The organism is Enterococcus sp. DIV0774, from assembly GCF_050539095.1.
In the GTDB taxonomy this organism is placed as follows: Bacteria; Bacillota; Bacilli; order Lactobacillales; family Enterococcaceae; genus Enterococcus; species Enterococcus faecalis.
The window spans coordinates 1,908,259-1,965,929 of record NZ_CP172923.1 but is presented as its reverse complement, the minus strand read 5'-3'; the positions used below and the strand labels follow the sequence as shown (position 1 = coordinate 1,965,929).

Below are 57,671 nucleotides of genomic sequence, written 5' to 3'. Positions count from 1 at the left end.
CGACAAGAAGCATCATCATGTTGGGATAGACATGTACAACAGAACCATCTGTTAAAACATCGTCCGTTCCTTTACGATTAGAACCACGTTTATCATCTTTACGTACAAAAACACCTTTTGTCATGACGGTTGTGTCCCCCATATTATCAGGTTCAATAACCTCTAGCCATTGATCGGCCAAGCCACCGCCAACTGAACTTGTTGCTGCTTTAATAAGTCCCATGTTCATTCCTCCTAATAAAAAACTAATTGTTAAAGCTAGTATACCACACAATGAATGCAGAGAAATCCAACGAAAGCCTGATGAAATGGAAAAAATTGATCAAACTTTATTAAGAAATTAAAAAAAGTATAGGTGAAACACAAGCATTTTAAAAAAAGTTACGTATAATAGAAGAAAAGACATATTATATAGTTAGGGGATTATTGAATGGAACGAAGCAATCGTAATAAAAAATCTTCAAAAAAACCACTTATTCTTGGTGTTTCTGCCTTGGTTCTAATCGCTGCTGCCGGTGGCGGGTATTATGCTTATAGTCAATGGCAAGCCAAACAAGAATTAGCCGAAGCGAAGAAAACAGCTACTACATTTTTAAACGTATTGTCAAAACAGGAATTTGATAAGTTACCGTCCGTTGTTCAAGAAGCTAGCTTAAAGAAAAATGGCTATGATACTAAATCTGTTGTTGAAAAATACCAAGCAATTTATTCAGGGATTCAAGCTGAAGGAGTCAAAGCTAGTGATGTTCAAGTCAAAAAAGCGAAAGACAATCAATACACATTTACCTATAAATTATCGATGAGTACCCCTTTAGGCGAAATGAAAGATTTGTCTTATCAATCAAGTATCGCCAAAAAAGGCGATACCTACCAAATCGCTTGGAAGCCGTCTTTAATTTTTCCAGATATGTCAGGAAATGATAAAATTTCGATTCAAGTAGATAATGCCAAACGTGGAGAAATTGTCGATCGTAATGGTAGTGGGCTAGCAATTAACAAAGTGTTTGACGAAGTGGGCGTAGTGCCTGGCAAACTCGGTTCTGGCGCAGAAAAAACAGCCAATATCAAAGCTTTTAGTGATAAGTTCGGCGTTTCTGTTGATGAAATCAATCAAAAGTTAAGCCAAGGATGGGTCCAAGCAGACTCCTTTGTACCAATCACAGTCGCTTCTGAACCAGTGACAGAATTACCAACAGGGGCTGCGACAAAAGATACAGAGTCACGTTATTATCCGCTGGGGGAAGCAGCTGCGCAATTAATCGGGTATACGGGCACCATTACTGCAGAAGATATTGAAAAAAATCCAGAGTTAAGTAGTACGGGCGTAATTGGTAAAACTGGCTTAGAACGAGCGTTTGATAAAGAATTAAGAGGGCAAGATGGTGGCTCACTAGTTATTTTAGATGACAAAGAGAATGTCAAAAAAGCTTTACAAACCAAAGAGAAAAAAGATGGTCAAACGATTAAATTAACGATTGACAGTGGCGTACAACAACAAGCTTTTGCTATATTTGACAAACGTCCTGGTAGTGCGGTCATTACCGATCCTCAAAAAGGCGATTTATTAGCAACGGTTAGTTCACCTTCGTATGATCCTAATAAAATGGCCAATGGTATTTCTCAAAAAGAATATGATGCTTACAATAACAACAAAGATTTACCATTCACAGCACGTTTTGCGACAGGCTATGCACCAGGCTCTACCTTTAAAACAATTACCGGTGCCATTGGTTTAGATGCAGGGACATTGAAGCCAGATGAAGAGCTAGAAATTAATGGCTTGAAATGGCAAAAAGATAAATCTTGGGGCGGCTATTTTGCAACACGTGTAAAAGAAGCAAGTCCAGTCAATCTGCGTACCGCTTTAGTTAATTCAGATAATATTTATTTTGCCCAACAAACATTACGGATGGGAGAAGACAAATTTAGAGCGGGTCTTAATAAATTCATTTTCGGTGAGGAACTAGATTTACCAATTGCCATGACGCCTGCTCAAATTTCAAATGAAGATAAATTTAATTCTGAAATTCTTTTGGCAGATACGGGCTACGGCCAAGGCCAATTGTTAATTTCGCCAATCCAGCAAGCTACCATGTATAGTGTTTTCCAAAATAATGGGACATTAGTCTATCCAAAATTAGTTTTAGACAAAGAAACGAAGAAAAAAGACAATGTAATCAGCGCCAACGCAGCGAATACAATTGCCACAGATCTTTTAGGTAGTGTGGAAGATCCTTCAGGTTATGTTTATAATATGTACAATCCGAACTTCTCATTGGCTGCCAAAACAGGAACAGCTGAAATAAAAGATAAACAAGATACAGATGGCAAAGAAAACAGTTTCCTTCTAACGTTAGATCGTAGTAACAATAAATTCTTAACAATGATTATGGTTGAAAATTCAGGAGAAAATGGTTCTGCAACAGATATCAGTAAACCATTAATTGATTACTTAGAAGCAACCATTAAATAAAAAGAGAAAATGAACGAAACGAGGTTTCTGTAAAAAGAAACCTCGTTTTCCCTTTTTAGAAAAAGGAAAGTGTGCTACAATGAAGCGACTAAATTGTAGAAGGAAAGGGATTCGTGTGCGAATTTTAGCAATAGATACATCTAACCAAACATTGAGTATTGCTGTGTGTGAAAATCAAAAAATTCTGGGAAGTTATACAGCAACGGTTAAAAGAAATCATAGCTTAACATTAATGCCGGCAATTGACTATTTGATGAGTCAATTGAACTTGGCGCCAACGGCAATTGATCGTTTTGTCGTAGCAGAAGGACCTGGATCATACACTGGTTTACGTTTAGGCGTGACGACTGCCAAAACATTGGCCTATACTTTAAAGAAAGAGCTAGTAGGCATTTCCAGTCTACAAACGTTAGCTGCCAATTGTGTTGGACAAACCGGTTTAGTTGTGCCTCTTTTTGATGCGCGTCGTAAAAACGTCTATGCTGGTGCTTATCGGTTTGTCAATGGCATGTGGCAAAATGAGTTACCGGACCAACATATTTCCCTGCGGGAGTTATTAGAACAACTAAAAAATGAACCAAATCTTTTTTTTGTTGGTGAAGATGTTGAAAAATTCACTGAAGAAATAGCTCAAATCATTCCTCATGGAGAAATTTGTGATGTCCCGCAATGGCAAATTCCTAATGCCGCAGTTTTGGCTGCGTTAGGTAGTGTGGCTGAACCTGTTGAAAATGTTCATGGGTTCTTACCTGCGTATTTGAAAAAAGTAGAAGCGGAAGAAAATTGGTTGAAGACACACACGCCTAATGGAGAAAGCTATGTGGAAAAACTTTAATTTTGTGACAAAATACTTTACAAAAAGAAGGCAACGGTATATAACTAAAACCATTGCAATGAACCAGCAAGAATTTCAATTGCGTGAAATTACCTACCAAGATATTAAGGATTTACTTGCAATTGAACGCGAAGTTTATGCTGGGGAACTTCCTTGGACGATGTCTGCTTTCATGGCAGAACTTGGCTCAAAAGCGCCGCATCTCTATTTGTTAGCGGCAATTAACGGAAAAACAGTTGGCTTTATTGGCTGTCGGATTCAAGGAACGGATGCACACATTACGAATGTCGCTGTTCACACAGCATACCAAGGCTTAGGTTTAGGTCGTTCTTTAATAGAAGAAACGCGAATTTTTGCCAAGAAAAATCGTTGTGAAACCTTATCGCTAGAAGTACGAATGAGTAATGTTAAAGCCCAACGTTTATATCGAAAAATTGGCTTTGCCTCACAAACGGTGAAAAAAGGCTATTATGACGAAAATAATGAAGACGCACTAGAAATGATAATTGATTTAAAAGAAGAGTGAAGAAAAAATGTTAGTAACAAAAAAAGAAATATCTATAGCAAATATTGGTGAAGAATTATGGCGTTTTAGTAATTCTTCTTATACAACTGGCTCCCCTTGGACAGAAACACAATTCGCGGAAGATTTTGCTCAGGAAAATAGCGAATATCTTTTTTTAGTTGAAAATGGCCAGTGGTTAGGTTATATTGCCTATCATTTTATTTTAGATGAAGCAGAAATTAGTCACGTTGTTGTGAATGGTCAGAAACAACACCAAGGAATTGGTTGTCAATTAATGAAAGCTTTTAAAGAATATGTTAAAAGTCGTGACATTACACAAATTTTCTTAGAGGTCAGAGAATCGAATACATTAGCTCAAAAACTTTATGAGAAAACAGGTTTTCGGAAAGTAGCTGTTCGAAAAAATTATTATAAAGAACCTCAAGAAAATGCCTTTGTAATGTGTGCGAAATTAAGGAAGGAAGCCCAATGACAATTTTTACAAAAGAACGTAAATTATTATTAGCTGTGGAAAGTAGCTGTGATGAAACAAGTGTGGCTGTCATTGAAGATGGCGACAAAATTCTTTCCAATATCGTAGCTTCGCAAATTAAGAGCCATCAACGTTTTGGTGGAGTCGTTCCGGAAGTTGCGAGCCGTCATCATGTTGAACAAGTGACGATCTGTATTGAAGAAGCATTAACAGAAGCAAAAGTCACACCAGAAGAGCTTAGTGGCGTTGCTGTGACCTATGGGCCTGGGTTAGTTGGTGCTTTATTAATAGGACTTTCTGCAGCAAAAGCATTTGCTTGGGCGCACCAATTACCACTTATTCCAGTCAATCATATGGCTGGGCACATTTATGCTGCCCGTTTTGTGGCACCGCTCGAATTTCCATTGATGGCCTTACTCGTTAGTGGAGGACATACGGAATTGGTCTACATGAAAGAAGATGGCTCTTTCGAAATTGTTGGTGAAACACGTGATGATGCAGCTGGTGAAGCGTATGATAAAGTCGGACGTGTGTTAGGGTTGCCTTATCCTAGTGGCAAAGAGATTGATGCTTTGGCCCATGAAGGCACAGATACCTATCAATTTCCACGGGCGATGCTAAAAGAGGATAACTATGACTTTAGCTTTAGTGGTTTGAAAAGTGCGTTTATTAACACGGTTCATAATGCAGAGCAACGTGGTGAAGTACTGTCTACAAAGGATTTAGCCGCAAGTTTTCAGGCGAGTGTGGTAGAAGTATTAGTGACTAAAACCATTCGTGCTTGTCAAGAATATCCTGTTAAACAATTGCTAATTGCTGGGGGCGTTGCTGCGAATCAAGGATTACGAGAAGCAATGAGACATGCAATCAGTGAACAATTACCAGAAGTGACATTACTTATTCCGCCATTAAAACTTTGTGGGGATAACGCGGCGATGATTGGCGCTGCCGCCTTTATCGAAGCTGAAAAGAATCACTTTGCTTCGTATAACTTAAATGCAGAACCTGGCGTTAGTTTTATGACAATTAGTGAAGAAGGCTAGCCAGCTAGACAAAAATTTGCTATAATGAAGCCAGTTTAACAATGACATTCGATGATAAAGAGAGTACTTATTTCAACGTCAGCTTAGCGATCTTGGGAAGGTGGGAGCCAAGAGTGATCGGAATGAGGAAGCGCACTTTTAGAATTCTGCTGAAAGCAGACGGCAATCACCGTTATCGATGAAGCAGGTCTATCCAAGTAGTATAGACAATTAGAGTGGTACCGCGGGTAAATTCTCGTCTCTGACAAAACAAATCATTTTGTTTTGTCAGAGACGTTTTTGTTTTTTTATACTTACAAATTAATCAGGAGGGTTCTTATGAACAACAAAGAAATCGTAGCAAAAGCGTTACATGATGTTTTAAATGAAGAATTAACGATGGATCAAATCGAACAATTATTGGAAAATCCTAAATCTGTTGATCATGGAGATGTTGCTTTTCCAGCCTTTTCATTAGCTAAAATTTATCGTAAAGCACCACAACAAATTGCAGCAGAATTAGCAGAAAAAATTGATGGCACAAATTTTGAAAAAATTGAAGTGGTAGGACCTTATTTAAACTTTTTCATGAATAAAGAAGCAGTCAGTCAAGCTGTCATTGGCGCAGTAGTCAAAGAAAAAAACAACTACGGAAACAGTACCTTTGGCAATAATGGCAATGTTCCTATTGATATGTCTTCACCAAACATTGCTAAACCAATTTCTATGGGGCACTTACGTTCTACGGTAATCGGGAATTCAATTGCCTTTATTTTAGAAAAAATTGGGTATCAGCCAATTCGGATTAACCACTTAGGTGACTGGGGTACACAGTTTGGTAAGTTAATTGTAGCTTATAAAAAATGGGGTTCTGAAGAAGCAGTCCGCCAACAACCAATTAATGAATTATTGCGCTTATATGTGCAATTTCATGAAGAAGCAGAAGAAAAACCAGAATTAGAAGACGAAGCACGTGCTTGGTTTAAAAAATTAGAAGAAGGAGACCAAGAAGCCAATGAATTATGGAAATGGTTCCGTAGCGAGTCTCTAAAAGAATTTGATAAAATCTATTCCATGTTAGAAGTTGAATTTGATTCTTATAATGGCGAAGCCTTTTATAATGATAAAATGGATGAAATTGTTACTTTATTAGAAGAAAAACATTTATTAACAGAAAATCAAGGTGCAGAAATTGTTGATTTGACAGAATATAATTTAAATCCAGCACTTATTCGTAAATCAGATGGTGCGACCTTATATATCACACGGGATTTAGCTGCTGCGCTTTACCGTAAACGGACGTATGATTTTGCCAAATCACTTTATGTAGTCGGCAACGAACAAAGCAATCACTTCAAACAATTAAAAGCAGTCTTGAAAGAACTAGGATTTGACTGGTCAGATGATATGGAACACATTCCGTTTGGTTTAATTACTCAAGGCGGTAAAAAATTATCCACACGTAAAGGGAAAATTGTTTTATTAGAAGAAGTATTGAATGAAGCTGTTACTTTAGCAGGAAATCAAATTAACGAGAAAAATCCAGACTTAGCAAATCGTGAAGAAGTGGCGAAACAAGTTGGTGTAGGTGCAGTTATTTTCCATGACCTTAAAAATGATCGTCTAAATAATTTCGATTTTGTATTAGATGAAGTTGTTCGTTTTGAAGGCGAAACTGGCCCATATGTTCAATATACACATGCTCGTGCGATGAGTATTTTACGTAAAGCAAACTTTACACCAGACGCTACACAACGTTATGCACTAAATGACAAGGATAGCTGGGAAGTCGTGAAGTTGTTACAAAAATTCCCTGAAACTGTGATGCAAGCTGCTGAAAAATATGAACCATCTGTTATTGCGAAACATAGCATTCATTTAGCACAAGCGTTCAATAAATATTATGCCCATGTTCGGATTTTGGATGAAGATGCTCAAAAAGAGGCACGCTTAGCGTTAGTTTATGCAGTAGCTACTGTTTTAAAAGAAGATTTACGTTTACTAGGATTACATGCACCAGAAGAAATGTAGAAGTTTTTGTGAAAATTTTACTGCGTTGAACGCTAAACTTATTAAGCAAATATTAAAGTTAAGTTACAGATTGAGAAATTCATAGTAATTAAATAGCTGGGGTGCTATACTCGAGTCAAGTTATAAAAGGATTAGAAAAGGTGGCACCCAATTATATGACAGAAAAATGGCGTGAAGACGAAGAATATCTTTCTTATGTAGAAGATTTATTAGCAACCGAAGAAGTCCAAAAATTAGCAGAATACACACAACATATGCATTCAACTCGTTTAGAACATTCAATTAGTGTTTCCTATCATAGCTATAAATTAGCAAAGCGTTGGAACGGCAATGCTCGTGCAACAGCTCGTGCTGGTTTATTGCATGATTTGTTTTACTATGATTGGCGCACAACAAAGTTTGACGAAGGCTCTCATGCCTATGTTCATCCACGAATTGCAGCCAAAAATGCTGAAAAAATTACAGAGTTGTCTGATTTAGAACGAGACATTATTATTAAACATATGTGGGGCGCAACTATTGCACCACCAAAATACAAAGAAAGTTACATTGTAACCTTTGTTGACAAATATTGTGCTGTCAAAGAAGCAGCGTTGCCGATGACGACAGCCATGAAAACCAAATGGCGTCAGTATTTTGGCCAACAGTCAATCTAAAAAAAGCTTATCCGGAAGGATAAGCTTTTTTTGTTTGACGTTGACTAAAAAGTCTAACATTCATCTATTTAAAATAAATATTAAAAGTAATTTTGTTCTGTTAATTTCTTTTGAGCATATCGATAGACTGCTTCTTGATTTTCAGTTGTCAATTGTTTGTAAACATTCATAATATTGGTCGGGACAACAAGTGGCGTTTCTTCCGTTTCAGGAATACCTAAGATTTCAAGAGGTGATACATCTAAAACTTTAGATAAGGCGACAATTTTATCCCTCCCCATATTTTCAATCATTCCAGTTTCCCATTTCCTGACGGTACTTTTTCCAACACCAACAAAATTTCCAACTTGTTCTAATGTAAGATTTTTCTCCATCCGTTTTTGCTTCAAAAAATTTTCTTTCAAAAAAACCACCTCCGTAAAAACATTCTAGCACAAAAAGTGTCGCAAAAGAAACATGTTTTTTTGAAAGTAGATATAACAAATATAACAAAAAAGTTATTTGATTTTAATGATATTGACGTTTTTTTCACAAAATGATATAATTTCTGTGTCTTATTAGACACGAAGAGTGGAAAAGGGGGAGAGTAAAATGGAATCAAATTTAATTCACTCAAAATTGAGAATGAAAGGAAAAAATGTTGAATGGTTGGCAAATGAAATGACTGCATACGGGCAGCCCGTATCCGCTTCAACGATTTACAAAAAATTAAAAGGAGAAGTTGTTTTCAAAGCAGCGGATATTAAATTGATTTCACAGTTGTTGGATTTGAAGAATGAAGAAATTATGACTATTTTTTTTAGTGAATTAGTGTCTAAAAAGACACATATTGATGTTGAAAGGATTGTGATGAATGAAAAAAATTATTAATAAGTTATTTTCGCTTTGTTTAATTATTTTTATTATTTTAGGATCTAATACAAGTATTATTTCTTATGCGATAGATAATGAAAGTGGACCGCAAATTCGGTCTGTATCTGTGGAGTATCCAGAAAATAAGACGGAAATTGTTGCGACAAAAGATTGGGCAACTGTTTCCTTGGCGTTATCAATTTCCGAATTAGCAATTGGAGAGACGATTACATTAAGAATGGATAGCGAAAAATATTCCTATTCAATGACACCTTTTGAAATCAGTGATGGGCTTCGAGTGACTCCAAATGATGATGGAACTTGGACGATTAAAGCGTTGCAAAATATTGTAGACTATTCAGCTGATTTAGAATTAAAATTACGATATAACCAAAATTTGTCAGAAAATTTTGAAGATAAAGTGACTTTTACTTTTGGAGATTCACAAAAAGTTGCAATGATTAACATTGGGCAATATGTTGAGAAAGTTCCAGAAACTGAGCTCGTTCGGAAAGTTCCTTTAGGTTTTACGCCAGAAGGAAGAGTTGCTTGGGTCATCTATTTTAACTATAACCAAGCAGGACTTTCAGGTTCAGAAAAAACAACCTTTAAATTTTTAGATAATGTAGGTCCAAACCAAACATTAGCTGTTGACAGTATTGCCGCGTATCTCACCAAGCAGCCTATTTTAGAAGTAAATGGTGAAATGATTCGGAATTTAGAGCATGATGAATACAGTTACGATGCTAGTCAATTTTTCCAAAAACATGCTTCTAAAAGCGGACTTAATTATGAAGCGGAGAAATTTGAAGGAATACCAACGGCTACGGGCAGTTATCTTTCTAACAAAAACGCCTATTATATTTATTTAGAAACAATTCCAAATGAAAATATTCCAAGTGATGCCTTACTATCAAATTACACCTATATGCGTATTTCTAATGAGGGATTCGATGCTTGGGAAGATGAAGACATCGCTTATATCACTGCGGATGAAAATAGTGGAGGAACAGGTCAAGGTGGTGTTATTTTAGAAAAAATAGACGCAGAGACAGCTGAAGTTCTGCAAGGCGCTATTTTCAAACTTGTGAATAAAAAAACACAACAAGTTATTCAAGAGAATTTAAGGACCAATCAATCTGGACAAATCCGTTTAGCTGGTTTAGAACCTGATCAATATGAATTAATTGAGGTTAAAGCACCACCCGGCTATAAATTAGATGCAACGCCAGTATCATTTGAAATTAAATCAGGCCAAACTCAGACGATTCGTCTGAAAAAAGAAAATACACGTTTAGAAAATCAATTAAAAGTAGAAAAAGTAGATGAAAATAATGAGGCGAAGCGTTTAGCGGGTGCTGAATTTTCGTTGTATGACCAAAAAAATAATCTAATAGAAAAAGGTGTCACGAATGAAAATGGCGAGCTGTTATTTTCAAATTTATCACCTGATGGAGAATATTATTTAGTTGAAACGAAGGCGCCTAATGGCTATGAATTAGACGATACTAAACATCCTATTTCATTTGCTGGAAAAGCCGACTACACTTTAACATATCGGGTGAAGAATAAGCAGCAAGTACAAATTGGTTCCATCAAAATTGTCAAACAAGATAAAGAAAGCAAAAAACGTTTAACAGGCGCAGAATTTCAGTGGAAAGATACGGTGACAGGAAAAACAGGAACAGTGACAGTTGGAACCGATGGAACGGTCACAATTCCCAACTTATCCGTCAATCGTACGTATGAAATCACAGAAACGAAAGCACCCACAGGTTATGTACTAGACAAAACCGTGCATAAAGTCACTTTAACAACTGCACAAGCCAATAAAGTAGTGACTGTAACTGTTGACAATGTAGCGCAAAAAGGGTCCATCAAAATTGTTAAACAAGATAAAGACAGTAAAAAACGTTTAACAGGCGCAGAATTTCAGTGGAAAGATACGGTGACAGGAAAAACAGGAACAGTGACAGTTGGAACCGATGGAACGGTCACAATTCCCAACTTATCCGTCAATCGTACGTATGAAATCACAGAAATGAAAGCACCCACAGGTTATGTACTAGACAAAACCGTGCATAAAGTCACTTTAACAACTGCACAGGCAAATAAAGTAGTGACAGTAATCATTGAAAATACAGCGCAAAAAGGTAGTCTAGCAATAATCAAAGTAGACAAAGATTCAAGAAAACGTCTAGCAGGTGCAGAGTTCAAATGGCGTGATACGGTGACGGGAAAAGAAGGAACAGTTGTAGCCGACAAAAATGGACAAGCACTGATAACAGATTTGCCAGTCAATCGTGTATACGAAATTACGGAAATTAAAGCACCAAATGGCTATATCTTAAATAACAAGACTTACCGAGTTATCTTAACGACTAATTTTGCAGATAAAATTGGTTATTATACCATTGAAAATACAGCGCAAGAAGGTAGTCTAGCAATAATCAAAGTAGACAAAGATTCAAGAAAACGTCTAGCAGGTGCAGAGTTCAAATGGCGTGATACGGTGACAGGAAAAGAAGGAACAGTTGTAGCCGACAAAAATGGACAAGCCCTGATAACGAATTTGCCAGTCAATCGTGTATACGAAATTACAGAAATTAAAGCACCAAACGGCTATATCTTAAATAACAAGACTTACCGAGTTACCCTAACGACTAATTTTGCTGACAAGATTGGTTATTATACCATTGAAAATGTTGCGCTACGTGGCAATTTAAAATTAATTAAACAAGATAGTTATTCAAAACAACGTTTAGCAGGTGCACAATTTAGATGGCGTGACACAGTGAACGGGAATACAGGCGTAGTAACTGCTAATGCTAATGGTGAAGCAACTTTGTATAATTTTTCCGTCAACCGGATTTATGAAATTACAGAAATAAAAGCACCAAATGGTTATATACTTGACAAAACGGTGCATAGAGTTCTTTTACCTTCGAATTATGCTGGCAAAACCTACACGTTTACCAAAAATAATCAAGCACAAAAAGGCGCCATCAAAATTGTTAAGCAAGATGGATATACGAAACAACGTTTAGCAGGTGCACAATTTAAATTCCGAGACACAACCAATAATTATACTGCAACGTTTACAGCGAATAGGAACGGTGAAGTACTGATTACTGGATTAGCCAGTGATCGTATCTATGAGATTACAGAAATCAAAGCACCGAATGGCTATATCATAGATAGACGTGTTCATAAAGTTGATTTACGTGGACAAGGTGGTAAAACCTATACATTAGTCTTAAATAATCAAGCACAAAAAAGTGCCATCAAAATTATTAAGCAAGATGGATATACGAAACAACGTTTAGCAGGCGCACAATTTAAATTCCGAGACACAACCAACAATTACACAGCAACGTTTACAGCGGATAGAAACGGTGAAGTACTGATTCCTGGATTAGCCGGTGATCGTATCTATGAGATCACAGAAATTAAAGCACCAAACGGCTATACTATAGATAGACGTGTTCATAAAGTTGATTTACGTGGACAAGGTGGTAAAACCTATACACTAGTCTTGAATAATACATCACAACAGGGCGCTATCAAAATTATTAAGCAAGATACGGATACAAAACAACGTTTAGCAGGCGCAAAATTTAGATTCCGCGATACCACCAATAACTATACGGCAACATTTACAGCAAATGGAAATGGTGAAGTACTGATTCCAGGATTATCGTCAGATCGTATTTATGAAATCACCGAGATTCAAGCGCCAACTGGGTATGCGTTGGATAGTAGGGTCCATCGGATTGACTTACGAGGCCAAGGCGCAAAAACGTATACGTTAGTGTTAAACAATAAAGCAAACTATGGTGCTATTAAAATTATTAAACAAGATGTTGAAACAAAAGTACGTTTAGCAGGCGCTGTTTTTGAATGGAAAGATACAACTAACGGCTATACACAAAGAGTGACAACTGGGGGAGATGGTACAGTTACTATCAGTGGACTATCCGTAAACCGAGTGTATGAAATTAGAGAAGTTCAAGCGCCAGCTGGTTATTCACGAAATACTACGCCAACACGTGTCAGTCTGATGCAAAATCATGCGGGGCAAACAATTGCAATTGTTCGAGAAAATCGCAGAATACCAGTTTATAATCCACCGCCACCAACAGTTTGGCCCTATGTGCCACCCATCACTAACTATAATCCACCTGTGTACTATAATCCGCCAAGATATTATTATGGGGGATGTGTCATGGTTATCGTGGTGGTGTGTTGGTAAAAAACAAATAGAGAGAAAGGAGTATCTAATGAGTCAATCCGCTTTACCGAAACTTGGGGTAATTTCAACGGGCGCCCTTTTCGTGACTGATTTAATTGGTGTTATTCTAGTTTCAATTGTCACTGCCTACATTCTATATCGTTATTTTTTGAAACGAGGACAAATTACATGATTTATTTGTATCAGTTATACAAAGTAATTATGTTCATTTTCTTAACCTATTTATTTACAAGTTTATTTCTCAGTTTTCGAACAAGAAAAAAAACAAGAAGAGAAGTCGAAGTAGCAGAAGAATTTTTCTGCTACTTTCTTGTACCGTGTGTAAACGAGGAGAAAGTCATCGGAGAAACATTAAAAAAACTGGTTGCTTTACCAATTAAGAAAAAAATAATTGCGATTGATGATGGATCAACGGACCAAACCAAAGCAATGATGGACAGTATTGCTGGTCCAATCCAAGTTCTGTCTCGTCAATTTCCTAATGCGCAACAAGGCAAAGGCGCCGCTTTGAACCATGCTTTCCAAATTGTATTAGCAGATGCAGAAAAAAAAGACTACTCACGAAATCAAATATTGGTGGGAGTAGTGGATGCAGATGGTTTTTTTAGTGAGAATATTATCAATGAACTAACTGCTGTTTTCGCAGATACGACAATCTGTGCTGCGCAAACAAGAATCAAAATGAAAGATGTTACAAGTTTTATGTTTATTGCACAAGATGTTGAGTTTTTTACGATTAATAATTTTATTCAAAAGGCACGTCGGGCAACAAAAACCATCGGACTTGGTGGCAATGGTCAGTTTTTTCGGTTATCAATGATTACCGAACACTTAGGTTATCAGCCTTGGGGAAATGCTTTATTGGATGACTATGAGTTAACCATTAAATTAATGCTGAAAGAGTTATCGATTGCTTATATTGACGAGGCCTTTATGGCTCAAGAAGCACTGAGAGATGTGAAACGTTTTATTCGGCAACGAAGCCGTTGGGTTCAAGGGAATTTAGATTGTCTAGCGTATTTACCCAGGGTGATTAAATCAAAGTCATTAACGCTAAGGCAGAAGTGCGGCATCTATTATTTTTTAGCGCAACCCTTTATTAATCTCGTCGCAGGAATCCTCGTTTTTGTTTTAACTGGGCTTCAACTGCAACACTTGTATAGGTTAGGTTTTTCGTTATCTCTAGGTATTAGTTTTGCTTTGGCTGTCAGTATTTCGCTAGTTTTCGGCATTTTTTTTACAATCAACTATTATCGCGAGTTGAAAAATTTTCAATTAGAAGTACCGGCAAAAGTGGGGTTAATTAGTTTACCTTTTACTATTTCCTACATGTACTTAATTTTATTCGTTAGTGTGGTAATGGCTTATTATCGGTTTATTAAAGGGAATAGCACGTGGATAAAAACGGAACGCAATTGATTTTTTATTGCACTTTCCAGAGTTGCGTGGTATTATTTTTAATAGTTTAATAGCAACATGGTGATGGTGTTCACCACGAACTATTTATCGGACGAATAAATTAATGACGCCTACCAAACGGGAGAAGTGTACCCTTTGGTAGGCTTTTTCTGTACGCTAGGATTGGCGATAAGAAAATTGTAAAGGAGCATGTAAAGTGAAAAAAGAAACAAAGCAACTACTATCAATCGGCGGTTATATGGCAAAATGGTTGCTCATTACCGCAATTATGGGTTTATTTATGGGGGCGTTATCCGCCTTTTTCTTAAAGAGTCTCACCTATGTAACAGATGTTCGTTTAGCAAATCCTTGGTTACTCTTTATCCTCCCCATTAGCGGTGTTGTTTTTACGTATTTCTATACGCGTTTTGGGAAAAATGCTAGCCGAGGAAATAACTTAGTGATTGAACAAGGCAATGGCGGGGAAGAAGATATTCCCTTGCGCTTAATTCCTTTAACATTGTTTGGCACGATTACTACGCACTTATTTGGTGGTTCTGTTGGTCGTGAAGGGACGGCGGTGCAAATGGGGGGCGCAATCGCAAATGCTGTAGGAAAAGTCTTTAAACTGTCCGCTTTGGAACGACAAGTAATTATTATTAGCGGAATTAGTGCAGGTTTTAGTTCTGTTTTTGGCACACCATTAGCGGGAACGGTTTTCGGATTAGAAGTTTTGGCGATTGGAAAAGTTCGTGCAGAGGCACTTTTCCCAAGTTTTTTTGCAGGCTTATTTGCTAATTTTGTGACTGAAAGTTTTGGTGTAACACATACGCATTATCCGATGGGCAAAATTCCGACTTGGTCGGTTGATCTATTCGTAAAATTATTTTTGGCATCGATTTGTTTTGGTTTGGCAGGTTGGGTTTTTAGTCGTTCCATTGTCTTTTTAAAAAAGACCTACGCAAATTGGTTTGCTAATGTCTACCTTCGTGCGTTTCTTGGGGCGTCCATTGTCGTTCTGTTTGTGCTCGTCTTAAACAACCAACGTTATTTAGGCTTGAGTTTACCTTTATTAGAAGATGCATTTGCAGGCAATGCGCAGCCTTTTGATTTTGTTGGGAAATTATTCTTTACGGTGTTATCCTTGGGTGCCGGATTCCAAGGAGGGGAAGTAACGCCATTGTTTGAAATTGGGGCTACGTTAGGTAGTTCTTTGGCCCCTTTGTTACATCTATCAATTCCTTTTTTAGCAGGGTTAGGATTTATTGGTGTTTTTTCTGGCGCCACGAATACGCCGATTGCTTGTTTCATTATGGGCATTGAACTATTTGGTAGTGAAGCGGCGGTCTATTTTTTCATGGTTTGCTTAATCAGTTTTATGTGTTCTGGAAATAGTGGTATTTATGCTTCACAACAAAGTTTGTATCGCAAAGGAACAGCAGAATATCCTCTCTTTAACGCATTAAAAAATCGACGTAAATAAGATGTTTTTTTATGAAAATATGCTAAACTAGAGAAGATGAGGTGAAGACATGAAAGACTATCAATATCCATTAGATTTAGATTGGACGACAGAAGAAATGGTGATTGTCACTAATATGTGGACAGCAGTTGAGCAAGCCAACGAAACAGGCTTGCCTGTTGACAAATTTTTAACAACCTATCAACAATTTAAAACGGTCGTTAAAAGTATCGGCGAAGAAAAACGCTTAGGTCGTGAATTTGAAAATGCTTCAGGATATTCGTTATATCGTACGCTTCAACAAGCTAAAAAACAGGGAAGCGGTAAATTAAAGCTGGGGGATGATTAGATGACTGAAACGCAAAAATTTGTTCAAACAATTCAAAGTTGGCTTTTTGAAGCAGCCGATGTGATTCGAATGAACTTGGAATCAGAGTTAACCGTTCAACAGAAAAATGGCCGCACCGATTTAGTAACAAATATGGATGAACAAACCCAAGAATTTTTAATGAATAAAATTCAAACAAATTTTCCCGAAGATCAAATTTTAGGGGAAGAAAAAGGCTACAATACTTTAAAAAGCTTTGCTGGTCGCGTGTGGATCATCGATCCGATTGATGGCACAATGAATTTCGTGATGGAAAGAGAAAATTTTTGTATTATGTTAGCTGTTTATGAAGACGGCATTGGTAAATTAGGTTTTATCTATGATGTGATGCGAGAAGAACTTTATTGGGGCGGCAAAGGGCTTGGCGTTTATCGGAATAATCAATTATTAAAAGCGCCTACTATGAAAGCCTTGGCAGATGGATTATGGGGCATGAATGCTTACATGCATGGAAAAAATATTCATCACGCAACGGAAATCGGACAAGCAAGCATGGGCGTGCGTATTAGCGGTTGTGCAGGTTTGGAAATTATTGCCATGTTAAAAGGCAACCATCATGGCTATTTATCTAATCTAAGTCCTTGGGATTATGCAGCAGGCTTAGTACTTTTGGAAGAATTTGGGTTTAAATACTCTGGTATTACAGGAAAACCATTAACTTTTGCTGGCCGTGAATACTTTATTGCAGCAACTCCTGAAACCTATGATGAAGTATTTACCCGATATTTAAATGAATCGGAATAATCAAAGAAGAGCGTTGCTGAAAGGTAAGGCTCTTCCTCTTTTAAAAGAGAAAAATTTGTAAAAAAATGTCCTTGTTTTCAGAAAAAGCCGAATAATTTCTAAAACTTTCATTATTTTTGCAGGCGAAAGCCTTTTTTTAATGAAAAAAGTTTGCTATAATAAGCAGTCGGCTTTTATGGACTTAAGTAACATAAGCGTATATAGATAAGGAGCAATTAAATTGAAATACAGAGATGATATTCGTAACGTGGCAATTATCGCCCACGTTGACCATGGTAAAACAACCTTAGTAGATGAACTTTTAAAACAATCTGACACTTTAGATGGACACACACAATTACAAGAACGTGCAATGGATTCCAATGCACTTGAAAGTGAACGTGGAATTACTATCTTAGCAAAAAATACAGCCGTAGATTATAACGGTACACGTATCAACATTCTAGATACACCAGGACACGCGGACTTCGGTGGTGAAGTAGAACGTATCATGAAAATGGTAGACGGTGTTGTTTTAGTTGTCGATGCGTATGAAGGAACAATGCCTCAAACACGTTTCGTATTGAAAAAAGCATTAGAACAAAAAGTAACACCAATCGTGGTTGTTAACAAAATTGACAAACCTTCTGCTCGTCCTGAACACGTAGTAGATGAAGTTTTAGAGTTATTCATCGAATTAGGCGCAGACGACGATCAATTAGATTTCCCAGTTGTTTATGCTTCTGCTTTAAACGGAACTTCAAGTGAATCAGATGATCCAGCAGATCAAGAGCCAACAATGGCCCCAATTTTTGATAAAATTATTGAACATGTGCCAGCTCCAGTTGATAATTCAGACGAACCACTTCAATTCCAAGTCTCATTACTAGACTACAACGATTACGTTGGACGTATTGGGATTGGCCGTGTGTTCCGTGGCACAATGAAAGTCGGCGACCAAGTTGCGTTGATGAAATTAGATGGCAGCGTGAAAAATTTCCGTGTAACGAAAATTTTAGGTTTCTTTGGCCTACAACGTGTGGAAATTGATGAAGCAAAAGCGGGCGATTTAATTGCCGTTTCCGGAATGGAAGACATTTTCGTTGGGGAAACAGTTGTAGATATTCACAATCAAGAAGCATTACCAATTCTACACATTGATGAGCCAACCTTACAAATGACTTTCTTAGTTAACAATTCTCCATTTGCGGGACGTGAAGGAAAATACATCACCGCTCGTAAAATCGAAGAACGTTTAATGGCTGAATTACAAACAGACGTATCTTTACGTGTTGATCCAATTGGCCCAGATTCTTGGACTGTATCAGGCCGTGGCGAATTGCATTTATCAATTTTAATTGAAAACATGCGTCGTGAAGGCTATGAATTACAAGTTTCTCGTCCAGAAGTTATTGAACGTGAAATTGACGGGGTTAAATGTGAACCATTTGAACGTGTTCAAATTGACACACCTGAAGAATACATGGGTAGCGTGATTGAATCCCTAAGTTTACGTAAAGGCGAAATGCAAGATATGATTAATGCCGGTAACGGACAAATGCGTTTAATCTTCTTAGCACCAGCTCGTGGCTTAATTGGTTATTCAACAGAATTCTTATCAATGACTCGTGGTTATGGTATTATGAACCACACCTTCGATCAATACTTACCAATGATTCAAGGAACGATTGGTGGCCGTCATCAAGGTGCACTAGTTTCAATCGATACTGGTAAAGCAACGACTTACTCAATCATGAGTATTGAAGAACGTGGTACAGTTTTCGTTGAACCAACGACAGAAGTTTACGAAGGAATGATTGTTGGGGAAAACAACCGCGACAACGATTTAACTGTGAACATCACAAAAGCTAAACAAATGACTAACGTTCGTTCGGCAACGAAAGACCAAACATCAGTCATCAAAAAACCGAAAAAATTAACGTTAGAAGAATCATTAGAATTCTTGAATGAAGATGAATACTGTGAAGTAACACCAGAAAGCATCCGTTTAAGAAAACAAATTCTTAACAAAAACGAACGCGAAAAAGCAAGCAAGAAAAAGAAAAAAGCTGAATAATTTTTCGACAAATAAACATTTAAACCAACTATGCTCGTTTTACTACGAAAATAGTTGGTTTTTTTATGAAAAAAACGGATTAATGCGTATTTTTAAGATAAGGATATTTTTTATGTGTGGATAACTACTCGTTATCCACAACAAGCAAATGTCGCTATTTTTGAAAGCTTTTGATAGCAAGCTTTCACAATTTTTCATTTTTTTTGATGTTTCACGTTAACTGGTGTTTCACGATTGTGTCTTGTTTTAACACACCTTGTTCCTGTTAGATTAGCGTGTTAAAATGACTTGTAGAACAAAGATTGGAGCGCAATAAATGAGTGCATTACAAGAATTATTAAAAGATACATTTGGCTATGATGATTTTCGGCCAGGACAAGAAACGATTATTCGTCATGTATTGCGACAAGAAAATGTCTTAGGCATTATGCCAACAGGTGGAGGCAAATCGATTTGTTATCAGTTGCCAGCCTTACTTCTGGATAATTTAACATTGGTGATTTCACCATTAATTTCTTTAATGAAAGATCAAGTAGATGCCCTGAATTTAATGGGGATTCCAGCTACATATATCAATAGTACCATTTCCTATCAAGAAATGAATCATCGTATTCAATTAGCGGTTAACAAAGAAGTCAAGCTATTGTATGTTGCGCCAGAGCGATTAGAATCTTATGATTTTCAACAGATGCTGACACATGTACCGATTGATTTATTGGCAGTAGATGAGGCACACTGTATTTCACAATGGGGGCATGATTTTCGTCCAAGCTATTTGCGTTTAGCAGAGATTATCGATCAATTTCAACAACAACCAACCGTGATTGCACTAACAGCTACAGCAACGCCACAAGTAGCGGAGGATATTGTCAAGCAATTAAGCATTCCACCAGAAAATGAAATCAAAACAGGATTCGCTCGAGAAAATCTATCTTTTCAAGTCGTGAAAGATCAAAACAGAGACGTTTTTCTTTTGGAATATTTAAAGATGAATACTGGGCAATCAGGTATTATTTATGCAAGCACGCGGAAGGAAGTTGAACGAATTTATCATTTATTAGAGAATAAAAAAATTGCGGCTGGGATGTATCATGGGGGCATGAGTGAACAGTTACGTAGTGAAAATCAAGAAGCATTCTTGTATGATCAAGTGCAAGTGATGGTAGCAACAAATGCCTTTGGTATGGGGATTAATAAGAGTAATGTTCGTTTTGTCATTCACGCACAAGTACCAGGGAATATTGAATCTTATTATCAAGAAGCCGGCCGAGCTGGTCGTGACGGTCTGCCTAGTGATGCTGTGTTAATGTTTGCTCCACAAGACTTGCAAATTCAACAATACTTTATTGAACAATCTGAAATGACCATTGATTATAAGCAGAAAGAGTACTTGAAATTACGGGAAATGTCACAATATGCGAATGCACAAATGTGTTTACAAAAATATATTTTACGCTATTTTGGTGAAGAAGGGACGGACTGCGGTCGCTGCTCGAATTGTCTGGATAATCGAGAATTAGTCGATATTACGGTCGATGCCCAAAAAGTCTTGTCTTGTGTAAAACGTATGGGAGAACGTTTCGGTAAGGGCTTAGTTGGTAAAGTCTTGACTGGTTCAAAAGATCAAAAAATTGATCAATGGCATTTTGATCGTTTGCCAACATACGGACTAATGAAAGGTCGCACACAAAAAGAAGTCACACAGCTGATTGATTATTTGACAGCAGAACGTTATTTAATTCCTTCTGATGGGCAATTTCCGTTGTTATCAGTCTCGACAGAAGGTGTTCAGGTGCTTTTAGGGGAACGGAAAGTCTTCCGAAAAGAAGACCAAAAAGTTCGAAAAGTAGCAGTGGATGATGCCTTGTTTGAACGATTACGCGAATTACGTATGGACATGGCTCAAGAGGCAGGCGTGCCGCCATATGTAGTCTTTTCCGATAGTACACTTAAAGAAATGTGTGAAAAATTACCGCAAACAACGATTCAATTATTGCAAATAAAAGGGGTCGGCCAAAATAAATTAGATAAATATGGCACCGCCTTTTTAGAAGTAATTAAAGAATATCAAGAGACGAAAAAATGATATAGTTTGTTATTTTATTTAAAATTAAAAGCAGAAAATAAGAAAAAAGTCTTTTAATGTATTTGTTGTTGTATTGATAAAATAAGCTTGTTATATAAAGAGATTTCTTACTTAATATATCGCTTGGTTTTAGAAAATTTCTTAAAGGAAATTTTCTGAAATCATCATGTATCTAACTGAGAATTATGTTATAATTATTTAATTAAGATAGGGAGGTTCTGTACAAATGGACGAAGGAATTTCAAAGAAATTTGCCATTCAATTATTAGAAGACGATGCAGAACGCATTAAAATGCTTATTCGTAATCAAAAAAACAGTTTGTGCATTTCTCAATGTAAAGCATTTGAAGAAGTGGTGGATACACAAATGTATGGTTTTTCAAGACAAGTGACCTATGCGACCCGTTTGGGGATTTTAACTAATGATGAAGGACATCGCTTACTAAGTGATTTAGAACGCGAATTGAATCAATTATATACAGATGTTTATGAAGAAACACAAGAAAAAAACGAGATTGGCAAGGAGGGTTAAGCTTTGCCAAACAAAGTAAAGAAACGGCATTTGCTAGACTATAGTATTTTTATTCCATATTTAATTTTAAGTATCGTGGGATTGATTATGGTATATAGTTCCACATCCGCATTACAAGTAATGAAAGGTTTTTCACCTACGTCATTCGTTATTAACCAGGTTGCCTTTTGGGTAGTAGGGTTAGTTGCAATGTTTTTTATTTATAAGATGAAAACATCCGTTTTTCAGAATCGAAGTTTTATCATGTTTGCCATTGCAGTAATTACGGTTATGGTTTTAGCCGTTCGGATTCCTGGTATCGGGAAAGAAATTAACGGCGCACGTGGTTGGATTGAGATTGGTGGATTTTCGATGCAACCAGCTGAGTATTTAAAAATCATGGTTGTCTGGTATTTGTCTTATATTTTAGCACGGCGACAAAAGACAATTAATGGAGGCATGGATCAATTTAAACAAGCTGCCGGGCGCCCGTTGATGCTCGTTTTTGTATTAATTGCTCTAGTTGCAATCCAGCCTGACTTCGGGAATGCGGCCATTCTAACATTAATTACCATCGTGATGGTTTTAGCAAGTGGGATTAATTATATGTATACCTACTTGGTTGGTGGCTTGGGCATTTTAGGTAGTATCACGGCTATTCAGTTATTAATTATGTCGAAAGGAAAAATTTTCCCAGCGCGTTACCAATATATTTATAATCGTTTTGCTGTTTTTAAAAATCCATTTTTAGATGAACGGAACTTAGGCCATCAGTTAGCTAATTCTTATTATGCAATCAGTAATGGCGGCTGGTTTGGCAAAGGTCTAGGGAATAGTGTTCAGAAAAAAGGCTTTTTACCAGAAGCACATACGGACTTTATCTTTGCGATTACTTTAGAAGAGTTAGGCATTATCGGCGGTCTAGCGATTTTAGGATTGTTGATGTTTATGATTGCGCGAATTATTTTAGTCGGTGTACGCTCGAAGAAACCTTTTAATTCACTAATGTGTATTGGAATTGGTACAATGTTATTAATTCAAGTCTTTATTAATGTTGGTGGGATTACTGGGATTATTCCATTAACAGGAATTACTTTCCCGTTCTTGAGTCAAGGTGGGAATAGTTTGCTGATTATTTCGATTGCTGTGGCCTTTGTCCTGAATATCAGTGCAGATGAAACACGTCAGAAATTAGAAAATGAGTACTATTTATCTTTAGAACAGAACCAATAAATTTGAAGGAAATTGATGGTAGGAGTGACGTTATGAAAAAGGTATTAGTTGCCAATCGTGGCGAAATTGCGATTCGAATTTTTAGAGCTTGTACAGAATTAGATATCCGTACAGTAGCGATTTATGCTGCAGAAGATGAGTATTCTGTTCATCGTTTCAAAGCAGATGAAGCGTATTTAGTTGGTAAGGGGAAAAAACCAATTGAAGCCTATTTAGACATTGAAAATATTATCCAAATTGCCAAAAAATCGGGAGCAGATGCCATTCATCCTGGTTATGGCTTTTTATCAGAGAATTTACGCTTCGCCGAACGTTGTGAAGAAGAAGGAATCATTTTTGTTGGACCTAAAACACACCATTTAGATATTTTTGGCGATAAAATTAAAGCGAAAGAAGCAGCTGTAGCTGCGGGGATTGCTTCGATTCCAGGCTCAGATGGGCCAGTAGCAACGGTGGAAGAGGTCGTAGCTTTTGGTGAAACGCATGGCTTTCCTATCATGATTAAAGCTGCTTTAGGTGGCGGCGGTCGCGGGATGCGCGTTGCCCACGATGCCAAGGAAGCACGAGAAGGTTACGAAAGAGCAAAAAGCGAAGCGAAAGCAGCCTTTGGTTCTGACGAGGTTTATGTTGAAAAGTATATTTCTAACCCTAAACATATCGAAGTACAAATTTTAGGCGATCATCATGGGAATGTCTTGCATTTATTTGAACGTGATTGTTCCGTTCAACGGCGCCACCAAAAAGTGGTAGAAGTCGCACCGTGTGTATCAATGAATGAAGAACAACGAGCAGCCATTTGTTCGGCTGCTGTGCAGTTAATGGCGCATGTCGGCTACGTGAATGCGGGAACGGTTGAGTTTTTAGTAGAAGGGGATCAGTTTTATTTTATTGAAGTGAATCCTCGTGTTCAGGTAGAACATACTATCACAGAAATGATTACAGATATTGATATTGTGATCTCTCAATTACAAATTGCGCAAGGGCTTGATTTGCATAAAGATATGCATTTGCCAAAACAAAACGAATTGACATTAAAAGGCGCGGCTATTCAATGTCGGATTACGACTGAAGATCCCCTGAACCAGTTTATGCCAGACACAGGGAAAATTGATACGTATCGTTCACCAGGTGGTTTTGGTGTGCGTTTAGATGTAGGGAATGCTTATTCTGGCTACGCTGTGACGCCTTACTTTGATTCTTTATTGGTTAAAGTCTGTACGCATGGTTTCTCTTTTGAACAGGCAATCAGTAAAATGCAACGCTGCTTAAAAGAATTTCGGATTCGTGGCGTGAAAACAAATATTCCGTTTTTACAAAATGTTGTGAGCTATCCAGCGTTTCAATCTGGGGAAGCCAAAACAACCTTTATTGATAATACACCTGAATTATTTGAATTTCCTCGTATGCGCGATCGTGGCAATAAAACGATGAAATACATTGGAGAAGTAACGGTCAATGGGTTCCCTGGCATTGAACGAACGGAGAAAAAATATTTTGAAGCTCCGCGCGTGCCGACAGATGTTGAAGTTCCAGAAAAAGTGATCACAGCTAAAAATATTCTAGACGCTCAAGGAGCAACCGCCGTCATCGATTGGGTTAAGAATCAAGAAAGTGTGTTAATGACAGATACCACGTTCCGTGATGCGCACCAAAGTTTATTAGCTACTCGTGTGAGAACACAAGATTTTAAAGCAATTGCTGGTCTAACTGATGCAGCCCTGCCTGAGCTGTTTTCTAGTGAAATGTGGGGTGGCGCTACGTTCGATGTTGCCTATCGCTTCTTAACCGAAGACCCATGGCAACGTTTAAGAAAAATTCGTCAGTTGATGCCAAACACACTTTTACAAATGCTGTTCAGAGGTTCTAATGCGGTAGGCTATCAAAATTACCCTGATAATGTTATTGAAGAATTCATTAAAGAATCTGCTCGCCAAGGAGTCGATGTTTTCCGAATTTTTGATAGCTTAAACTGGATTCCTCAAATGGAAAAAAGTATTCAAGTCGTTCGGGATACCGGAAAAATTGCGGAAGCAGCAATTTGTTATACTGGGGACATCAATGATCCAGCCCGAGCAAAATATAATGTTCAATATTACCTTGATATGGCTAAAGAATTGGAAAATTTAGGTGCACAAATCATTGCGATTAAAGATATGGCTGGCTTATTGAAACCACAAGCTGCTTATCGTTTAATTAGTGAATTAAAGGCAGCCACGGATTTACCAATTCATCTCCACACCCACGATACTAGTGGTAATGGGATCATCACATATTCAGCAGCTACTAAAGCAGGCGTTGATATTGTTGACGTCGCAATGAGTGCGATGAGTGGTGCAACTAGCCAGCCAAGTATGAACAGTCTATATTATGCTTTAGTCAATGGTGAACGGACGCCAACTATTAACATTGATAATGCACAGAAAATCAATCATTATTGGGAAGATGTGCGCATGTATTATCAACCATTTGAAAATGGGTTAAATGCCCCGCAAACAGAAGTCTATATGCATGAAATGCCTGGTGGTCAATACTCTAATCTACAGCAGCAAGCAAAAGCGGTAGGCTTAGGGCACCGTTGGGATGAAATCAAAAAAATGTATCACACAGTGAATTTGATGTTTGGCGATATTGTAAAAGTGACGCCATCTTCAAAAGTCGTGGGAGACATGGCACTCTTCATGGTTCAAAATAATCTGACAGAACAAGATGTTTATGCGCGTGGTGAAGAACTAAGTTTTCCTGAATCCGTTGTGACTTTTTTCCAAGGTGATTTAGGTCAACCAGTTGGTGGGTTCCCGAAAGAGCTCCAACGAATTATTCTAAAAGGTCGACCAGCCTTCACAGAGCGGCCAGGTGACTTAGCAGCACCTGTTGATTTTGCGAAAGTACAAGAAGAATTAGCCGAAAAAATTGGGTATCAACCTAAATTGGAAGAAGTTTTAAGTTATTTAATGTATCCACAAGTATTTTTAGAGTATCGTCAAAAATACGAAACCTTTGGAGATATAACCTTATTAGATACGCCAACATTCTTTAATGGTATTCGTCAAGGAGAGACATTGGAAGTTCAAATTGAACGAGGAAAAACGTTAATTATTCGTTTAGATGAAATTGGCGAACCTGATATTGACGGAAACCGTGTCTTGTTCTTCAATTTGAATGGGCAACGTCGTGAGGTTTTAGTTAAAGATGCCTCCATTAAGTCTGCTGTTCAAGTAAAACAAAAGGCGGAACCAACTAATAAAGAACAAATCGGCGCAACGATGTCTGGTTCTGTTCTACAAGTATTGGTCAAACGTGGCGATAAAGTAGAAAAAGGTCAGCCGTTGCTGATTACAGAAGCCATGAAAATGGAAACGACTATCGAAGCACGTTTTGCGGGCACGGTTGATCACATTTATGTTGAAGAAGGCGAAGCAATCAGCTCAGGTGATTTGTTATTAGAAGTGAAAGAAAAATAAGATGAGAGGGGAAAAAATGAAGCGATTTTGGGCCTTTACTGCTGTTTTTTTAACAGTTCTACTCATCGGATATTTAGAGCCAGTTTTTTTCCCTGCTGAAAAACCAACCGAAACAGCTCAAAGTGGGCGCTTATCCAGCGCTCACACCGCTGTTCCTCATGAAGAATTGCCAGCTTCTGGCTACGCAGCATACATAGGGAAAGATGTGGAAACCTTTATCCGCCAGTTTGGCAATCCTAAAGAAAAAATTAAAACAGGTCGTACGTATGAATTATGGACGTTCGGTTTGACGATGAATGATTACTTAGAAGTCAACGTTCGAGAAAATAAAGTCATCGCAATTAAGGCCTTTAACAATGACAAAATGATAGAACCGTTTAAGATAGATATGAAGCTTGCTGACTTGTCTGATTTAATGACGATTTATTCGAATTTTGCATTTAATTTTCATCATGAAGCTTACGATGTCGAGCTGATGGAAGAAGATATGAACTATCGACCACTGGTTGCTTTTGATAATGGCAGTTTTGCAGTGTTATTTTTTAATCAGCGGACAGGCGGTTTAATGGCAGTTAATTATGTCAATAAAGAAACGTTGCTCACGGAAATGCCGTATCAATTAAATGAAGGTTCTCCTTTGCCAGTTGATATAACACAGTCAATGACCTTCGATCCTGTTCAAAGTAACCAAGCGATTTATGTCATGAATCTGGTTAAACAGCAAGAAAATCAAGCTGCTTTTTCAGTTTCCACACAAAGTCAAAAAGATGCCCAAACATTGTATCAAACGCTGGCTAATCATACACCAACAATTTTGTCGGCAAATCGACAAGCAGAATTGTTACAAACGAGAGAGGAACATACAGCCATTCATCCATTTCATTTGACTAAGGACGAATTTTCTTTATTAGTTAAAACGAGCAAACTTTCGTTGAGAGAACCAGCAGGTATTTTCCAAGAACCTGTTTATGATAGTACCTTTACTATTTTGTCATGGTTTTCGGACCCGCAATATGATAGCTATTTTGCTGAGTCAGAAACGACAGAATTGGGCGTTGCCTTTTCCAATGAAGGTGTGTTAGTCTTATTAGAGAAACGACCAGAAAATAGGCAAATCACGGAGAGTAGTGAAAAGTTATGATTGTAACAGAACATTTATTTGCAATTGAAGATCAAACAGAATGCTTAATTTCAGCACTTTTAGAAAGTGATGCTGTTCAAAACTATAAAGAAACAAAAAAAGCCATGTATGCTTCAAGGGAAGTTGCTCAGTTACAAAAAGCATTTTTAGAAGCTAAGTCAGCTTTTGAACGAGTAGAAGCTTATGGAATTCATGCACCCGATTTTCGGGAGAAACAACGAGCCCTACGTAAAGCGAAGCGGGCGCTTGATTTAAATGAAATCGTTGCAAATTATCGTTTTGCTGAGACAAACGTTCAAACGTTGCTAGATACAATTGGTTTAAAGATTGCGCAACTAATTTCTGAAGATATTAAAGTAGATGCTGGAAATCCTTTCTTTGAACGAGGAAAGAAACATTCAGGTTGTGGAGGAAGCTGCCATGCAAGCTAAAGAAGAAAAAGAATTTACGCTTCAAGAGCGTCGTTGCCTAATTGTTTGGGTATACACATTAAAACCGTTAAAACAGTTACGCCGATATGGACTGATTCACTATGTTTCACGAAAAATGAAATATGTGGTGATTTACATGAATGAAGAAAATATTGAAAGTAACATGGAAAAAATTAATCAGTTACATTTTGTTCGTAGTGTCGATAAATCGTATCGACCAGATGTCGAAATGAATTTTGCTGAAAAAATTGGTACCAAAGCGGCTTATCAAGAACAAGAAGACGATGGCTATGTAGTAGAGGAATTATCTACAGAGATTCGCTTAGCAGAGAATGTCTGATGTAAAAGAGTGAGAAATGTTATGAGAAATTTCAAACATTTTTCACTCTTTTTGTTATAATGAATTATAAAAGAATGATTGATAAAGGAGTAGAAACAATGCGTGTTATTTCTGGAGAATATGGTGGCCGACGCTTGAAAGCGTTAGATGGCGACAATACTAGGCCCACAACAGATAAAGTAAAAGAATCTATTTTTAATATGATTGGTCCATATTTCGACGGTGGAATGGCGCTGGATTTATATTCAGGAAGTGGCGGGTTAGCGATTGAAGCCGTTTCTCGTGGAATGGACAAAAGTATTTGTATTGAAAAGAATTTTGCTGCACTAAAAGTAATTAAAGAAAATATTGCGATTACAAAAGAACCAGAAAAATTTGAAGTTAGAAAAATGGATGCTAATCGTGCCTTAGAACAGTTTTATGAAGAGAAGCTACAGTTTGATTTGGTCTTATTGGATCCGCCCTATGCCAAACAAGAAATTGTTTCACAATTAGAAAAGATGTTAGAACGGCAGTTATTAACAAACGAAGCCGTTATCGTTTGTGAAACAGATAAAACTGTCAAATTACCGGAAACGATTGGTACACTAGAAAAAACAAGAGAAACCGTTTACGGAATCACTCAAGTAACGATTTATCGTCAGGAGGCGTAAGATGCGTAAAATTGCTCTATTTCCCGGAAGTTTTGATCCGATGACAAATGGTCATTTAAATTTGATTGAACGCAGTGCGAAGTTATTTGACGAAGTCATCATTGGCGTTTTTATAAATACAAGTAAGCAAACATTATTTACGCCAGAAGAGAAAAAATATTTAATTGAAGAAGCAACTAAAGAAATGCCAAATGTGCGTGTTATTATGCAAGAAACCCAGTTAACTGTGGAAAGTGCAAAATCATTAGGGGCTAATTTTTTGATTCGTGGCATTAGAAACGTCAAAGACTACGAGTACGAGAAAGACATTGCTAAAATGAATCAACATCTGGCGCCAGAAATTGAAACGGTTTTTCTATTAGCAGAAGAACCATATGCACATGTAAGCTCCAGTTTACTAAAAGAAGTTTTACGTTTTGGAGGCGATGTGTCTGACTATCTTCCTCCCAATATTTATCATGCGTTAAAACAAAAGAAGAATGACTGGAGCTAAAATAATGAATAAAAAAACAGAAAAATTTTCGTTTAAATCACTCATTCCAATGGTATTGGCATTGCTGCTAATTGGTTTGTTTATCGTCCCAATCCCTTATTATATTGAAGGACCAGGAACGACAGAAAATTTAAAAGAGTTTGTAACTGTTGATGGGAAAAAAGATACGCAGTCTGGTGCTTTTTATTTAACAACGGTGGGCATTCGTTCGGCCACTATTTTTTCTGCCATAAAAGCAAACTTTTCGGATTTTCAAGAAGTCATGTCCAAAAAAGAATTAATGGGAGATAGTAGTAATAGCGAATATAATCGAATTCAACAATACTATATGGATTCCTCAAAAAACGCCGCAATTGAGCAAGCCTTAAAATTAGCGAAGGTTCCATATGAGATGAAATTTAAAGGCGTCTATGTGTTAGCGATGGAAGACAACTCAAGTTTTAAAGGAAAAATTGAAGTTGGCGATACCGTGACAGGCGTGGATGGCAAATCTTTTAAAAGCAGTGAAGAATTAATGAACTACATTAAAGCACAAAAAGTGAATCAAAAAGTCACTGTTCAATTTACTCAAGATGGCAAAGCAAAAGAAGCGACCGGCAAATTAATTGAATTGCCAACAGATAAAAAAGCGGGGATTGGTATTGGTTTGACCGATCATACAGAAATTGATTCTTCTATCCCAGTATCTATTGAAGCGGGTGATATTGGTGGGCCATCGGCTGGTTTAATGTTTACTTTGCAGACCTATGAACAATTAAGTCATAAAGATTTACGTAAAGGTCATGAAATTGCTGGAACGGGTACGATGAACAGTCAAGGAATCGTTGGTAGAATCGGTGGCATTGACAAAAAAGTTGTAACTGCCAGTGAGAACGGCGCAGAAATTTTCTTTGCACCCGATGATGAAATAACTTCAGAAATGAAAAAAGTTGAGCCAAAAATCAAATCGAATTATCAAGAAGCACAAGAAGCTTCGAAAAAAATTGGGACAAAAATGAAAATTGTCCCAGTAAAAACGGTTCAAGATGCCTTGAACTATCTAGAAAAATTAAAATAAAAGTGTGCCTGGGCCAAAAATTACTAGTGATTTTTGGTCCAGGCGCATTTTTTTGTTAAAAAATGCGTAATTATATTTTGAAGGGAGGACAAACGATGGATTGGTTGAAACAGTTACCCAAAAAGTGGCTATTGCTAGGTAGTGGCGCGTCTATAGTTATTTTGATAACTCTATTAGTGGGCATTTATTTGATGGTTAATAAGGAGCCACGAGTAGACACCACAATGTGGGAGGAGACAAGTCTGACCACTACGGCAGAGGTCGCCACAGATGCCACAAAAGAAAGGGCAGAAACAATGATCTATGTTGATATTAAAGGCGCAGTGAAAGTACCAGGAATCTATCAACTAAAAAATCAGCAGCGGATTTGGGATGCTTTAGCTTTAGCTGGAGGAGTGAGCGAGGAAGCTGATACTGCCCAGGTCAATTACGCTCAAAAAGTAAAAGATCAAATGATTATTTATGTGCCCAAAAAAGGAGAAGCAGTGCCACAGTCATTAGAAACGCTGCAGGAATCAGCACCTGCTCAGCAAAATCAGGAGGAAAAAATCAACCTTAATAGGGCAACAGAAGCAGAGCTACAAACGATTTCAGGAATCGGTGCGAAAAAAGCACAAGAGATTATTCGCTTTCGTGACGAACAAGGACCGTTTAAAACCGTCGAGGAACTGAAAAATGTTCCAGGTATTGGAGAGAAAACAGTAGAACGTTTAAAAGACATGTTGACAGTGACTGGCTAACTTTTAACAGAAAATTCCTGAGAATTCTTGACTATGGGATGCGGATAACATACTATTTGTAATAAGATTAAATGATTTGGCAAATCGAACACAGGAGTCATTAAAAATAAAGGAGGTTTATTATGGAACGAATTCCATGGGACCAATATTTTATGGGACAAAGCGTCTTATTATCATTAAGAAGTACTTGCACACGGTTAACTGTCGGAGCAACCATTGTTCGCGACAAACGAATTATTGCAGGAGGTTACAATGGTTCAGTCAGTGGCGGAACGCATTGTATTGATGAAGGATGCTATGTTGTTGATAATCATTGCGTTCGAACAATCCACGCAGAAATGAATGCAATTTTACAATGTGCGAAGTTTGGCGTCCCTACAGAAGGGGCAGAAATTTATGTGACACATTTCCCTTGCCTGCAATGTACAAAGATGATTTTACAAGCAGGGATTAAAAAGATTTATTATTTAAAGGATTACCGTAATGATGCGTACGCCCTAAATTTAATTGAACAAGTAGGAGCCACGGTTGAAAAAGTGACTTTAGTACCAAAATATTTTGCCGAATTACAATGGGGAGAAGAATTTGCCACACTTGAGGACAATCCTTCCTCAGCTGAGGAATAATTGGTTCTTCATAGCTCTGCTGACTAGTTGTGGGCTGTGGTGTTTTTTCGCACCTAGTCTATTAGGAGCTCTTCTTTTTTCTATCACTGTTATCCGTATTGTCTGTACAAAAAGTTTTCCTGTTATATTGGGAGGTTTTTTGTGCAGTTTTTTAATAGTAGGGGGCATATTGATTTTCCAGTGGTTAAAGCCAGTCTCTTTGTTGCCTAAAGAAGTCCGCTTGTCAGGACAGCTAACGATATTACCAGATGAAATACAAGTAGATGGTGATCAAGTAAAATTTCCTGCCAATTGGATCGTAAAAGGCAAAAGGCAGAAAGTACTGGCATTTTATCAATTAAAAAGTGTGAAAGAAAAACAGCAATGGCAACAACTAACCACAACCATTCAGGCAACCGCTGTAGGTATTTTAGACTCGCCCCAAGGTCAAACCAACAAAAATGGCTTCAATTATCAACTATTTTTAAAGAATCAAGGAATCGAAGCTATTTTATTCATTGAGGAGATAGGACAACAGCGTTCCTTTTTTTCTTGGCGGTTTAAAGAAATCATTAGCGGCTGGCGGAAGTGGGCGATGGTACATATTCAGAAAAATTTTGGTGATACTAGTGCAATGTACATGAATGCGTTGCTTTTAGGTTTTCGTAATGAAGAATTTGCTGAAATAAGCGATAAATTTTCAGCATTAGGCATTTTGCATCTTTTTAGTTTGTCAGGGATGCATGTTTCTTTTTTCCTTCGTTTATTTCGCTTGCTAATGCTAAGAATTGCTCGCCGAACGCAAGAAAGTTATTTTTTGTGGCAATGCGCTTTTTCACTGATATATGCTGGTTTAACAGGATTCTCAGTCAGTGTCATGCGGGCGCTTTTACAAACAAACCTCAATACGTTCAATCGACGGTTTAATTGGCAGGTTCCGGCCCTCGATTGTTGGAGTTTAACTCTCTTAGTGCACTTGATTGTTCAGCCAACCCTCTTTTTTTCAGTCGGCGGTCAATTTAGTTACTTACTTTCCTTTGTTCTGCTGTTTTTAGAGCAAACATTAGTCGGTTATTCTTCGCCTTTCATTAAAAATTGTGTAGGCTCTTTCCTATTGGCTGTGGCTTCCTTACCTATTTTAGTCCAATCATTTTATGAATGGCCCTTGTTAGGGAGTTTCTTAACCTTTCTCTTGTTACCAATTTTTGAACGGTTCTTGTTACCGCTTTTGACGTTGAGCTTTTTTCTAGTGATTATTATGCCAGCACGCTATTTAGCAGCCTTGCTCGAACCACTATTTTTAACAATGAATGGTTTATTTGAGTGGGTGCTAGTTCACTTAAATCCGAAGCTGACCATCGGCTATTTAAATGCTTGGATACAAATTAGTTTGTTATTACTAATCGGACTTTCAATGATTTATTTAGCAGATAAGTCTAAAAAAATTTTTTTCTCAATCGGACTACTAATTGTTTTGATAAATAGTAAATACCTTTCGCCAATTGGCATTGTTGCAATGATCGATGTAGGCCAAGGGGATAGTTTGTTTATCCAAGCGCCTTTTCACAGAAAAAATACATTGATCGATACAGGGGGGCGGTTGTCTTTTGACAAAGAAGCTTGGCGGCAACGGAAAAATAGTCGATCAGGAGCGGAATATTCAGTGATTCCTTTTCTCAAAAGTCAAGGGGTCAAACGTTTAGATGAAGTGATCATTACACACGCACATGAAGACCATTTTGGCGATTTATTAGCCATTGCGCAGAAGGTTCCAATTTCTGTTCTTTATTTCCCTAAAGGAGCAGCTGAAGCCAATTTTTCGTTTCGCCAAGTCTTGAAACAACTCCAAAAAAGCGGGACAGACTGTCGGCCAATTTTAGCGCCCAAGCGAATTAATGGGCCCGTTTCTTTTCAAATTTTATCACCAAATAAGAGCAGTATTGGGGGCAATAATGACTCGATAGTGTTTTCCACACAATTAGGTGGACGGCATTTTTTATTTACTGGTGACTTGGAAGCCGAAGGAGAAGAACAAGTGTTGGCTCGCTATCCCCAGTTGAAAATCGACATCTTGAAAGTCGGTCATCATGGTAGTAAAACGTCGTCTACTAAAAGATTTATCAAACAGCTTAATCCGCGAGAAGCATTGATTTCAGCTGGACTGAATAATCGTTTTAAACATCCTCATCAGGAGACATTAGCGACGCTGGAGGAGCAAAAAATAAATTATTATCGGACCGATCTTCAAGGAATGATTTATTATCAATGGTTACTTTGGCAAGGGCTTTCTAAGGCCAAATTTGTTAAAGAACAAGACTAGTATTTCCAGAAGTAACATGATAGGATAAACAAGAGAAACGAGAAAAGGAGCGAGCCAATGGAGTTACAAAAAGCTTTGAAAGAAGTGCGAGAGCAAAAAATCGCTCCAGTGTATTTATTAATAGGAACAGAACTTTATTTAACTGAATTATTTAAAACAACATTGATGAAAGAATTGTTGGCGGAAGAGGATGATCAATTTAACTTTTTCTCATTTGATATGGAGGAAACACCTTTAAGTGCAGCGATTGCTGAAGCGGAAACAATTCCGTTTTTTGGTGATTATCGCCTTGTCTTTGTGGAAAATCCTTACTTTTTAACTGCCGAAAGAAAAACAAACGGTGTGGAACATGATGTCAATCTTTTATTGAATTATTTGGAAAGTCCATCACCAACAACTGTTCTTGTTTTTATGGCCTCTTATGAAAAATTAGATGAACGCAAAAAAATTACCAAAGCATTGAAAAAAAATGCCACAGTGGTTGACGTCAATCCAATGGATGAAAAGGCTATTCGTCAGTACATTTCTCAAACGATTGAGAGTGAAGGGTACACTATTCGCTCCGATGCTTTTGATTTATTACTTCAATTGACAGACTTGAACTTATCAAAAATTATGGGAGAATTACAGAAGCTGTATTTATATGCCCTTGAAACGAAGACAATTACACGAGGTGCGGTTCAAGAATTAGTCCCTAAGTCTTTGGAACATAATGTTTTTGACTTAACCAACGAAGTACTTTCTGGAAACAGTGAAAAAGCTGTTCAATTGTATGAAGATTTACTTTTACAAGGAGAAGAAACCATTAAGTTAAATGCAATCTTATTGAATCAGATTCGCCTTTTTCTACAAACAAAAATTTTGGCTAAGATGGGCTATCAACAAGCGAATATCGCTGATACATTAAAGGTTCATCCTTATCGAGTCAAGTTAGCGTTACAACAAGTCCGACGATTTGAATTGTCTCGATTAGAAAGACTTTATGATGAATTAGTTGAAAATGATTACCGCATGAAAACGGGCCAAATGGATAAAGAATTACTATTCCAATTATTTATTTTAAAATTGACTGCGCAAGCAAAATAAGAAAGTACCAGAGACAATCGTCATACAACGATTGTCTCTGGTACTTTCTTATTATTTAGCTCCTAATAGTTCTTCTTTTCCGTGAACAAGCTGTGTCAACATGGCACAGAAAGGTGTTGCTACGTTGTATTTTTGTCCTTTGCGCCAAACGGCACCATTGATGTAATCAATTTCTGTGAGACGATGATTTTTAATTAAATCTTGATACATAGACGGATAGTGCAAGCCAATACCGTTTGGATCATAAGTTTGAGCAATATGTGTATAGACTTCTGCTTGATCTAAATGAATGGCTTCTTTTTCTGCGACTGCTGCAAATTCACTGATTAATGTTTTAACAAGGGATTCACTAACAGGTAGTGCGCCAAATTCGGCAATATTACAATCAAGGATTGTACACAAACCGTTTAGCGTACCATTGACACAGGCTTTCCGCCAAATAGAGTAGCGAACATTGCTACTATAGCTTGGATTTAAACCAGCTTTTTGGAAGACATCAACGACTTCTAAAGCAAATTCTTTACCAGAAGGATCAATATTTTCTAATTCAATTTCGCCATCACCTAAAAGTTTAACACGTCCCGGTCCTTCTAAACCAGCTGTCCACATGGTAATGCCAACCAAGATGTTTTCTTTTGGCACATATTTTTCTAGTACATCTTCATGACCTAAGCCATTTAATAAACATAGTACATACGTTTTTTCAGTAATCATTGGTTGAATCGCTTTAAACATTGCATCTAATTGTTGTGCTTTGGTTAAAGCAATAATTAAATCAACTTGTTCATTTTGATGGTCAATTTCTTCTGGTGAGAAGATTGGTAGTTTTGCGACAACTTCTTCTCCATTAAAATCAGCGATTAAACCATTTTCACGAATGGCTTCAATGTGCGCGGGCCATTGATCGATTAAAGTTACATCATTTCCGCCTTGATGCAACATAATTCCTAAACGGCTGCCCATAGCGCCGGCACCAGCAATTGCAATTTTCATGTGTATCCATCTCCTTAAAAGTTCTTTAACCGTTATTATTATACAGCAACTTTCCTAAAAATGAATAAATGGGACTTGCAAATTTGTTATTTTTTAAATGTTTCCTAAAAAGTAAGGATTGCATCAAATGGTAAAGTAAGCTAAAGTAAAGCGTGGAAAAGTTTATAAATGAAAGTAGAGGAATCGTTAATGACGAAAGAAAAATTTTGTCGAGAATCACGAGTGATTCAAACACATCGTGTATTTCCCTTTGATTTAAATCCCTTTGGTGCACTATTTGGTGGGAAATTAATGTCTTTAATTGATGACGCCGCATCCATTTCCGTTTCACGGCATTGTCGGAGAGGGGCAGTTACAGCATCTTTAGATAACTTGAATTTTTTAAAACCTTTAAAAGAAAATCACTCAGTGTGTGTTGAAACGTTTGTTTCTGGCGTGCATCATAAATCGATGGAAGTATTTGTTAAAGTTGTAGGAGAAGATTTAACAACTGGAGAGCGTTATTTAGCGGCGACTTGTTTTACAACTTTTGTAGCCATTCCGTCTCATATGAATCCCGAAAGTGACTTCCAATTAGCGGCAGTCGTCCCAGAAACTGCAGAAGAAAAGTTGATTTGTTCCAATTATGAAACGAGAAGACAACAACGTTTAGCTTTGCGAGAAGAGACTAAATTATTTAGTCAACATCTCACAACAGATTTACCGTGGATTGATTCACCTTTATAAAAAAATGTCCGAGTCTTTGTGAAAACAGACTTGGACATTTTTTGATGAAAAAAGAAGCTAACATGAATGCTAACTTCTATCTCACATTATTTAGCTAATTTGCTTAAACGAATTTTATCGCGGTTAGCTTTGTTTTTATGGATTAAACCTTTAGTTGCAGCCATATCAACAGCTTTAACAGCTTCGTTGTATAAAGCATCGACGTTATCAGCTCCAGCAGCTACAGCTTCTTCAAATTTCTTGATTGCTGTACGCATTGCGTTTGTTTGAGATGAATTTTTCGCATTCGCATTAGCACTTGTACGTACGCGTTTGATTGCAGATTCGATATTTGGCATTTGTTTCACCTCCGATGATTTAGGTTTTACACTGGTCAGCCAATGTAATTCAACAGTAATCATTATACCTAATCCATTGTTCCATTGCAATAAAAGACGACAAGTTTTTTTCCTTAACAGACAATTTCAAGAAAAAAATAAGAAAATTTGCCAGAGCCTTAAGAAAAAAGCATACATTTTTTTTAAAACATGCTATGATAAAATAGATAAATGAAAAATGGTGGTGTCTTTGTGAGTATTGCATTATTGGTAACGATTACTTTGGTAATGGGTGTAATTTTTGTTAACGGTTGGACGGATGCGCCGAACGCAATTGCAACCGCTGTCTCGACTCGGGTGTTAAAACCGAATGTCGCAATTTGGATGGCTGTTGTGATGAACTTTTTAGGTGCATTAGTCATGACCTTTTTTAATGCCCAAGTAGCTGAAACGATTAGCAACATTGTTAGTTTTGACGCAAATGGAAACGCTTCACAGGTGGCTTTGGCTGCTTCGCTTTTTTCAATTGTGGTTTGGGCAGTTGCTGCGTGGTATTTTGGTATTCCCACAAGTGAAAGCCATGCGTTAATTGCCGGCTTGACTGGTTCGGCAATGGCATTAGGTGGTTTGGGTGCAGTCAATGGCTCGGAATGGATCAAAGTGCTTGTTGGTCTAGTTGTTTCTACCGTTATGGGCTTTGGCGGCGGTTATTTGATTGCCAAACTTGTTGTGAAAGCTTTCTCGGCTGTGCCTAGAAGAAAAGCCAACAAATTTTTTACAGTTGGACAAGCCTTTGGTGCAGGAGCTAATGCTTTTTTACATGGTGCGCAAGATGGGCAAAAATTTATGGGCGTGTTCATGTTAGTGCTTTTTTATAATAATTTAGTCGAAAAAACAGGTGGCGGTTTTGTGATTCCGTTATGGGTTATGGTTCTGTGTTCCATTACAATGGGCATTGGAACTTCTGTGGGCGGCATGAGAATCATTAAATCAGTCGGGATGGATATGGTAAAACTTGAACGCTATCAAGGCTTCACTGCAGATTTAAGCACGGCTATTTGTTTATTTTTAGCATCGGCTTTTGGGATTCCAGTTTCAACTACTCATACAAAAACAACAGCGATTATGGGAGTAGGTGCTTCTAAGCGAATCTCAAGTGTTGACTGGCGTATCGTGAAAGAAATGCTGATAGCATGGATTTTAACTTTCCCAGGATGTGGGCTGATCGCTTATGTGATGTCAAAATTATTTATTGCAATTTTTTAAGGAGAGAAAAACATGGCACGTAAAAAACAATTTGATTATTTTGGAGAATTAAACCAGTTAGCAACAAATGCTTATGAAGCGGCAAAGGTTTTGCAAGAAATTGTAGACAATTATTCATTAGAAAACTTAGTAAAAAAATCAGAAGTGATTCATCAATTGGAAAAAGAGAATGATGAAATTGTTCGCAAAATTTTAAATGAACTCTATATTTCCTTTATTACGCCGATTGATCGAGAAGATATTGTCGATATTACGGATCACTTAGATAACATTATCGATAGCATTAATAGTTTGTCTTATTTACTTGATCATTTAGTTGTCGAAGAAATGATTGCGCCCGCGCTAGAATTAACTGCTTATATTGTTAAAGCGACAGAAGGCGTTAAATCAGCAACGAAGGAATTTGCAAAATTTAAGAATTCTAAAACGTTAGTTTCATTGATTGATGAAGTGAATACGATTGAATCTCAAGGCGATAAATTATACAGTAGCGCCATGAAAGATTTGATGACTAACGAAAAAGATTTATTAAAAGTTATCAAGTGGAAAGATGTTTACGATCAGCTTGAGCGCACGATTAATGATTGTGAATCAGCTGTTAATATTATTGTCGGAATTGTCATCAAAAATACGTAAAGAAAAGGGGGGGAGCTGTTGGTTAAAGTAATTATTGATGCTGATGATTTTGGGATGTCAGAAGCGATTAATCATGGCATTATCAAAAGTTATGTCGATGGTTTAACGACGTCGACACTTTTGATGCCCAATTTACCAACAGCAGAACACGCCGTTGCGTTAGCAAAAAATTATCCAGGCTTATTTGTAGGTCAGCATACGAATTTTTTATTAGGGAAACCTTGTGCGGACCCATGTATGATTCCTTCACTGGTAGATGAACAAGGCAATTTTCATCGCTCTTCTTATTATCGTCAACAAAAGCAAGTAACCTTCGTATATGAAGAAGTACGACTTGAAACGATTGCGCAATTGACACGCTTTAAGGAACTAACTGGACATTATCCTGAACATTTTGATTGCCATTCGATTGGTGATGAAGTGGTTGATCAAGTATTTTTAGAATTAGCAGAAGAGTACGGACTTCATACAACCCTGAAATATAGTGGGGAAAAAGAATATCCACCGCAACAAGGTTATTTCCAGGTGACACATTTGTTAGAGTCTGGGGCGCTATCTTATATTCACGAAGGCGTATCAGTGGAGAATTTTTTAGAAGATGACTTTGGTTTATTACGGATGCCGGAATCGGCAATTGCTGAGATGCATTTTGATGTTGGGTATTTGGATCAATTTGTGTTAGATAATTCTTCATATACCACTTTACGCTGCAAAGAATTAGCAACGATTTGTGATCCTCGTGTTCGTCAGTGGTTTGAAGAACAGGGGATTGAGCGAATAACGTTTGGCGATTTAAAAAAATAAAACCGTTGCTTTCAACAGTGAAAGCAACGGTTTTATTTTTATGAGAATAACCAGTAGCCAATTAAAATCGCACCTAAAATTACACGATACCAACCGAAAACTGTAAAATCGTTTTTCTTCAAGTAATTCAATAAGAATTTAATCGCAATGATGGAAACAACGAAGGCAACAATAGAGCCAGTTAATAAAATAATGATTTCTTCTGATCCAAACGTATTTCCTTTGGCCAAGAATTTAAAGATCTTTAAAAAACTTGCTCCAAACATTACTGGAATTCCTAAGAAAAATGAAAACTCTGTTGCAACAAAACGTGAGGCCCCAATTAAGATTGCCCCTAAAATGGTCGCTCCTGAACGTGAAGTTCCTGGAATTAATGCCAGTACTTGGAAAGCACCAACGATTAAAGCGGCTTTATAAGTGAAGTCTTTTAGATTAGTACACTTCGGTGCAACATTTTTATTTCGTTTTTCAATGATAATAAAAGCAATCCCATAAACAATTAACATAATCGATACTGTTAAAAAGTTATAAAAATGTGCATCTAAATAATCATCAAATTTTAGACCAATAACTGCCGCTGGTAAACAAGCGACTAAGACTTTAAACCAAAGAATCCAAGTATCTTTTTTCTCTTCGCCATTTTTCTTTGGTGAGAAAGGATTCAATTTGTGGAAGTATAAAATAACAACCGCCATAATTGCTCCCAATTGGATAACGACGTTGAACATTTCCATAAAATCTTTACTTAGATCGAGTTTAATAAACTCATCCACTAAAATTAAATGTCCGGTACTACTAATTGGAAGCCACTCGGTAATTCCTTCGATAATACCAAGAATAATTGCTTTCCATAGGTTAGCAAAAAGCATGTCACCATTCCTTTCTGAAATAAATGCAAAATACATCAAGTATAAGTATACCCGCTGACAAAGTAAATGCCAATGCAAATTCTTATTTTAAAATAAATTTTAGAATTATACAAAGGTGCCACTTGTAATTCATGAAACTTTTTTCTATACTAGTGATACTTTAAAAAATGGGGGAAGAGAAATGTTTGGATTTTTGAAGAAAAAGAATGAAGTTGTCGAAAATAATACAATGTATGCCGTTGCCAATGGAACCGTTATCCCAATTAGTGAAGTGAATGATCCTGTTTTTTCACAAAAAATGATGGGAGATGGCTACGCAGTAGTTCCAGAAAATGGTGAAATTTATGCACCTATTGAAGGAGAAGTTTTAAGCGTTTTCCAAACAAAACATGCCATTGGTTTAAAAATGACAAACGGTCTTGAAATTTTATTACACATGGGTATCGATACGGTGGAGTTAAACGGGGCACCGTTCACTATTAAAGTGAAAGAAGGCGACCAAGTGACTGCAGATACGGTGGTCGCAATTGCTGATTTAGAAGCAATTAAAGCAGCTGGTAAAGGAACTGAAATGGTTGTCATCATTACCAACATGGATAAAGTAGCACAATTTTCGTTAGAGAAAACTGGCGTGGTTACAGCTGGTACACCAGTTGGCTCTGCCACAGCCAATTAATGTAGTAGACAGATATTTCTATAAAGGAATATCTGTTTTTTTTTGAACAGAAATAAAATTTTATTTTGGAATTAAAAAATATTTAGAAAAATAGTTGAAATTTTATTTCAAACAAGTTATAATGAAAGCGTATTAGAGAGGAGCTAAAAAGATGTATGGTATTTCAGTTTTTCTTGGTGAAGAGATTACAAACGATACAATTATTTATATCAAAAAGATGAAAGCGCTTGGATTTGATGGTATTTTCACTTCTTTACACATTCCAGAAGATGATACTTCCCTTTACCGCCAACGCTTGACTGATTTAGGGGCAATTGCTAAGGCAGAAAAAATGAAAATTATGGTAGATATTTCAGGTGAAGCGTTAAAAAGAGCGGGTTTTTCTTTCGATGAATTAGAGCCTTTAATTGAGTTGGGCGTAACTGGCCTCCGGATGGACTATGGCATTACGATAGAACAAATGGCTCATGCTTCACATAAGATTGATATAGGATTGAATGCTAGTACCATTACACTGGAAGAAGTGGCTGAGTTAAAGGCTCACCAAGCGGAATTTTCTCGCTTAGAAGCTTGGCATAATTATTATCCAAGACCTGAAACAGGTATTGGAACAACATTTTTTAATGAAAAGAACCGCTGGCTTAAAGAATTAGGCTTACAAGTTTTTACTTTTGTGCCAGGAGATGGGCAAACAAGAGGCCCAATTTTTGCTGGTTTACCAACATTAGAAAAACATCGTGGGCAAAATCCTTTCGCCGCTGCCGTTGGTTTGATGGCTGATCCTTATGTCGATGCTGTTTATATTGGTGATCCTACAATTAGTGAGCGAACCATGGCTCAATTTGGTTATTATCACCAAACCAATCAATTTCTGTTAGAAGTAGCACCTAGCAAGAGCCGCTATTTGAAGCGAATACTTGGGACTCATACCAATCGTTTAGATGCTGCAAGAGATGTTTTGCGAAGTGAATTATCAAGAACGAGTGAAATGTTCAGAAAAGATGAAATTGCAACGATTGAGTCAGAGCAGACTGAAGCACGTCCAGTGGGAACCGTAACGATTGATAATGAAAAATATGGTCGCTATATGGGAGAAATTCAAGTCACACTTGTGGACTTGCCGAAAGATGAAAAAGTCAATACGATTACACGAATTATTGAAAAAGATCAAACGATATTGCCGTTAATCAAGGCAGGCAATCAATTTACGCTAGTCACGGAAGGAACGATAGAGAATGAATTTAGAAAACTTAACAACTGAACGTAGAAATGAAAATACAATGGGCTTAGATGAGATGAGTGTCAAAGAAGCGTTACAAAAAATGAATCAAGAAGACCAAAAAGTTGCAATGGCAGTGGGTCAAGAATTAGCAGCCATTGAACCAGTGGTAGAAGCCATCATCAAAAGCTTCAATCAAGGCGGCCGCTTGATCTACATGGGCGCTGGTACGAGTGGTCGGTTAGGTGTCTTAGATGCAGCCGAATGCGTACCAACTTTTGGCGTCGAGCCAGAGATGGTTCAAGGCCTCATCGCTGGTGGTCAAAAAGCAATGACTGTCGCAGTAGAAGGTGCTGAAGATTCAAAAGAACTAGGTCGTCAAGATTTAGTTGATCTAAAATTATCAGCAAATGACATTGTTGTTGGGATTGCAGCCAGTGGTCGGACGCCTTATGTAATTGGCGGTTTAGAATATGCTACAACGGTGGGAGCAGCTACCGCAACTGTGGCATGTAATAAAAATGCCGAAATTAGTAAATATGCGCAAATGCCGATTGAAGTAGATGCAGGACCTGAATTTTTAACAGGTTCGACTCGCTTGAAATCTGGGACAGCTCAAAAATTAATTTTAAATATGTTATCAACTATTTCCATGATTGGTATTGGGAAAGTCTACAATAACTTAATGGTTGATGTAAAACCAACCAATGAAAAATTAGTGGAGCGTTCCAAACGGATTATTATGGAAGCAACGGGTTGTAGTTATGAAGTTGCCGAACTAAAATTTGTAGAAGCAGAAGAAAATGTGAAGTTAGCAATTGTAATGATTTTAACTGATAGTACTAAAGAAGAAGCAACACAAAAATTAATTGACGGGAATCAATTTATCAAGAATACATTAAATTAAGGAATTAGGAGGGTGTTTTAACATGGCAGAAGAAAGAATTAAACGCATTGCTGATGGGATTTATAAAGAAGTTGGTGGTCAAGAAAACGTGGACAAAGTCATTCATTGTATGACTCGTGTTCGTATGGATATCCGCGATTATGACAAAGTGAATATTGAAGGATTGAAAAAAATTGATGGCGTTATGGGCGTCGTAGAAGATGATACGTTGCAAGTAGTTGTTGGTCCAGGGACTGTTAACAAGGTTGCACAAGAAATGGTAGATCAAGCAGGTGTCAAATTGGGAGAACCATTTAATCATGACACCTCAACTGATGCTTCAGCAGGCAAATCTGGAAAAGATTTAGTAGAAGAAAAAGCCGCTCAAATGAAAGCACAACAAAAAGCGAAACAAAATAACACTTCACCATTTAAAAAAGTATTAAAAGCTATTTCTAGTATCTTTGTTCCGATGATTCCTGCCTTTGTTGGGGCTGGTATTATTGGCGGGATTGCAGCTGTTATGTCTAACTTAGTTGTTGCTGGTGATATTTCAGCTTCATGGCAACAATATATTGATGTCTTAAATATCATTAAAAATGGGATTTTTGCTTATTTAGCTCTTTACACTGGGATTAACAGTGCCAGCGTTTTTGGTGCAACGCCAGCGTTGGGTGGTGTTATTGGGGCAGTCACAATGTTGACAGGAATGAATCCAGATGCACCAATCAGTAATATTTTCACTGGGGGAACATTATCTGCAGGACAAGGCGGAATTATCGGTGTTATTTTTGCCGTATGGTTATTATCATTGTTAGAAAAACAATTGCATAAAATTGTCCCAGAATCAATTGATATTATCGTAACGCCAACCATTTCACTTTTAGTGATTGGCTTAGCAACTATTTTCTTAATCATGCCTGTAGCCGGAGCTATTTCTAATGGCTTAGTTGGTATTATCAATGTTGTCTTAGAAAAAGGTGGCATGGTTGCTGGCTTTACTCTTGGTTTAACCTTCTTGCCAATGGTAATGTTTGGTTTACATCAAATTTTGACGCCAATCCACATTGAAATGATTAATCAAACAGGGATGACTTTGTTATTACCAATTCTGGCCATGGCTGGTGCGGGACAAGTCGGTGCAGCTTTAGCATTATGGATTCGTTGTAAATCAGATAAAAAATTAGTTGAAATGATTAAAGGTGCCTTGCCAGTTGGGATTTTAGGTATTGGTGAACCATTAATCTACGGAGTTACTTTACCATTAGGACGTCCATTCATTACTGCTTGTATCGGCGGTGGTATTGGTGGTGCAGTAATTGGTGCCTTCGGTAATGTTGGTGCGATTGCTATTGGACCAAGTGGGGTGGCTTTAATTCCATTAATTGCCAACAACCAATGGCTTGCATATGTATTAGGTTTATTGGCTGCTTACGCAGGTGGTTTTGTAGCAACGTTATTCTTTGGGATTCCTAAAGATATGCAAACAACTAAATAATAAATAGAAAAAAGGAGAACTTGGCTTCTCCCTTTTTCTTTGTTAAAATTTAATTGCGTAGGAAATGGTGTATCAGGAGGGGTGTTTATGCAACAAAATATTGTCTTATCTATCCAAGATCGTCTACAACAATTACCAAAATCAGAACGAAAAATCGCAGAATATATTTTAAAAAATACAGAAACAGTTATTTCAATGAATGCGCAAGAGCTAGCGAAACAAGCAGGATCAAGTCCAGCGGCAATTATTCGCTTTTGTCATTCTATGGATGTGAATGGCTTCACAGAGTTGAAACTTTTATTATCTGCAAATCTTGGTCAAATGAAGCAGCAAATGTACACTGAAGTTACTAAAGGGGAATCAACAGCTGATATTAAACAAAAGTTACAAGCGCGCTTTGTTCATGTGGTTGAGCGAAGCGGTCAGACATTAGAGGATGTCGCAGTGAATGAAGCCGTTGATTTGTTGGAAAAAACAGAAGTAATTTTTGTCTATGGGTTGGGCGCCTCTTCGTTGGTTGCTCAAGATATTTATCAAAAGTTTACGCGCTTAGGCCGAACGGTATTTACAACATTGGACCATCATTTATTTGCTTCTATGTTAGGCTCAACAGAAAAGCCTAGTGTTTTTATTGTTATTTCTAATTCTGGAACGAATAAAGAAGCAAGTACTTTAGCTGATTTAGCGAAGCAGCAAGGGATTCCTATTATTAGTATCACACAAGATGAAAAATCAGTGATTGGTGAAAAAAGTGATATCGTCCTTCAAACCTCTAGTGGGGAAGACGTGCCATTGAGAAGTGCGGCTACTGTTTCCTTGGTGGCACAATTGTATGTAGTCGATGTTTTATTTTTTGCTTATGCAGCAAAAAACTATAAGGAAACCTTAGAAAAAATTCAAATCTCAAGAAAAAATGTAGAACGTTTAAAAGAATAAATAAAAAGAGAAGGTTATCTGTCAAAATGACAAATAACCTTCTCTTTTTTTACTATCAACGGCGCTTTTCAGCGATCTTTTTTCCCTTTTCAATATAAGAAATATCATTAATTCCTTGAATGGTAAATGTTCCTTTTTCGTAAGTTAAGGTCGTCACGCTACCATTCTCCAGCGCCATCTGCATAGGCAAACTTGCATCAATTAAGGAAAGTAAAAAGGAAATTGTTAGTCCATGGGAAACCACCATGACTTTGCCGCCACCATTTTTTTCTCGATGATGAGCGATATCTTCGAAACCAGACCAAACACGATCACGAATAACTTCATAAGGCTCCGCCCAGTCAGCCGTATCGGCTTCAATAATAGCATTTGCTAACTCGCGATAGGTAATCTTCGTGGTCATCATGTCCTCATAACTTTTAAAAGCTAAAATGCGTGGCACCACACCCCAAAGTTCACCATCATAGCCACCATCTAAAGAACCAAAACACCACTCACGAATCCGTTTATCGGTTAGGTAAGGAATCTTTTGGTGGTTTTGATGTTCTTGTAAAATAATCTGAGCTGTTTGCATGGCACGACCACTATCACTACTATAGGCTTCCTTAAAGTCTATGTCCCTAAGACCTAAGCCTAAATGATAAATGCCTTCTTCTCCTTGTTTGGTTAAGGGGGTATCTGACCAGCCTTGGGTACGGCCAATCGTATTAAACATCGTTTTTCCGTGACGAATAATATAAAGTGTCGTTGCTTCAGTCATTGCTACTCCTCCTAAGTTTCTTTAAATAGTGAATAAATCTCTAATTAAAAAATGGGTTTGTGGCTTTTTCATGTTGAATGGTCGTGGCATCACCATGGCCTGGATAAACAGGAAATTCTTCTGGTAAAGTGAATAGATAGGTCGTAATGCTGTGTAATAATTGTTGCATATCACCAGTGTGTAAATCGGTACGACCAATACTACCTTTAAACAATGCATCCCCAACAACAACAAAATCATCAAAGACAAAGCTGACGCTACCAATTGAATGACCAGGTGTTGGGACTACGGAAAATTTCATGCCGCCAATTTCATAATCGGTTAGTTTAAATTCATGTTCGGCGGGTTGAACAATAATATTTGCTATATCATCATGTCTGCCTAATCCTGAAAGATTCAAAATAGGATTGGAAAGCCACGCTTGTTCTAATGGACTAACATAAACAGGGATTTGATAATGATGGCGCAATTCTTCTACCGCACCAATATGATCATAGTGAGTATGTGTTAATAAAATAGCGGCTGGTTTCTTCCCTAAACGGGTAATTTCTTGAATTAGTTTTGCTCCTTCTGCACCTGGATCAATAATTAATAATGCTTCTTCATTATAAACAAGATAACAGTTTTCTTGAATAACACCTGTTCTAATTTGTTCGATCTGTATCATCTCAGGACCTCCTAAAGTTCTAACGATTCTCTTCAAGTATACCGAAGAATCTTAAGAATAGAAAGTTTTCTTGTTTATCCAAAGAAAAAATAAATCATTCTTAGAATGTTCGGTTTTTACTTGTTTTAACACGGATTTTTTAAAAAAAAATCACATTTTTATAGTTATTAAGCGAAAGTTTATGTATAATCTTCATGTGATAGTAAGGAGGAGTATTAAATGTTTCATTTTGTAATAAAAGGAACAGGTTTTTCTAGTAAAAATTTGCAAGAGATTAAAGTTTATGAAGAGACACTTTTTTGTATAGATGAGGCCGGAGTAATTCAGGAAATAATTGAACCAGATGCTGAAGCGTATGAAACTGTGCTAGCAGAACAAAAAGAGGCACAACGTTTTCAAGAATTGCCCCAAGATTCTTATCTTTTACCCGGCTTTGTTGATTTACATGTCCATGCACCTCAGTGGGCACAATCTGGGACCGCCTTGGATATTCCATTGTATGAATGGCTGAATACGTACACGTTTCCTTTGGAGTCCAAATTTGCAGATTTAGCATTTGCCCAACAAGTCTATGATGAATTGGTAACCCAATTGTTAGCTAATGGGACAACAACAGCCCTTTATTTTGCAACCATTCATTATGAAGCTAGCCGTCGTTTGGCAGAGATTTGTGCGGAAAAAGGGCAGCGTGGCTTAATTGGCAAAGTTGTAATGGATGATCTTAATGAGAATCCTGAATACTATCGTGATCAAACAACGCAACAAGCATTAGAAGAAACGGAACGGTTTATTCAAGAAATTCAAACATTAGCGCAGCAAACAAAACAAGGCGTGTATCCCGTTGTAACTCCGCGTTTCATTCCAAGTTGTACAGAGGAAGCACTTAAAGGATTAGGAGAATTAGCAGCGAAATATCAAGTCCATGTTCAAAGTCATTGTAGTGAGAGTGATTGGGAACATCAATTTGTTCAAGAACGTTTTGGAAAAAATGATGCCCAAGCATTGAATGATTTTGGTTTATTGACAGAAAAAGCAGTGATGGCACATGCAGGCTTTTTAGAAGAAGCAGATATGAATTTATTCCATGAAACAGGGACGGCTGTGGCGCACTGCCCAATCTCTAATGCTTATTTTGGCAATGCAGTGACACCGATTGCAAAATTAGTACATCAACATCAAGTAGAAGTTGGTTTAGGCAGTGATCTTTCAGGTGGTTTTTCACCAAGTCTTTTTGACAATTTAAAGCAAGCGGTTATTTCTTCTAGAATGTTAGAAGATGGCGTCGATGCTACAAAAAAACCAGAAGTACGAGGTGTTAAAACAGCACGGATTACCGTAAATGAAGCGTTTTATTTAGCTACTGCTGGTGGTGGTCAAGCGCTAAGTTTGCCAATTGGGAAATTAGAAAAAGGGTATGCTTGGGATGTTCAAATTATTAATACAAGCTTGTCACAAGCACGAATCCCTAAAAATCCAGGGGAATCATTGCTTGATATTTTCCAAAAAATCTTATATTTAGCACGACCAGAAAATATTCGAGAAGTCTGGGTACAAGGTGAAAAAGTACATGATAAAAATTTAATGTCAGCAACTAAAGGAGTATAAAAAATGAGTGAAAAGAAACAAAATAATCTTCATTTAACAGTGGGGCCAGAAGATTCAGTATCTTTTGGGCAGGCCACTATGTTAGGGATTCAGCATGTCTTAGCAATGGACGTGTACGTCGTACCTGTGATCATTGCTTCAATTATTGGGATTAGCACAGCACAAACGTCTTCTTTAATCCAAGCAACATTCATAGCAGCAGGACTTGCCACGATTATTCAATCTCATTTTTGTATGAGATTACCAGTTGCGCAAGGCCCTTCATTTATTCCAATCGGGGCAATTGCAGGAATTTATTTTGCCAATAACCAACAAGGAAATGGCTGGGGCGCAGTTTTAGGTGCTAGTTTAGTGGGGGCAATTGTTGTTATTATATTAGGATTTACTGGTATCTTTAATCGTTTAATCACTAAATTTGTTCCACCAATTGTGGGAGGAACAATTATTTTTGTGGTGGGTCTTTCGTTAATGCCAGTCGCTTTATCGGATAATATTTACCACGCAAAAGGGGAATTAGGACAAAATATTTTATTAGCATTTATAGCAGCGGGGACGTTGATCTTCTTTGCGCTCTTAGGTTCTGCTTTGAAAAAAGGGCGGATTTTCCGCGTTTCTTCTGTCATTTTGGCATTATTATTTGGGAGCATCGCGGCACAATTATTAGGGGTACTTGATTTATCAGCCGTTAGTGAAGCGGCTTGGTTTAGTTTGCCTCAGTTACCATTAGTTAACTTTTCTTTCCAATTTGATTGGTCAGCTATTGCCACGATGTTAGTTATTTATCTGGTTTTAATGGCGGAAACAACAGGCACTTGGTTTGCTGTGAGTCATGTTGTCGCTGAACCTTTGACCGAAGAAAAAATTAATCGCGGCGTAATTGGTGAAGGCTTAGGTTGCTTAGTTTCTTCATTCATTGGCGGCACGCCAGTAACTAGTTACTCTACAAATGCTGGGATTATTTCAATCACTGGAGTTGCTAGTCGCAAGGTTTTTGTGGCTGCAGGTGCGTGGTTTGTCTTATTTGGCTTATCTGGAAAACTTTCCACCTTGATTTCGGCCATTCCGGCACCAGTTATCGGCGGCGTTTTTGTGGTTGTTTGTGGCATCATTTCTGTAAGTGGAATGAAAGTTATGAGTGATGTAACAATTCATGAAAAAGAGATGTATGTAATTGCCGTTCCAATTATTATGACGTTAGCGTTGACATTGTTACCAAAAGAGTTTTTGGAAACTCTACCACAATTTTTACAATATTTATTTAGTTCACCCGTGGCAACTGCCTCAATTGTTGCTATTTTATTGCAGGCCATTTTACCAAACGTTCAAGAAGGGTAAAAGATTAATTTTCGTTAAAACGCCTTTGACAAGTGGCGGTAAATAGTGTAAATTAACAATGGTGTTTGTAAACACGAACGTTAAATGACCGAATGTTCGGTTTTTACGTTATTTTTGTAAATAACTAGGAGGCAGTAAGTATGAAAGTTTTTGATTATGAAGATGTCCAATTAATTCCCAATAAATGTATCGTGAATAGTCGTTCTGAATGTGATACTACAGTAACTTTAGGAAAACATTCGTTTAAAATGCCTGTCGTTCCAGCGAACATGCAAACAATTATTGATGAAACGATTGCGGAAACCCTTGCTGAAAATGGTTATTTTTATATCATGCATCGGTTTGATGAAGAGGCGCGAGTGCCATTTATTAAAAAAATGCAACAAAAGGGCTTAATCACGTCAATTAGTGTGGGTGTGAAAGAAGGGGAATACGCTTTTGTTGAAACGTTAGCCCGAGAAGGTTTAGTTCCTGACTACGTGACAATTGATATCGCCCATGGTCATTCAAATGCGGTGATTAATATGATTCAACACTTGAAAAAATTTTTACCAGAAACGTTCGTTATTGCGGGCAATGTTGGAACGCCAGAAGCCGTTCGCGAATTAGAAAACGCTGGAGCCGATGCCACCAAAGTGGGGATTGGACCAGGAAAAGTATGTATTACTAAAATTAAGACTGGCTTTGGGACAGGTGGCTGGCAGTTAGCGGCTTTACGTTGGTGTGCCAAAGCTGCTCGGAAACCAATTATTGCAGATGGTGGAATTCGGACCCATGGAGACATTGCAAAATCTGTGCGTTTTGGGGCAACTATGGTCATGATTGGTTCATTATTTGCTGGACATGAAGAATCACCAGGTGAAACAAAAGTGGAAGATGGCGTTGTTTACAAAGAATACTTTGGTAGCGCCTCTGAATTCCAAAAAGGCGAAAAGAAAAACGTTGAAGGCAAAAAAATCTGGTTACGCCATAAAGGGAAGTTGGCAGATACTTTAGTCGAAATGCAACAAGATTTACAATCTTCCATTTCATACGCGGGAGGTCGTGATTTAGAAGCGATTCGTAAAGTTGATTATGTGATTGTAAAAAATTCTATTTTTAATGGTGATACCATTTAACATTCAACTATAGACTGAAAAGAAGACAGCACGTAGTGCAGAAATTAAAATGATTTCTGCATTACGTGCTTTTTTTACTTTACCTATCGTAGTAATCGTGTTAAGATAATTACAACGACAGACGTAGTACGATAGTTGAAGTACTTGAGGGAGGAATTTATGTGATTGGTAGTGATGCAATTCGAGGATACAACGATACCTTTATTCTCTCAATCTTACAATCCGGCGCTTCATATGGTTATGCGATTTCTAAACGCATTCGTGAAATTTCTAAAGAACAATATTCGATTAAAGAAACGACACTTTATTCTGCTTTTACACGTTTAGAGAAAAATGGCTACATTGAATCATTTCCAGGAGAAATAACGCATGGCAAAAAGCGGACCTATTATCAAATAACCCATGCAGGAGAGTGTTATTTAGAGGAAAAGTTACTAGAATGGGAAGTAACAAAAGACGTCGTCGAAGCATTTGTAAAGGAGATGGGAAAATGAAAATTATAGAAGAATTTATTGATAGCTTATTTTCAGGCGTTGTTGAAACACCTGAAACAAAACAATTAAAGGCGGACTTATTAGCAAATGCTGAGGATCGTTATGAAGATTTGCTCAGCCAAGGAAAATCGGAAAATGAAGCAATTGGTACAATTATTTCTGAATTTGGTACTATTGATGAATTAATGGAAGAATTGAATTTAGAAAATAAACAAGTGGATGAAACAAACGATTCAATGAACGGTTTGCCAGAAATTTCAGTGGAGGAAGGACTTGACTATTTAGCTGTCCAACGTAAAGGTGCTATTCAAATTGGCCTTGGTGTTGTTGCAATCATGGTGGGTGTTGGCTTGCTGGTTGGTATGCGTGGTGTTCTTTCTAACGGTCTTGGTTTAGTTTGTCTTTTCATAGGTGTGGCAATCGGCGTTCCATTATTTATTGTTGCTGGTAATCGGTTTGTTGCAATGGACAAACAACTGGGGCAACGATTGATTCCGATTAAGTTAAAAAAAGAAGTTGCACAAAGAGAACAAAGTTTTCAACGATCATTTATTTTTTGTATGGCAGCGGGCGTCGTTTTTTGTATTTTGGGTTTAATCCCAGTTGTTGTCTTTAGTAGTGGCCTTCATCTGATGATGCGCCGTTCCATGCATCAAATGATGGGCGGACAGTATTATAATGGAACGATGGGGATTAGTTGGCTCTTCTTTTTAGTATCGGTTGGCGTCTTCTTGTTTATATTTGGTGGAGTAATTAAAGGAAGTTTTAATAAATTGTTGAATGAAACTTATTTTTATTCAGAACATGTTGGTCATCCTGATTTTGCCCCTCAGCAAACAAAAACAGAGGAAGGACCTGTGGGAAATCCTGTCGGTGCAATTATTGCATCCGTTTATTGGCCCTTAGTTGTTGCACTCTATTTATTTATTAGTTTTGTTTTAGGGGATTGGCGGTTTAGTTGGTTAATCTTTATGTTCGCAGGAATCTTTTATAACACCATCCAAGCATTTTTACACAAACATTGAGACAAACCTGTTAATAGTAAAACAGAAAAGTGGGACATTCGTCAAAACGGCTGCCCCACTTTTCTTGTATTTTCGATTGACAAAAGCATTAAACTGGATTACTTTTAACTCATCCAATTGTTGAGGTGATGGCTATGTGGCAACTTAAAAAAGAACAAAGTGTTCCCATTTATCGGAGTATTATGGAAATGATTGTTCAAAAGATTCAAACAGGCGAATTATTACCAGGTGAAAAAATCCCTTCGGAACGTAAACTGGCAGAATACTTGTCTGTCAATCGTTCAACCGTTGTTCATGCATTAGATGAACTGGTGGACTTAGGCTGGATTGTGCGAAAAAGAGGGAGCGGAACGATCGTCAACGAAGGAAAATGGGGGGTAATGATGACGCCACGAACGGATTGGCATCGTTATTTAGAACAAAATGTGTTCAAACAAGTTCATCCCTTGGTGGCAGAGATTGAGTTACGAGCTAAACAAAATTTACCAACTGACTTAGATATGTATACAGGCGAATTGCCGTTAGACTTAATTCCCAGTTTTGATTTTCCAGCATTAAACTGGAAACAATTTTTAAAAGAGGAAGCACAAGATGAATTAGGTTATTTGCCGTTAAGAAAAGAAATCCAAGCCATTACAGCAACGGAATATCAGCTTCATTTACCAAGTGAAAGTTTATTGCTTACTTCAGGTGCGCAACAAGCACTTTTTTTAGTTTTGCAAGTTTTATTGAGACAAGGAGATAGTGTTGCCGTAGAAGATCCATCTTTCTTCTATGCCTTACCAATTTTCCAAGCTGCTGGTGTGCGCTTATTTGGTGTGCCCATGACAGAGGAAGGGATTGATCTTGAAGCGCTAGAACAAACAATCCGACAACATCGCATCAAAATGGTTATGGTTAATCCTTCCTTTCAAAATCCGACTGGGACAGTGATGCCTTTAAGAAAAAGAGAACAGCTCGTGAAAGTCTGTCAAACGTATCAAGTTCCTATTTTAGAAGATGATGTTTTTGGGCAGCTAAGTTTTATCCCGAAAACAGAAATTCCTCCTTTAAAAAAATTAGATCCAGACAATGTCTTGTATATCGGTTCGTTGTCAAAAATTTTAGGTTCGACCACGAAAATTGGTTGGTTAAGTGCGCCCGCCTCCGTGACGAAACAAATTGCAGAAGCCAGAAAAATGATGGATGTTTCGTTGAGTATTTTTCCGCAGATGCTCGCTAAAATGGCGATTGAAGATCCTTCTTTTTCTGAAAAAATTATGTTATTAAATAAACAAGTGGAACAACGAGCAACAGCTGTATATCAAGTATTTAAATCGTTGTCAGAATGGGAAGTTTCGCCAGTAAAAGGCGGCTTTTATTTATGGGCGCATTGGCGTCAAGGGGCACTTAAGCCAGAAGATTGGCAAGTGTTTTTACGAGAAGGTGTTTTGGTAGCACCAAGTGTCGCTTTTAGTGAAAAACGTGGAAGTATTCGCTTGAACTGTTCCCGAATTTCACCAGAAGAAATGCCTCTTTTTTGTGAGCGAATGGTACGGATTACACGACAACTTTCTGAAAATAGACAAACAAAAATAGAACAGTAAGTAAGATTTTTCTTATAAAAATCATTTGCTGAGAGAAAACGCTACAACTTCCCTTTTCTAAACGAATATCCAATGCTATACTTAAAAAGTAAAAACAAAAAAACAAATGAGGTGTTTTCCATGTCTTGGGAACAAGTTTACCAACAATGGTTAAATGAAGAAAATATTCCAGAAAATTTAAAAAATGAATTAAAGGACTTAAATACAGACCCTGAAAAATGTGAAGATGCATTTTACGCACCATTAGAATTTGGGACTGCCGGGATGCGCGGAATTTTAGGCGCCGGTATTAATCGGATGAATATCTTTACGGTTCGTCAAGCGACAGAAGGGCTTGCACGTTTTATGGATACGCAAGATCCTGAAACAAAACGTCGCGGTGTAGCCATTGCCTATGATTCACGTCATATGTCTCCAGAATTTGCAATGGAAGCAGCTAAAACATTAGCTAAACATGATATTCCTTCTTTTGTGTTTGAAAGCTTACGACCAACACCAGAATTATCTTTTGCGGTCCGCTACTTTAAAGCTTTTGCGGGAATCATGATTACGGCTTCTCACAATCCAGCTGCCTATAATGGCTACAAAGTCTATGGTGAAGACGGTGGTCAAATGCCGCCAGCTGATGCAGATGCATTAACTAAATATGTTCGTAGTATCGAAAATCCTTTGAAAATTGATGTCTTATCAGATGAAGAAGTTGCCCACAGCGGTTTAATTAACATTGTTGGTGAAGAAGTCGATAATGCGTATTTGAAAGAAATTAAAACAGTTACGATTAATCAAGAATTAATTAACGAAATGGGTAAAGAATTAAAATTAGTTTACACTCCCTTACATGGAACTGGGAAAATGTTAGGAGAAAAGGCATTAAAACAAGCCGGTTTTGAAAAATTTGTTTTAGTACCTGAGCAAGCCGTTGCTGATCCTGACTTTACTACAGTTAAGTCACCAAACCCTGAAGAACATTCAGCTTTTGAATACGCGATTCGTTTAGGGGAAAAAGAAGGCGCTGATTTATTGATTGCAACAGATCCAGATGCTGATCGTTTAGGTGCTGCTGTGCGGATGCCAAACGGAGACTACCAAGTATTAACAGGAAATCAATTAGGTTCAATTATGATTCATTATATTTTAGAAGCCCATCAACAAGCAGGCACGTTGCCTCAAAATGCTGCGGTTCTAAAATCAATCGTTTCTAGTGAACTTGCTACAGCGATTGCTGAGAAATATAATACGAAGATGTTTAATGTTTTAACAGGTTTCAAATTTATTGCTGAAAAAATTCAACAATACGAAGAAGACCATAGTCAAACGTTTATGTTTGGTTTTGAAGAAAGTTATGGTTACTTAGTGAAACCTTTTGTTCGTGATAAAGATGCGATTCAAGCGTTAGTTTTATTAGCAGAAGTAGCGGCTTTTTACAAAAAACAAGGAAAAACATTATACGATGGCTTACAAGATATCTTTGAAGAATTTGGTTACTTTGAAGAAAAAACTATTTCCGTAACAATGAGCGGAATTGAAGGCAGCGGTAAAATCAAAGCTTTAATGGCAAAATGTCGTGAACAAGCGCCAACTGAGTTTGCCGGGATTCAAGTTGCTCAAACGGAAGATTTTAAAGAATTAACACGCACTTTTGCAGATGGTCAAACAGAACAATTACAAACGCCTCCTTCTGATGTGCTGAAATATCATTTAGAAGATGGCAGTTGGATTGCTATCCGACCATCAGGAACAGAACCAAAAATTAAATTCTATCTAGCGACAAAAGCAAAAAGTAGTTCAGAAGCTTCTGAAAAAATTGCTGCGTTTGAAGCAGTCGTTAATGAATTAACAAAATAAAATAAACGAAACAGGCTGTACGGAAAAAAGTACGAATGTTAGTGTTTGTGTCAAAAGCTAATTGACTTTTGACACAAACACTTTATTTAACTAAGGAGGGAATGCTATGAAAATTGGCTTTATCGGTGCTGGCAGTATGGGCGGTGCCATGATTAAAGGGTTACTGAAAGCTGAGGCAGTCAAGAAGGAACATTTATATGTGAAAGGCGGCTCAAGTGGAACCGCAGAAGCACTTCAAAAAGAGTGGGGCTTTCAACTTGTCACAGATTATGCACTTTTCCAAGAATGTAAGGTTATTTTTATTGCGACAGGAGCAAAGGTCGTGTTACCTGTCCTTCAGGAATTAGCCCCTCATTTTTCCAACGAAAGTTTATTGATTTCTGTTGCAACAGGTCATACCATACAAGAAGCACAAATGGCTCTTGGCAATAAAGAAGCCAAAGTTGTTCATGCCATTCCTAATACACCAGTTAGCGTGAATCAGGGTGTGATTGGCGTAGCCTTGGCACCAACAATTGAAGGCCAAACGAAGGACCTGGTAATGGAACTTCTTGCTACTTTAGGGTTAGTCAAAGAAATTCGTGAAGCGCAACTGGAAACTTTTGGTACTGTGGCTGGTTGCAGTCCAGCTTTTGTTGATATCTTTATGGAAGCATTGGGAGATGCAGCAGTCTTAGAAGGGTTACCAAGAGACTTATCTTATGAAATTGTCGCTCAAATGATAAAAGGAACGGCGACCTTAGCCTTAGACACGAAAAAACACCCAGGAGCATTGAAAGATGAAGTGACTTCTCCAGGAGGAAGTACGATTCGCGGTGTCGTAGCTCTAGAAAAAAATGGCTTCCGTTATGCCGTGATGGATGCAGTTCAGCAAGCCAACCACGAATAGATGAAGAAAGTTGGAAAATCGACAAGTTTGTCATTTTTCCAACTTTCTTTGTGCCATATTTTTCGTAGGAAAGAACAATCGCAGTTCTTATTTTAAAAAACTCTGTGTTATAATGAGTGCAAAGTGAGGCGACTATAATGAAACAAATGGAAGAAATCAAACAAGTAAGTCAATTATATAAAGTATTAAGTGATCCA

General features: G+C 37.5%; 54 protein-coding genes, 1 riboswitch and 1 other annotated feature (2 of these 56 only partly in view). Of the genes, 47 read left to right on the top strand and 7 right to left on the bottom strand.

The window, feature by feature from the left end:
- Window positions 1–223, bottom strand: the 5' end (the start) of a protein-coding gene (locus tag IGL86_RS09420) for an SPFH domain-containing protein (RefSeq protein ID WP_002381543.1). 1,010 nt of this gene lie to the left of the window's left edge; only the first 223 of its 1,233 coding nucleotides appear in the window; it begins with the start codon at window positions 221–223; the stop codon falls past the left edge of the window.
- Window positions 224–430: 207 nt separating this feature from the next.
- Here IGL86_RS09420 and IGL86_RS09415 point away from each other — a divergent pair, with 207 nt between their 5' ends.
- The 7 genes from IGL86_RS09415 to IGL86_RS09385 all read left to right on the top strand — a co-directional run bounded on the left by IGL86_RS09415 (window position 431) and on the right by IGL86_RS09385 (window position 8,015).
- A complete protein-coding gene (locus IGL86_RS09415) occupies window positions 431–2,473 on the top strand; it encodes a penicillin-binding transpeptidase domain-containing protein (RefSeq protein ID WP_002356658.1) in 2,043 nt (680 codons plus the stop codon).
- A 115-nt stretch (window positions 2,474–2,588) separates the two neighbouring features.
- Window positions 2,589–3,308, top strand: a complete 720-nt coding sequence (gene tsaB, locus IGL86_RS09410) for a tRNA (adenosine(37)-N6)-threonylcarbamoyltransferase complex dimerization subunit type 1 TsaB (RefSeq protein ID WP_010713198.1) — start codon at window positions 2,589–2,591, stop codon at window positions 3,306–3,308.
- Window positions 3,280–3,834, top strand: coding sequence for a ribosomal protein S18-alanine N-acetyltransferase (gene rimI, locus IGL86_RS09405; protein WP_002384199.1), 555 nt, complete (start codon window positions 3,280–3,282; stop codon window positions 3,832–3,834). Before tsaB ends, rimI (IGL86_RS09405) begins: the two co-directional genes overlap by 29 nt.
- A 7-nt stretch (window positions 3,835–3,841) precedes the next feature.
- Entirely contained in the window at window positions 3,842–4,306 is a 465-nt protein-coding gene (gene rimI / locus IGL86_RS09400) for a ribosomal protein S18-alanine N-acetyltransferase (protein WP_010713199.1), read from the top strand.
- Window positions 4,303–5,349: a tRNA (adenosine(37)-N6)-threonylcarbamoyltransferase complex transferase subunit TsaD gene (gene tsaD, locus IGL86_RS09395; RefSeq protein WP_002374298.1), complete on the top strand. Its 1,047-nt coding sequence runs from the start codon at window positions 4,303–4,305 to the stop codon at window positions 5,347–5,349. Before rimI (IGL86_RS09400) ends, tsaD begins: the two co-directional genes overlap by 4 nt.
- Window positions 5,350–5,391: 42 nt before the next feature.
- Window positions 5,392–5,595: a binding site (T-box leader), on the top strand.
- Between the two features lie 72 nt (window positions 5,596–5,667).
- The gene (argS, locus tag IGL86_RS09390; RefSeq protein ID WP_002367081.1) at window positions 5,668–7,359 is read left to right on the top strand and encodes an arginine--tRNA ligase; all 1,692 of its coding nucleotides are present in this window, start codon (window positions 5,668–5,670) and stop codon (window positions 7,357–7,359) included.
- 155 nt (window positions 7,360–7,514) lie between these two features.
- Entirely contained in the window at window positions 7,515–8,015 is a 501-nt protein-coding gene (locus IGL86_RS09385) for an HD domain-containing protein (RefSeq protein WP_002356666.1), read from the top strand.
- A gap of 80 nt (window positions 8,016–8,095) precedes the next feature.
- Here the strand turns inward: IGL86_RS09385 and IGL86_RS09380 are convergent, their stop codons facing one another.
- Window positions 8,096–8,428: a helix-turn-helix domain-containing protein gene (locus IGL86_RS09380; protein WP_016618386.1), complete on the bottom strand. Its 333-nt coding sequence runs from the start codon at window positions 8,426–8,428 to the stop codon at window positions 8,096–8,098.
- Between the two features lie 178 nt (window positions 8,429–8,606).
- On the opposite strand from IGL86_RS09380, the gene IGL86_RS09375 reads away from it, so the two are divergent.
- From IGL86_RS09375 to holA, 22 genes are all read left to right on the top strand, one after another.
- Window positions 8,607–8,885, top strand: a complete 279-nt coding sequence (locus IGL86_RS09375) for a hypothetical protein (RefSeq protein ID WP_010707303.1) — start codon at window positions 8,607–8,609, stop codon at window positions 8,883–8,885.
- Complete coding sequence (locus IGL86_RS09370; protein WP_159150412.1) at window positions 8,869–13,119, top strand: SpaA isopeptide-forming pilin-related protein; 4,251 nt, start codon at window positions 8,869–8,871, stop codon at window positions 13,117–13,119. The genes IGL86_RS09375 and IGL86_RS09370 overlap by 17 nt, the downstream gene beginning before the upstream one ends.
- 28 nt (window positions 13,120–13,147) lie before the next feature.
- The gene (locus IGL86_RS09365) at window positions 13,148–13,291 is read left to right on the top strand and encodes a hypothetical protein (RefSeq protein ID WP_002400869.1); all 144 of its coding nucleotides are present in this window, start codon (window positions 13,148–13,150) and stop codon (window positions 13,289–13,291) included.
- Window positions 13,288–14,538 (top strand): glycosyltransferase family 2 protein, encoded by a 1,251-nt coding sequence (locus tag IGL86_RS09360; protein ID WP_033626121.1) that lies wholly within the window; start codon window positions 13,288–13,290, stop codon window positions 14,536–14,538. The genes IGL86_RS09365 and IGL86_RS09360 overlap by 4 nt, the downstream gene beginning before the upstream one ends.
- A gap of 50 nt (window positions 14,539–14,588) precedes the next feature.
- Window positions 14,589–14,658: riboswitch (Fluoride riboswitch) on the top strand.
- A gap of 76 nt (window positions 14,659–14,734) precedes the next feature.
- Complete coding sequence (locus IGL86_RS09355) at window positions 14,735–16,000, top strand: voltage-gated chloride channel family protein (protein WP_033626120.1); 1,266 nt, start codon at window positions 14,735–14,737, stop codon at window positions 15,998–16,000.
- Window positions 16,001–16,049: 49 nt separating this feature from the next.
- Window positions 16,050–16,328: a UPF0223 family protein gene (locus IGL86_RS09350; protein WP_002356679.1), complete on the top strand. Its 279-nt coding sequence runs from the start codon at window positions 16,050–16,052 to the stop codon at window positions 16,326–16,328.
- Complete coding sequence (locus IGL86_RS09345; protein ID WP_002379684.1) at window positions 16,329–17,111, top strand: inositol monophosphatase family protein; 783 nt, start codon at window positions 16,329–16,331, stop codon at window positions 17,109–17,111. It begins immediately after the preceding gene.
- Between the two features lie 220 nt (window positions 17,112–17,331).
- Window positions 17,332–19,167: a translational GTPase TypA gene (typA, locus tag IGL86_RS09340; RefSeq protein ID WP_033626119.1), complete on the top strand. Its 1,836-nt coding sequence runs from the start codon at window positions 17,332–17,334 to the stop codon at window positions 19,165–19,167.
- A gap of 316 nt (window positions 19,168–19,483) precedes the next feature.
- Entirely contained in the window at window positions 19,484–21,253 is a 1,770-nt protein-coding gene (recQ, locus tag IGL86_RS09335) for a DNA helicase RecQ (RefSeq protein WP_002400864.1), read from the top strand.
- A gap of 226 nt (window positions 21,254–21,479) precedes the next feature.
- Window positions 21,480–21,785 carry a YlaN family protein gene (locus tag IGL86_RS09330; protein WP_002356684.1) on the top strand — a complete coding sequence of 102 codons (306 nt, stop codon included), beginning with the start codon at window positions 21,480–21,482 and terminating at the stop codon, window positions 21,783–21,785.
- A 3-nt stretch (window positions 21,786–21,788) separates the two neighbouring features.
- Window positions 21,789–22,997 (top strand): FtsW/RodA/SpoVE family cell cycle protein, encoded by a 1,209-nt coding sequence (locus IGL86_RS09325; protein WP_002356686.1) that lies wholly within the window; start codon window positions 21,789–21,791, stop codon window positions 22,995–22,997.
- A gap of 32 nt (window positions 22,998–23,029) precedes the next feature.
- The gene (locus IGL86_RS09320) at window positions 23,030–26,458 is read left to right on the top strand and encodes a pyruvate carboxylase (protein WP_033626118.1); all 3,429 of its coding nucleotides are present in this window, start codon (window positions 23,030–23,032) and stop codon (window positions 26,456–26,458) included.
- Window positions 26,459–26,474: 16 nt separating this feature from the next.
- Window positions 26,475–27,599, top strand: coding sequence for a CAP-associated domain-containing protein (locus tag IGL86_RS09315; RefSeq protein ID WP_002362207.1), 1,125 nt, complete (start codon window positions 26,475–26,477; stop codon window positions 27,597–27,599).
- The gene (locus tag IGL86_RS09310) at window positions 27,596–28,030 is read left to right on the top strand and encodes a YlbF family regulator (RefSeq protein WP_033625088.1); all 435 of its coding nucleotides are present in this window, start codon (window positions 27,596–27,598) and stop codon (window positions 28,028–28,030) included. Before IGL86_RS09315 ends, IGL86_RS09310 begins: the two co-directional genes overlap by 4 nt.
- On the top strand, window positions 28,020–28,370 hold the full coding sequence (locus IGL86_RS09305; protein WP_002359714.1) for a YlbG family protein: 351 nt from the start codon (window positions 28,020–28,022) through the stop codon (window positions 28,368–28,370). The genes IGL86_RS09310 and IGL86_RS09305 overlap by 11 nt, the downstream gene beginning before the upstream one ends.
- Window positions 28,371–28,429: 59 nt before the next feature.
- Window positions 28,430–29,023: a 16S rRNA (guanine(966)-N(2))-methyltransferase RsmD gene (gene rsmD, locus IGL86_RS09300; RefSeq protein WP_002414371.1), complete on the top strand. Its 594-nt coding sequence runs from the start codon at window positions 28,430–28,432 to the stop codon at window positions 29,021–29,023.
- A gap of 1 nt (window position 29,024) precedes the next feature.
- Complete coding sequence (gene coaD, locus IGL86_RS09295) at window positions 29,025–29,516, top strand: pantetheine-phosphate adenylyltransferase (protein WP_002356693.1); 492 nt, start codon at window positions 29,025–29,027, stop codon at window positions 29,514–29,516.
- Window positions 29,503–30,573, top strand: coding sequence for a SepM family pheromone-processing serine protease (locus tag IGL86_RS09290; RefSeq protein WP_033626117.1), 1,071 nt, complete (start codon window positions 29,503–29,505; stop codon window positions 30,571–30,573). Before coaD ends, IGL86_RS09290 begins: the two co-directional genes overlap by 14 nt.
- Window positions 30,574–30,635: 62 nt before the next feature.
- Window positions 30,636–31,313, top strand: a complete 678-nt coding sequence (locus tag IGL86_RS09285) for a helix-hairpin-helix domain-containing protein (RefSeq protein ID WP_033626116.1) — start codon at window positions 30,636–30,638, stop codon at window positions 31,311–31,313.
- A gap of 122 nt (window positions 31,314–31,435) precedes the next feature.
- Window positions 31,436–31,939, top strand: coding sequence for a ComE operon protein 2 (locus IGL86_RS09280; RefSeq protein ID WP_002356697.1), 504 nt, complete (start codon window positions 31,436–31,438; stop codon window positions 31,937–31,939).
- A gap of 34 nt (window positions 31,940–31,973) precedes the next feature.
- On the top strand, window positions 31,974–34,238 hold the full coding sequence (locus IGL86_RS09275; RefSeq protein ID WP_161633957.1) for a DNA internalization-related competence protein ComEC/Rec2: 2,265 nt from the start codon (window positions 31,974–31,976) through the stop codon (window positions 34,236–34,238).
- Between the two features lie 57 nt (window positions 34,239–34,295).
- Window positions 34,296–35,324, top strand: coding sequence for a DNA polymerase III subunit delta (holA, locus tag IGL86_RS09270; RefSeq protein WP_033626114.1), 1,029 nt, complete (start codon window positions 34,296–34,298; stop codon window positions 35,322–35,324).
- Between the two features lie 51 nt (window positions 35,325–35,375).
- Here the strand turns inward: holA and IGL86_RS09265 are convergent, their stop codons facing one another.
- Window positions 35,376–36,317, bottom strand: a complete 942-nt coding sequence (locus IGL86_RS09265; protein ID WP_016630070.1) for a ketopantoate reductase family protein — start codon at window positions 36,315–36,317, stop codon at window positions 35,376–35,378.
- Window positions 36,318–36,485: 168 nt separating this feature from the next.
- Here IGL86_RS09265 and IGL86_RS09260 point away from each other — a divergent pair, with 168 nt between their 5' ends.
- On the top strand, window positions 36,486–37,043 hold the full coding sequence (locus IGL86_RS09260) for an acyl-CoA thioesterase (RefSeq protein WP_002382741.1): 558 nt from the start codon (window positions 36,486–36,488) through the stop codon (window positions 37,041–37,043).
- Between the two features lie 86 nt (window positions 37,044–37,129).
- On the opposite strand, the gene rpsT is transcribed toward IGL86_RS09260, so the two are convergent.
- Window positions 37,130–37,381, bottom strand: coding sequence for a 30S ribosomal protein S20 (gene rpsT, locus IGL86_RS09255; RefSeq protein ID WP_002356703.1), 252 nt, complete (start codon window positions 37,379–37,381; stop codon window positions 37,130–37,132).
- A 210-nt stretch (window positions 37,382–37,591) separates the two neighbouring features.
- Here rpsT and IGL86_RS09250 point away from each other — a divergent pair, with 210 nt between their 5' ends.
- The 3 genes from IGL86_RS09250 to IGL86_RS09240 are packed head-to-tail and all read left to right on the top strand — an operon-like array spanning window position 37,592 to window position 40,066.
- Window positions 37,592–38,626, top strand: a complete 1,035-nt coding sequence (locus tag IGL86_RS09250; protein ID WP_002356704.1) for an inorganic phosphate transporter — start codon at window positions 37,592–37,594, stop codon at window positions 38,624–38,626.
- 12 nt (window positions 38,627–38,638) lie between these two features.
- A complete protein-coding gene (locus IGL86_RS09245) occupies window positions 38,639–39,262 on the top strand; it encodes a DUF47 domain-containing protein (RefSeq protein WP_002400859.1) in 624 nt (207 codons plus the stop codon).
- A gap of 18 nt (window positions 39,263–39,280) precedes the next feature.
- On the top strand, window positions 39,281–40,066 hold the full coding sequence (locus IGL86_RS09240; protein ID WP_002374323.1) for a ChbG/HpnK family deacetylase: 786 nt from the start codon (window positions 39,281–39,283) through the stop codon (window positions 40,064–40,066).
- A gap of 38 nt (window positions 40,067–40,104) precedes the next feature.
- Here the strand turns inward: IGL86_RS09240 and IGL86_RS09235 are convergent, their stop codons facing one another.
- Window positions 40,105–40,935 (bottom strand): undecaprenyl-diphosphate phosphatase, encoded by an 831-nt coding sequence (locus IGL86_RS09235; protein WP_033625552.1) that lies wholly within the window; start codon window positions 40,933–40,935, stop codon window positions 40,105–40,107.
- Between the two features lie 115 nt (window positions 40,936–41,050).
- On the opposite strand from IGL86_RS09235, the gene IGL86_RS09230 reads away from it, so the two are divergent.
- The 5 genes from IGL86_RS09230 (at window position 41,051) to IGL86_RS09210 (ending at window position 46,150) form a co-directional block, all read left to right on the top strand.
- Complete coding sequence (locus IGL86_RS09230; RefSeq protein WP_002380597.1) at window positions 41,051–41,611, top strand: PTS sugar transporter subunit IIA; 561 nt, start codon at window positions 41,051–41,053, stop codon at window positions 41,609–41,611.
- Between the two features lie 151 nt (window positions 41,612–41,762).
- Window positions 41,763–42,872 (top strand): DUF871 domain-containing protein, encoded by a 1,110-nt coding sequence (locus tag IGL86_RS09225; protein WP_033625086.1) that lies wholly within the window; start codon window positions 41,763–41,765, stop codon window positions 42,870–42,872.
- Window positions 42,847–43,737 (top strand): N-acetylmuramic acid 6-phosphate etherase, encoded by an 891-nt coding sequence (gene murQ, locus IGL86_RS09220; RefSeq protein ID WP_002356712.1) that lies wholly within the window; start codon window positions 42,847–42,849, stop codon window positions 43,735–43,737. The genes IGL86_RS09225 and murQ overlap by 26 nt, the downstream gene beginning before the upstream one ends.
- Window positions 43,738–43,759: 22 nt before the next feature.
- Window positions 43,760–45,214 (top strand): PTS transporter subunit EIIC, encoded by a 1,455-nt coding sequence (locus IGL86_RS09215; RefSeq protein ID WP_033625378.1) that lies wholly within the window; start codon window positions 43,760–43,762, stop codon window positions 45,212–45,214.
- Between the two features lie 87 nt (window positions 45,215–45,301).
- Window positions 45,302–46,150, top strand: a complete 849-nt coding sequence (locus IGL86_RS09210) for a MurR/RpiR family transcriptional regulator (protein WP_002382748.1) — start codon at window positions 45,302–45,304, stop codon at window positions 46,148–46,150.
- A 55-nt stretch (window positions 46,151–46,205) separates the two neighbouring features.
- Here IGL86_RS09210 and IGL86_RS09205 read toward each other — a convergent pair whose 3' ends face one another.
- The gene (locus IGL86_RS09205; RefSeq protein ID WP_002364444.1) at window positions 46,206–46,910 is read right to left on the bottom strand and encodes a histidine phosphatase family protein; all 705 of its coding nucleotides are present in this window, start codon (window positions 46,908–46,910) and stop codon (window positions 46,206–46,208) included.
- A gap of 40 nt (window positions 46,911–46,950) precedes the next feature.
- Window positions 46,951–47,577 (bottom strand): MBL fold metallo-hydrolase, encoded by a 627-nt coding sequence (locus tag IGL86_RS09200; RefSeq protein ID WP_002356716.1) that lies wholly within the window; start codon window positions 47,575–47,577, stop codon window positions 46,951–46,953.
- Between the two features lie 219 nt (window positions 47,578–47,796).
- On the opposite strand from IGL86_RS09200, the gene guaD reads away from it, so the two are divergent.
- The 9 genes from guaD to IGL86_RS09155 all read left to right on the top strand — a co-directional run.
- Window positions 47,797–49,182, top strand: a complete 1,386-nt coding sequence (gene guaD, locus IGL86_RS09195) for a guanine deaminase (protein ID WP_002388316.1) — start codon at window positions 47,797–47,799, stop codon at window positions 49,180–49,182.
- Between the two features lie 3 nt (window positions 49,183–49,185).
- Window positions 49,186–50,517, top strand: coding sequence for a nucleobase:cation symporter-2 family protein (locus tag IGL86_RS09190; RefSeq protein ID WP_002359736.1), 1,332 nt, complete (start codon window positions 49,186–49,188; stop codon window positions 50,515–50,517).
- 140 nt (window positions 50,518–50,657) lie between these two features.
- Window positions 50,658–51,635: a GMP reductase gene (gene guaC / locus IGL86_RS09185; protein WP_002362677.1), complete on the top strand. Its 978-nt coding sequence runs from the start codon at window positions 50,658–50,660 to the stop codon at window positions 51,633–51,635.
- 161 nt (window positions 51,636–51,796) lie between these two features.
- Window positions 51,797–52,129 (top strand): PadR family transcriptional regulator, encoded by a 333-nt coding sequence (locus IGL86_RS09180; RefSeq protein WP_002397144.1) that lies wholly within the window; start codon window positions 51,797–51,799, stop codon window positions 52,127–52,129.
- Window positions 52,126–53,154, top strand: coding sequence for a permease prefix domain 1-containing protein (locus IGL86_RS09175; RefSeq protein ID WP_002397145.1), 1,029 nt, complete (start codon window positions 52,126–52,128; stop codon window positions 53,152–53,154). The genes IGL86_RS09180 and IGL86_RS09175 overlap by 4 nt, the downstream gene beginning before the upstream one ends.
- Window positions 53,155–53,288: 134 nt before the next feature.
- Window positions 53,289–54,740 (top strand): PLP-dependent aminotransferase family protein, encoded by a 1,452-nt coding sequence (locus tag IGL86_RS09170; protein ID WP_010713212.1) that lies wholly within the window; start codon window positions 53,289–53,291, stop codon window positions 54,738–54,740.
- A gap of 120 nt (window positions 54,741–54,860) precedes the next feature.
- On the top strand, window positions 54,861–56,585 hold the full coding sequence (locus IGL86_RS09165; protein WP_010707311.1) for a phospho-sugar mutase: 1,725 nt from the start codon (window positions 54,861–54,863) through the stop codon (window positions 56,583–56,585).
- A 106-nt stretch (window positions 56,586–56,691) separates the two neighbouring features.
- On the top strand, window positions 56,692–57,474 hold the full coding sequence (proC, locus tag IGL86_RS09160; protein ID WP_002362189.1) for a pyrroline-5-carboxylate reductase: 783 nt from the start codon (window positions 56,692–56,694) through the stop codon (window positions 57,472–57,474).
- A gap of 116 nt (window positions 57,475–57,590) precedes the next feature.
- Window positions 57,591–57,671: the 5' end (the start) of an ArsR/SmtB family transcription factor gene (locus tag IGL86_RS09155; RefSeq protein WP_002356730.1), read on the top strand. It continues 228 nt past the right edge of the window; only the first 81 of its 309 coding nucleotides appear in the window; it begins with the start codon at window positions 57,591–57,593; its stop codon lies off the right edge, out of view.

Excerpts from the sequence above, each read along its gene's own strand:
- IGL86_RS09415 (WP_002356658.1), top strand. The coding sequence starts at position 431 with ATGGAACGAAGCAATCGTAATAAAAAATCTTCAAAAAAACCACTTATT.
- rimI (WP_002384199.1), top strand. The coding sequence starts at position 3,280 with ATGGAGAAAGCTATGTGGAAAAACTTTAATTTTGTGACAAAATACTTT.
- rimI (WP_010713199.1), top strand. The coding sequence starts at position 3,842 with ATGTTAGTAACAAAAAAAGAAATATCTATAGCAAATATTGGTGAAGAA.
- tsaD (WP_002374298.1), top strand. The coding sequence starts at position 4,303 with ATGACAATTTTTACAAAAGAACGTAAATTATTATTAGCTGTGGAAAGT.
- argS (WP_002367081.1), top strand. The coding sequence starts at position 5,668 with ATGAACAACAAAGAAATCGTAGCAAAAGCGTTACATGATGTTTTAAAT.
- IGL86_RS09385 (WP_002356666.1), top strand. The coding sequence starts at position 7,515 with ATGACAGAAAAATGGCGTGAAGACGAAGAATATCTTTCTTATGTAGAA.
- IGL86_RS09375 (WP_010707303.1), top strand. The coding sequence starts at position 8,607 with ATGGAATCAAATTTAATTCACTCAAAATTGAGAATGAAAGGAAAAAAT.
- IGL86_RS09370 (WP_159150412.1), top strand. The coding sequence starts at position 8,869 with ATGAAAAAAATTATTAATAAGTTATTTTCGCTTTGTTTAATTATTTTT.
- IGL86_RS09365 (WP_002400869.1), top strand. The coding sequence starts at position 13,148 with ATGAGTCAATCCGCTTTACCGAAACTTGGGGTAATTTCAACGGGCGCC.
- IGL86_RS09360 (WP_033626121.1), top strand. The coding sequence starts at position 13,288 with ATGATTTATTTGTATCAGTTATACAAAGTAATTATGTTCATTTTCTTA.
- IGL86_RS09350 (WP_002356679.1), top strand. The coding sequence starts at position 16,050 with ATGAAAGACTATCAATATCCATTAGATTTAGATTGGACGACAGAAGAA.
- IGL86_RS09345 (WP_002379684.1), top strand. The coding sequence starts at position 16,329 with ATGACTGAAACGCAAAAATTTGTTCAAACAATTCAAAGTTGGCTTTTT.
- recQ (WP_002400864.1), top strand. The coding sequence starts at position 19,484 with ATGAGTGCATTACAAGAATTATTAAAAGATACATTTGGCTATGATGAT.
- IGL86_RS09330 (WP_002356684.1), top strand. The coding sequence starts at position 21,480 with ATGGACGAAGGAATTTCAAAGAAATTTGCCATTCAATTATTAGAAGAC.
- IGL86_RS09320 (WP_033626118.1), top strand. The coding sequence starts at position 23,030 with ATGAAAAAGGTATTAGTTGCCAATCGTGGCGAAATTGCGATTCGAATT.
- IGL86_RS09315 (WP_002362207.1), top strand. The coding sequence starts at position 26,475 with ATGAAGCGATTTTGGGCCTTTACTGCTGTTTTTTTAACAGTTCTACTC.
- IGL86_RS09310 (WP_033625088.1), top strand. The coding sequence starts at position 27,596 with ATGATTGTAACAGAACATTTATTTGCAATTGAAGATCAAACAGAATGC.
- IGL86_RS09305 (WP_002359714.1), top strand. The coding sequence starts at position 28,020 with ATGCAAGCTAAAGAAGAAAAAGAATTTACGCTTCAAGAGCGTCGTTGC.
- rsmD (WP_002414371.1), top strand. The coding sequence starts at position 28,430 with ATGAATTATAAAAGAATGATTGATAAAGGAGTAGAAACAATGCGTGTT.
- coaD (WP_002356693.1), top strand. The coding sequence starts at position 29,025 with ATGCGTAAAATTGCTCTATTTCCCGGAAGTTTTGATCCGATGACAAAT.
- IGL86_RS09290 (WP_033626117.1), top strand. The coding sequence starts at position 29,503 with ATGACTGGAGCTAAAATAATGAATAAAAAAACAGAAAAATTTTCGTTT.
- IGL86_RS09285 (WP_033626116.1), top strand. The coding sequence starts at position 30,636 with ATGCGTAATTATATTTTGAAGGGAGGACAAACGATGGATTGGTTGAAA.
- IGL86_RS09280 (WP_002356697.1), top strand. The coding sequence starts at position 31,436 with ATGGAACGAATTCCATGGGACCAATATTTTATGGGACAAAGCGTCTTA.
- holA (WP_033626114.1), top strand. The coding sequence starts at position 34,296 with ATGGAGTTACAAAAAGCTTTGAAAGAAGTGCGAGAGCAAAAAATCGCT.
- IGL86_RS09265 (WP_016630070.1), bottom strand. The coding sequence starts at position 36,317 with ATGAAAATTGCAATTGCTGGTGCCGGCGCTATGGGCAGCCGTTTAGGA.
- IGL86_RS09260 (WP_002382741.1), top strand. The coding sequence starts at position 36,486 with ATGAAAGTAGAGGAATCGTTAATGACGAAAGAAAAATTTTGTCGAGAA.
- rpsT (WP_002356703.1), bottom strand. The coding sequence starts at position 37,381 with ATGCCAAATATCGAATCTGCAATCAAACGCGTACGTACAAGTGCTAAT.
- IGL86_RS09250 (WP_002356704.1), top strand. The coding sequence starts at position 37,592 with ATGAAAAATGGTGGTGTCTTTGTGAGTATTGCATTATTGGTAACGATT.
- IGL86_RS09245 (WP_002400859.1), top strand. The coding sequence starts at position 38,639 with ATGGCACGTAAAAAACAATTTGATTATTTTGGAGAATTAAACCAGTTA.
- IGL86_RS09235 (WP_033625552.1), bottom strand. The coding sequence starts at position 40,935 with ATGCTTTTTGCTAACCTATGGAAAGCAATTATTCTTGGTATTATCGAA.
- IGL86_RS09225 (WP_033625086.1), top strand. The coding sequence starts at position 41,763 with ATGTATGGTATTTCAGTTTTTCTTGGTGAAGAGATTACAAACGATACA.
- murQ (WP_002356712.1), top strand. The coding sequence starts at position 42,847 with ATGAATTTAGAAAACTTAACAACTGAACGTAGAAATGAAAATACAATG.
- IGL86_RS09215 (WP_033625378.1), top strand. The coding sequence starts at position 43,760 with ATGGCAGAAGAAAGAATTAAACGCATTGCTGATGGGATTTATAAAGAA.
- IGL86_RS09210 (WP_002382748.1), top strand. The coding sequence starts at position 45,302 with ATGCAACAAAATATTGTCTTATCTATCCAAGATCGTCTACAACAATTA.
- IGL86_RS09205 (WP_002364444.1), bottom strand. The coding sequence starts at position 46,910 with ATGACTGAAGCAACGACACTTTATATTATTCGTCACGGAAAAACGATG.
- IGL86_RS09200 (WP_002356716.1), bottom strand. The coding sequence starts at position 47,577 with ATGATACAGATCGAACAAATTAGAACAGGTGTTATTCAAGAAAACTGT.
- guaD (WP_002388316.1), top strand. The coding sequence starts at position 47,797 with ATGTTTCATTTTGTAATAAAAGGAACAGGTTTTTCTAGTAAAAATTTG.
- IGL86_RS09190 (WP_002359736.1), top strand. The coding sequence starts at position 49,186 with ATGAGTGAAAAGAAACAAAATAATCTTCATTTAACAGTGGGGCCAGAA.
- guaC (WP_002362677.1), top strand. The coding sequence starts at position 50,658 with ATGAAAGTTTTTGATTATGAAGATGTCCAATTAATTCCCAATAAATGT.
- IGL86_RS09175 (WP_002397145.1), top strand. The coding sequence starts at position 52,126 with ATGAAAATTATAGAAGAATTTATTGATAGCTTATTTTCAGGCGTTGTT.
- IGL86_RS09170 (WP_010713212.1), top strand. The coding sequence starts at position 53,289 with ATGTGGCAACTTAAAAAAGAACAAAGTGTTCCCATTTATCGGAGTATT.
- IGL86_RS09165 (WP_010707311.1), top strand. The coding sequence starts at position 54,861 with ATGTCTTGGGAACAAGTTTACCAACAATGGTTAAATGAAGAAAATATT.
- proC (WP_002362189.1), top strand. The coding sequence starts at position 56,692 with ATGAAAATTGGCTTTATCGGTGCTGGCAGTATGGGCGGTGCCATGATT.